Source organism: Congregibacter sp. (genome assembly GCF_965662665.1).
Classification (GTDB): Bacteria; Pseudomonadota; Gammaproteobacteria; order Pseudomonadales; family Halieaceae; genus Congregibacter.
Window position 1 is genome coordinate 1 of the sequence record NZ_CBFIIF010000022.1, and the last position, 46,982, is coordinate 46,982.

Annotated in this window: 40 protein-coding genes; 24 read left to right on the forward strand and 16 right to left on the reverse strand. The window is 56.4% G+C overall.

The genetic code is table 11. The annotated features are described in order from the left end of the window. From ACTG39_RS09930 to ACTG39_RS09955, 6 genes are all read right to left on the reverse strand, one after another. On the reverse strand, window positions 1-1,849 hold a 1,849-nt coding region (locus tag ACTG39_RS09930), incomplete at its 3' end, for a hypothetical protein (protein ID WP_439107391.1). 43 nt (window positions 1,850-1,892) lie between these two features. Further along, window positions 1,893-2,954, reverse strand: coding sequence for a hypothetical protein (locus tag ACTG39_RS09935; RefSeq protein ID WP_439107392.1), 1,062 nt, complete (start codon window positions 2,952-2,954; stop codon window positions 1,893-1,895). Between the two features lie 8 nt (window positions 2,955-2,962). Next, entirely contained in the window at window positions 2,963-4,372 is a 1,410-nt protein-coding gene (locus ACTG39_RS09940; RefSeq protein WP_439107393.1) for a hypothetical protein, read from the reverse strand. Further along, entirely contained in the window at window positions 4,365-5,699 is a 1,335-nt protein-coding gene (locus ACTG39_RS09945; RefSeq protein WP_439107394.1) for a DUF1552 domain-containing protein, read from the reverse strand. The genes ACTG39_RS09940 and ACTG39_RS09945 overlap by 8 nt, the downstream gene beginning before the upstream one ends. Further along, on the reverse strand, window positions 5,696-7,462 hold the full coding sequence (locus ACTG39_RS09950) for a DUF1592 domain-containing protein (RefSeq protein WP_439107395.1): 1,767 nt from the start codon (window positions 7,460-7,462) through the stop codon (window positions 5,696-5,698). Before ACTG39_RS09950 ends, ACTG39_RS09945 begins: the two co-directional genes overlap by 4 nt. A gap of 107 nt (window positions 7,463-7,569) precedes the next feature. After that, window positions 7,570-8,859 (reverse strand): cytochrome c, encoded by a 1,290-nt coding sequence (locus tag ACTG39_RS09955; RefSeq protein WP_439107396.1) that lies wholly within the window; start codon window positions 8,857-8,859, stop codon window positions 7,570-7,572. Window positions 8,860-9,146: 287 nt separating this feature from the next. Between ACTG39_RS09955 and ACTG39_RS09960 the strand changes: the two genes are divergently transcribed. Next, the gene (locus ACTG39_RS09960; RefSeq protein ID WP_439107397.1) at window positions 9,147-10,037 is read left to right on the forward strand and encodes a creatininase family protein; all 891 of its coding nucleotides are present in this window, start codon (window positions 9,147-9,149) and stop codon (window positions 10,035-10,037) included. Between the two features lie 8 nt (window positions 10,038-10,045). On the opposite strand, the gene ACTG39_RS09965 is transcribed toward ACTG39_RS09960, so the two are convergent. Both ACTG39_RS09965 and ACTG39_RS09970 read right to left on the reverse strand, forming a co-directional pair. Then, window positions 10,046-10,759, reverse strand: a complete 714-nt coding sequence (locus ACTG39_RS09965) for an aspartate/glutamate racemase family protein (RefSeq protein WP_439107398.1) — start codon at window positions 10,757-10,759, stop codon at window positions 10,046-10,048. Window positions 10,760-10,765: 6 nt separating this feature from the next. Next, entirely contained in the window at window positions 10,766-11,773 is a 1,008-nt protein-coding gene (locus ACTG39_RS09970; RefSeq protein ID WP_439107399.1) for a D-cysteine desulfhydrase, read from the reverse strand. 119 nt (window positions 11,774-11,892) lie between these two features. Between ACTG39_RS09970 and ACTG39_RS09975 the strand changes: the two genes are divergently transcribed. Both ACTG39_RS09975 and ACTG39_RS09980 read left to right on the forward strand, forming a co-directional pair. Further along, a complete protein-coding gene (locus ACTG39_RS09975) occupies window positions 11,893-12,798 on the forward strand; it encodes a VOC family protein (RefSeq protein ID WP_439107400.1) in 906 nt (301 codons plus the stop codon). A gap of 1 nt (window position 12,799) precedes the next feature. Then, a complete protein-coding gene (locus tag ACTG39_RS09980) occupies window positions 12,800-13,033 on the forward strand; it encodes a hypothetical protein (protein ID WP_439107401.1) in 234 nt (77 codons plus the stop codon). On the opposite strand, the gene ACTG39_RS09985 is transcribed toward ACTG39_RS09980, so the two are convergent. Further along, complete coding sequence (locus ACTG39_RS09985; RefSeq protein ID WP_439107402.1) at window positions 13,034-14,044, reverse strand: DUF481 domain-containing protein; 1,011 nt, start codon at window positions 14,042-14,044, stop codon at window positions 13,034-13,036. A gap of 229 nt (window positions 14,045-14,273) precedes the next feature. Here ACTG39_RS09985 and ACTG39_RS09990 point away from each other — a divergent pair, with 229 nt between their 5' ends. Genes ACTG39_RS09990 through ACTG39_RS10000 form a run of 3 tightly spaced genes read left to right on the forward strand, consistent with a single transcriptional unit; the run spans window position 14,274 to window position 17,488 of the window. Beyond that, window positions 14,274-16,142 (forward strand): transglycosylase SLT domain-containing protein, encoded by a 1,869-nt coding sequence (locus ACTG39_RS09990; RefSeq protein WP_439107403.1) that lies wholly within the window; start codon window positions 14,274-14,276, stop codon window positions 16,140-16,142. Next, on the forward strand, window positions 16,135-16,851 hold the full coding sequence (locus ACTG39_RS09995) for a TIGR04283 family arsenosugar biosynthesis glycosyltransferase (protein ID WP_439107404.1): 717 nt from the start codon (window positions 16,135-16,137) through the stop codon (window positions 16,849-16,851). Before ACTG39_RS09990 ends, ACTG39_RS09995 begins: the two co-directional genes overlap by 8 nt. Window positions 16,852-16,855: 4 nt before the next feature. Next, entirely contained in the window at window positions 16,856-17,488 is a 633-nt protein-coding gene (locus tag ACTG39_RS10000) for a TIGR04282 family arsenosugar biosynthesis glycosyltransferase (protein WP_439107405.1), read from the forward strand. Here ACTG39_RS10000 and ACTG39_RS10005 read toward each other — a convergent pair. Together ACTG39_RS10005 and ACTG39_RS10010 are read right to left on the reverse strand one after the other, a co-directional pair. Continuing rightward, the gene (locus ACTG39_RS10005; RefSeq protein WP_439107406.1) at window positions 17,465-17,881 is read right to left on the reverse strand and encodes a hypothetical protein; all 417 of its coding nucleotides are present in this window, start codon (window positions 17,879-17,881) and stop codon (window positions 17,465-17,467) included. The two genes, ACTG39_RS10000 and ACTG39_RS10005, sit on opposite strands and share 24 nt — an antisense overlap. A 355-nt stretch (window positions 17,882-18,236) precedes the next feature. Next, window positions 18,237-18,605 carry a translation initiation factor Sui1 gene (locus ACTG39_RS10010; RefSeq protein WP_439107407.1) on the reverse strand — a complete coding sequence of 123 codons (369 nt, stop codon included), beginning with the start codon at window positions 18,603-18,605 and terminating at the stop codon, window positions 18,237-18,239. A gap of 62 nt (window positions 18,606-18,667) precedes the next feature. Here ACTG39_RS10010 and ACTG39_RS10015 point away from each other — a divergent pair, with 62 nt between their 5' ends. The 5 genes from ACTG39_RS10015 (at window position 18,668) to ACTG39_RS10035 (ending at window position 24,231) form a co-directional block, all read left to right on the forward strand. After that, window positions 18,668-18,892, forward strand: a complete 225-nt coding sequence (locus ACTG39_RS10015) for a SlyX family protein (RefSeq protein ID WP_439107408.1) — start codon at window positions 18,668-18,670, stop codon at window positions 18,890-18,892. A gap of 74 nt (window positions 18,893-18,966) precedes the next feature. After that, the gene (locus tag ACTG39_RS10020) at window positions 18,967-20,226 is read left to right on the forward strand and encodes a valine--pyruvate transaminase (RefSeq protein WP_439107409.1); all 1,260 of its coding nucleotides are present in this window, start codon (window positions 18,967-18,969) and stop codon (window positions 20,224-20,226) included. A gap of 126 nt (window positions 20,227-20,352) precedes the next feature. Next, the gene (locus tag ACTG39_RS10025; protein WP_439107410.1) at window positions 20,353-21,771 is read left to right on the forward strand and encodes an amidohydrolase; all 1,419 of its coding nucleotides are present in this window, start codon (window positions 20,353-20,355) and stop codon (window positions 21,769-21,771) included. A gap of 59 nt (window positions 21,772-21,830) precedes the next feature. Continuing rightward, complete coding sequence (locus ACTG39_RS10030) at window positions 21,831-23,066, forward strand: acyl-CoA dehydrogenase family protein (RefSeq protein ID WP_439107411.1); 1,236 nt, start codon at window positions 21,831-21,833, stop codon at window positions 23,064-23,066. A 28-nt stretch (window positions 23,067-23,094) separates the two neighbouring features. Then, the gene (locus tag ACTG39_RS10035) at window positions 23,095-24,231 is read left to right on the forward strand and encodes an acyl-CoA dehydrogenase family protein (protein WP_439107412.1); all 1,137 of its coding nucleotides are present in this window, start codon (window positions 23,095-23,097) and stop codon (window positions 24,229-24,231) included. A gap of 173 nt (window positions 24,232-24,404) precedes the next feature. Here the strand turns inward: ACTG39_RS10035 and ACTG39_RS10040 are convergent, their stop codons facing one another. After that, the gene (locus tag ACTG39_RS10040) at window positions 24,405-25,817 is read right to left on the reverse strand and encodes an SDR family NAD(P)-dependent oxidoreductase (protein WP_439107413.1); all 1,413 of its coding nucleotides are present in this window, start codon (window positions 25,815-25,817) and stop codon (window positions 24,405-24,407) included. 82 nt (window positions 25,818-25,899) lie between these two features. Then, window positions 25,900-26,262 (reverse strand): hypothetical protein, encoded by a 363-nt coding sequence (locus ACTG39_RS10045; RefSeq protein ID WP_439107414.1) that lies wholly within the window; start codon window positions 26,260-26,262, stop codon window positions 25,900-25,902. Between the two features lie 141 nt (window positions 26,263-26,403). Between ACTG39_RS10045 and ACTG39_RS10050 the strand changes: the two genes are divergently transcribed. Genes ACTG39_RS10050 through ACTG39_RS10065 form a run of 4 tightly spaced genes read left to right on the forward strand, consistent with a single transcriptional unit; the run spans window position 26,404 to window position 30,919 of the window. Next, window positions 26,404-27,471 (forward strand): alpha/beta hydrolase, encoded by a 1,068-nt coding sequence (locus tag ACTG39_RS10050; protein ID WP_439107415.1) that lies wholly within the window; start codon window positions 26,404-26,406, stop codon window positions 27,469-27,471. Beyond that, window positions 27,468-28,250: a lysophospholipid acyltransferase family protein gene (locus ACTG39_RS10055; protein ID WP_439107416.1), complete on the forward strand. Its 783-nt coding sequence runs from the start codon at window positions 27,468-27,470 to the stop codon at window positions 28,248-28,250. Before ACTG39_RS10050 ends, ACTG39_RS10055 begins: the two co-directional genes overlap by 4 nt. Further along, a complete protein-coding gene (locus ACTG39_RS10060) occupies window positions 28,243-30,159 on the forward strand; it encodes an aminotransferase class I/II-fold pyridoxal phosphate-dependent enzyme (protein WP_439107417.1) in 1,917 nt (638 codons plus the stop codon). The genes ACTG39_RS10055 and ACTG39_RS10060 overlap by 8 nt, the downstream gene beginning before the upstream one ends. 43 nt (window positions 30,160-30,202) lie before the next feature. After that, window positions 30,203-30,919: a dienelactone hydrolase family protein gene (locus ACTG39_RS10065; RefSeq protein ID WP_439107418.1), complete on the forward strand. Its 717-nt coding sequence runs from the start codon at window positions 30,203-30,205 to the stop codon at window positions 30,917-30,919. A gap of 13 nt (window positions 30,920-30,932) precedes the next feature. Here ACTG39_RS10065 and ACTG39_RS10070 read toward each other — a convergent pair whose 3' ends face one another. After that, entirely contained in the window at window positions 30,933-31,733 is an 801-nt protein-coding gene (locus ACTG39_RS10070; RefSeq protein WP_439107419.1) for a S1/P1 nuclease, read from the reverse strand. Window positions 31,734-31,958: 225 nt separating this feature from the next. On the opposite strand from ACTG39_RS10070, the gene ACTG39_RS10075 reads away from it, so the two are divergent. Next, a complete protein-coding gene (locus tag ACTG39_RS10075) occupies window positions 31,959-33,482 on the forward strand; it encodes an acetyl-CoA acetyltransferase (RefSeq protein WP_439107420.1) in 1,524 nt (507 codons plus the stop codon). Window positions 33,483-33,554: 72 nt separating this feature from the next. Here the strand turns inward: ACTG39_RS10075 and ACTG39_RS10080 are convergent, their stop codons facing one another. After that, complete coding sequence (locus ACTG39_RS10080; RefSeq protein WP_439107421.1) at window positions 33,555-34,046, reverse strand: asparaginase domain-containing protein; 492 nt, start codon at window positions 34,044-34,046, stop codon at window positions 33,555-33,557. A gap of 166 nt (window positions 34,047-34,212) precedes the next feature. Here ACTG39_RS10080 and ACTG39_RS10085 point away from each other — a divergent pair, with 166 nt between their 5' ends. Genes ACTG39_RS10085 through ACTG39_RS10100 form a run of 4 tightly spaced genes read left to right on the forward strand, consistent with a single transcriptional unit; the run spans window position 34,213 to window position 40,951 of the window. After that, entirely contained in the window at window positions 34,213-34,833 is a 621-nt protein-coding gene (locus ACTG39_RS10085; protein WP_439107422.1) for a class I SAM-dependent methyltransferase, read from the forward strand. A 9-nt stretch (window positions 34,834-34,842) separates the two neighbouring features. Next, window positions 34,843-36,675 carry an autotransporter assembly complex protein TamA gene (locus ACTG39_RS10090; RefSeq protein WP_439107423.1) on the forward strand — a complete coding sequence of 611 codons (1,833 nt, stop codon included), beginning with the start codon at window positions 34,843-34,845 and terminating at the stop codon, window positions 36,673-36,675. 8 nt (window positions 36,676-36,683) lie between these two features. Then, complete coding sequence (locus ACTG39_RS10095; RefSeq protein ID WP_439107424.1) at window positions 36,684-39,890, forward strand: translocation/assembly module TamB domain-containing protein; 3,207 nt, start codon at window positions 36,684-36,686, stop codon at window positions 39,888-39,890. 53 nt (window positions 39,891-39,943) lie between these two features. Then, window positions 39,944-40,951 carry a metal-dependent hydrolase gene (locus tag ACTG39_RS10100; RefSeq protein ID WP_439107426.1) on the forward strand — a complete coding sequence of 336 codons (1,008 nt, stop codon included), beginning with the start codon at window positions 39,944-39,946 and terminating at the stop codon, window positions 40,949-40,951. Between the two features lie 7 nt (window positions 40,952-40,958). On the opposite strand, the gene ACTG39_RS10105 is transcribed toward ACTG39_RS10100, so the two are convergent. After that, the gene (locus tag ACTG39_RS10105) at window positions 40,959-42,122 is read right to left on the reverse strand and encodes a pyridoxal-phosphate-dependent aminotransferase family protein (protein WP_439107431.1); all 1,164 of its coding nucleotides are present in this window, start codon (window positions 42,120-42,122) and stop codon (window positions 40,959-40,961) included. Window positions 42,123-42,343: 221 nt separating this feature from the next. On the opposite strand from ACTG39_RS10105, the gene ACTG39_RS10110 reads away from it, so the two are divergent. The 4 genes from ACTG39_RS10110 to rlmKL all read left to right on the forward strand — a co-directional run. After that, entirely contained in the window at window positions 42,344-43,030 is a 687-nt protein-coding gene (locus ACTG39_RS10110; protein WP_439107427.1) for a hypothetical protein, read from the forward strand. After that, window positions 43,009-44,154, forward strand: coding sequence for a hypothetical protein (locus tag ACTG39_RS10115; protein WP_439107428.1), 1,146 nt, complete (start codon window positions 43,009-43,011; stop codon window positions 44,152-44,154). The genes ACTG39_RS10110 and ACTG39_RS10115 overlap by 22 nt, the downstream gene beginning before the upstream one ends. Window positions 44,155-44,186: 32 nt before the next feature. Next, the gene (locus ACTG39_RS10120) at window positions 44,187-45,020 is read left to right on the forward strand and encodes a helix-turn-helix domain-containing protein (RefSeq protein ID WP_439107429.1); all 834 of its coding nucleotides are present in this window, start codon (window positions 44,187-44,189) and stop codon (window positions 45,018-45,020) included. Continuing rightward, on the forward strand, window positions 45,010-46,982 hold a 1,973-nt coding region (gene rlmKL, locus ACTG39_RS10125; protein WP_439107430.1), incomplete at its 3' end, for a bifunctional 23S rRNA (guanine(2069)-N(7))-methyltransferase RlmK/23S rRNA (guanine(2445)-N(2))-methyltransferase RlmL. The genes ACTG39_RS10120 and rlmKL, both read left to right, overlap by 11 nt.

Sequence of the window (46,982 nt, forward strand, 5' to 3'; positions counted from 1 at the left end):
CCTGGGGTGTGTACAGCGTGTCCCTTGCGTCGATTATGTAGGCAGCGTTGGCTTCCTGCCAGCCCAGCACAACGGCGTTGCTACCCTGAAGCCGCTCGTCACGATGCTTCAGCGCTTCTTCTCTCCACAGCGACAGGTTTTGCGTCCTGATGCGAGCGTCTTGGGCGCTTGCAGTGCTAGTGTCTATGTCTTCCTCAAAGTCTGCAAAAGCGCTGAAGCTCGAGTCCAGAAATTGGTGAACATAGCTCCGCTCAGGGAGCCAGGTGGCCAGTGTCCGAGGGTCTTTCAGATAGGGTAAAAACCCATGGTCATGATGGAGGGAGGATTCCAGAAACGCCGTTATGTAAACCTTTGCAGCCTCTCTTTGTTCTTCGCCTGGCATCATTGGCGCCGTGTTGAGAGTCCAGGCACCGGGGGGAGAGTAATCGTAGCGTCCCCAGCCTGAATTAAACTGGCCGTGGTTAGCTCCGTGCACATAGACGCCCGCTTTGAGGAAGTAGTCTTCTCCGCTGAAGCTGATACGGTTCATTTGGCGCAGCCCGTGATAGGCCGGCTCATCGCTGTCGTAGCTGCCGTGAATGGTAAAGAAGTCGACGTCACGAAGCCTTACGCGGCGGTGGTAGCGCTGATCGACCTGGGCGATAGCAACGAGCGCACGAATGTCAAAACCATAGTCGAAGGCAACGGTGGCGTCGTCGGGAAAGTGACTTAACTCATTAAAGCTGTGGGCGATGGACACGGCTTCGCCCCCGCGGGAGTGACCAATGAGCGCAATGTTCCGCATATCGACCTTTGCGTTAAAGCGGTGCCCGGGGGTGTTGTTCCAGTCTCGCCATAGGCTGAGATGCTCCAGCAGCAACCATCCGCGGGCAGCCATTTCTTTGCCCTGAAAGTCACCGGACCAGCTGCCATTGATGTAGTTTTGATCGACAGAAACAGCGATGAATCCTCGGCTTGCCAGTAGCTCACCCAGATAGGCGTAGCCATCATCCGAGTAGTCTTCCATACCATGATTCCCGTGCACGATGAGCACGAGGGGGAAGGGGCCGGATCCCTCTGGCATCCAGACACGACCATTGAGAGGGGCCTCTTCGAGCCCGAACCCCCAATACTTTTCGCGCATGGCCTTTTTGAAGGATTTCCACTCCGGCAAGAGCTTTCGTGCGTCGACGACACGACTCTCAATATCACGATCGCCGGCAAACTCAGGTCGCCTGAAGTTTTCGCCGGCGCCGTAAGTCAGAGCGGTTACTGTGTAGCTGCCGGGAGCGGCGGGGTTGCCTGCTGCGATGGTAGTTGTAAGGGCCTGGGGCGGCGCTCCGTCATTGGGGTAGGGGTCGCTCCCATCACCCATAAGCTCCCATAGCGTACTCAGGCTGAAAACGATCAGCACAAGACTGATTAGCACTAGTAAGCTCTTTCTGAACACACTCAGCGTGGCGAACAGCCCTCGGCGGCGCAGCGCCACGAGTCCGGCTAACACTGCGACCGCGAGCACCAGTACTGTGAGGGATGGGGCAGACAGAGCGCCCTGACTCAGGTCGAAGCTCGACTCCTGACTATCCAGAATTATTCTGGCGATGCTGGCGGGGCCGTTACTCTTGAGATACCAAAGCGCCAGTACAGCGCCGCCAATACTGCTCAAAGCCATTGTTGGCAGAGTACCAATGCCCTTGGCAATGACGCCGACAACAAGCGACGCTGCCAGGACTACAGCGAGGCCAAGTCCCAAGCCCAGCAAGAACTCCAGAGCGTTACCGAGACCGGTATCCATAAGCGCGACGTTGACAGCACTCATGAGGGCAACCGTGGCGACCGCCGCGGCGGAACTTATAGACCATGTCGACATAAAGGGTTCTCTGCAGTCAGAGGGTTGTGGTTTAAATGGACCCTTACTCTTCGTCCACGATAAACACCTGGCGCATCTTGACGTCCAGAGCGGTGGAGATTGCGGTATTTGCTCCACTTTCAGGGTCGGGGTAGGCATCGGCGAGGCGACGCAGTGCTTTGTAGAGCGAGATCCCGGAGATCTGACCGTTACTCAGGTGATGCGTAGAGTCGTTGCGAATCAACTGGTAGTACCAGGCATCTATGTCTGCATAGCCTGCGATAAGACCCGTGGCGCCCTCGGGCGTGAGTTGCAGTTCAAACTGCATATCCCGAATAATCTGGATCGAGGGTACGCCTAAATTCATCCAGGGAATAATCACTTCGTCTATGGGTACAGTGCTCAATATTCCGTTTTTGATGCTGCCGGCGGTTTGGCGGATAAGGCTCTCACCCCAGCGCCGGTCGATCCGCTGTGATCCTCCAGGTACCACATTGAGTCCTGTGGCGTCAGTGAGTAAGCGATCCATACCCCGAAACAGGGTTATTGTGACAGCCTCATCGTTCTGCAGATCATCGACGTCACTGAGTTTAATCATCATGCGACTGTAATTTTGGTCGAGTATCGCTTTGTTCTGAAAAATATATTCGACGCCGTCGGGACCACGAAAGCCAATGACGCAGCCTACGGCACGGTACACCTGATTATCGATGCCTTTCGTTCCGTCGGGATGCTCAAAGTCTTCTTCGCTATCTTCATTGTCGAGATTGAGTCCCCAGGAATAAGGCCCCTCCACTTCGTAGAAATCGAATCCGTCTGGTTCGGTGTCGGGGAGCCATGTTTGAATTTCTTGACGGAGCTGCGTGTCTTGCACGGTCATCTCCGTGTGATCGGGATACAACTTCGCAAACTGCTCCCGAGGCCCATCGTTAAAGCCAGCGGGGCACTCTTCTTTTGCATCCGGGGTTTGATACACCGCCCAAAAAAGATCGGTCATGGCATAGCTAATGGTGCCATCCTGAAGGGGACTGTCGCGGGTTTCTGCGCTAGCGCTCCCGGTGAGGATGCTGAAACAAACCGCGATTGGAGCAATGATTGCGGACAGGATTTTTTCGGGGCTTCTCATGATTGCTTTCACTGTATGCCCTTCATGTAGTCGTCCCTGATCCAGTAAGCGAGCAAACCATTACGTTTACCTCGCCACTCCCCCGTACCGGCGCCATTGACGTCCCCGGGAACCTTGTCGCCAGCGTAGGTGTAGACGGGACGATCGCGGTACGCCCAGACACGAATGCCCTGGGGGTCTTCACTACTTGCTATACGGCCCGTGGCGGGGTCAAGAGTGATGATGCGCCAGGCACGACTGCTAGCTGTTTCCTCAGCGTCGGCCAGGACATAGGGCCAGTGTTCTGCGCACCGCGCTGCGTCACCGCCGCCACACATTGCCAGTCGGTAGACCTGCGTATCTTTGGGATGATCGCAGGCGAGTTGATCCACAGAGTCATCCCCGCACTGGTAGGTGTAGATGGTTTTTCCTTCCGCGGTCGCCAGTACATAACCGGCGAGGGTTTGTTGCCGGGTAAAGCTGGCGGGCAGGGCGGGAACCCGTTGCGTAAAGACGTTATCCCAGCCGGGCCCATCGCTACCGACCAGACTCCATGGCTCGGGATCCAGTGTGTAGGTATAGAGTGGTGCGCCCCGAAAGACCCACTGTCGCACACCCGGTGAGCGTTCGAGGATTGTCCACTCGCCAAAGTCTTTTGCTAAGGCGGGGGCTAAGGTCGGACGTCGTTCCCTGAGGCATTCATTCACACAGGCAACAGATTCTGCGCTGTCACCCTCGTAGGCATAGACCGCATAATTTTGGTGCGTGGTGAGCATACGACCCAGGCTTGTGGTTTTTACCGCAAAACCCGGTGGTAATTTGGGTGGAGGGCCCGCGGGCACGCGACCGGCCGGCGCATCTCCCTCGCCACTGCCATCCGCGCGACGCTTGCGTCGCGAGCCACCGTAGGTGTCACCCGCTTGGTAGTCTCTGATAGAGGTGTACAGAGGCTGTTCTTTATAGGCCCACTGCCTGGCTCCGTCTCTCCGCAGCACAAGGCTCCAGTCGCCGATCGGTTGCGCATCAGTGTCAGCCAGTACCGGTGGCCAGAGGTCGGTGCAGCTTGGGCGGGTATCCAGATCCGGGAGCTTTACGCCGGGAGGGTAGGGGCTCATCAGCCCCGCGGTGACGGTCACCACCTTGTCGTAGCAGGCAGTCTTACCTGCAGCCTCCCCACTGTAGCCGTTACGCAGCTTCAGCTGTGGCCAGGTGTACAGCGTTCTGCCTTGAGCATCGGCAAACACGGGCCCTTCGAGTTCGGTGGGCTCCACATGAAATCCCGGTGGCATAGGCACTTCGCGAAATGTTTCCTTAACAGCGGGGTAGTTGCGCTGCGCAAGGTCATTGGCAAATGCACCGGCGGCGCTGCCACACACAAGGCTTAGCGCTAGAACGCGCGTTGCCCTGCGTGCTCCGCCAGGACGAGACTGTCTAAGCAAGTATTTCACCGATCGTCTGAGAGGTCGTATTACTCTTGGTTCCCCAGCTCTGAATGTCCAGGCCCATAAGCCGCTGCGCGGTGTAACCCAGACGACATCCCGGGGATCCAGCGCCATCAATATGCAAGCCCGTCTTGAGTCTGCCCCCGGCGTTGCCGGCAGTGAACATGGGTATGCCATCGATGGCGTGCATCTTGGCAAAGGACTGATCGGTCGTGGCATAGATCAATGAATTGTCGAGCAGCGAGCCGTCACCTTCGCGGATATTGGCAAGAGCCTGCACGTAGTAGGCCCATTCTTCCATAGCGCGACGGGTGTACCAGGACACGTTTGGCTGGTAACTGAGCGTATCGTCCACGGCTTCTTCGTGAGTCGCCGTGTGGTGTGGTTTGTCATAGCCGGGTTTGGTGGTGGCCGAAAAAGCCGAGGCGTAGAACATGTTAAAGACACGCGTTTGATCACAGGCAACGGCCATGAGCATGAGGTCCGTCATGATCCGGTGGCGTTTGGATACCAAGTCTGCGTCCAGCCCACTGGGCATGTCCTGAGGAGCGTCAGCAACGATGCAGGCCTCTCGCGGATCGGGCTTGGTGAGTTGTAGATCAAAGCGGCGCTCGAGATCCCGGATCCCCGTGAAGTATTGATCCAGGCGTGCACGATCCTCAGCACCCAAAGACTGATTGAGCTTCTTCGCATCGTCCTGCACCGATGACAGAGCGCTTTTTCTGATCATTAGCTTGGGATCGGGTGTAAAGGTTTCGGCGTTGGGGTTCTGAAAGTCAGCCCCAAACAGTCGTTGGTAGAAGCGCAGGGGAGACCACTCGGGAACGTTGATAGAGTTGCCAGCCTCGTAACTAAAACTGTCACGAACATCACCGGTGGCTGTCGCGCTCAGACTGCGAAAACGCGTCTCGTTACCCAGTTTTCGTGCGATGGAAACATCTATGGTTTCCCCGGGACGATTAGGCCGCGACGTTGGCGCCGTTCCGGAGCGCAGCACAACCCAGCCTGAGTGATGACAGAGGTTTGGCGCGTCATCCTTAAACACATCAAAATTGGTAAAAAGATTAATGTGCTTTTGCACGGGAGCCAGGGCGGCGATCTCCGGCGGAAGGTCGAAGTTTGCGCCGGTTTTTTTAGGCACAAACACGGCTCGATTCATGCCCAGTCCCCAGGACCAGGTGCCAAAGCGCGTGGGTATGGATTCCCCTGAGGCCAGTGCCTTTCCGTTTCCGTCCAAAAACGCGTCGAGGAAGGGCAGTGCGACGCTTACCGCTGCGCCTTGCAGGGTTCCTCGAAGAAACCGACGGCGATTGAGTCGACTCATCGATCTGTACCCCCATAACTTTGTTCGCTGATGTTTTTGCTGTTGTTCGTGATAGAGCTAGCACTCATGTTACTGCTGCTGCCTGCAATAAGACGGGATGAAGCAGTGCTGTCAGTGCTGGCTATGCCCTCTGTAACCGGTGCTGGCCGTCTAATCGAGGAAAAAGCGTCGCTCATACTGAGATCCCTGAGTAGGGCAGGGACACGATGCTCTTGATCCACAAACCGATTTTCAAAGCTTTTAAGAATATCCCGATCGTAACGCAAGGACACCGGGCCGCCCGTTCCGTAGGCATACAAGCGATTGATCAGACAGGCAGATAGCTTGGGGTGATTGCGCATGGCGACGCCAAGGCCTTCGATGTCGTCAAAGTAAACGCCATCCAATTCGCCACTAATGTCCAGGATCGCGCCGTTTTCTGTCTCGCGGTAACCGCCGGCTCCATCGAAGTTCTCGAGGGCAAGGCCCATGGGGTCGGTAATCAAATGGCATCCAGCACAGGATGGGTTGGTGTTATGCACCTTGAGGCGTTCCCGCGCGGTGGATGCATCGCCTGCGTCTTCGAGCTTGGAAAAGTCTACGTTAGGGGGTGGGTCAGGCACATGCTGACAGAGCAGCAGTTCGCGCATGGCTTTGCCGCGCAGTGTCGGTGAGCTTCGCACTGCGTGGGAGTTGGCGGACAGAAAGCTGACGTGGGTCAGCAGTCCCGATCGGTGACTCGCCTCGTCAAACTCATAGGGATTCCAGCCGTTCTCGGCAGGAACGCCGTAGAGCGCCGCCAGAGACATAGACATGAATGTTTTGCGCGTAGTGAAGAGATCGCGATAGTCAGCGCCCTCAACAAGGACGTGATCGATGATGGTCCGCAGCGTTTGCTCTCGGGCATCGGCGAGGGTTTTAGCCGTCACCTTGGGATAAACAACAGGGTCTTTCGCGAGGCTTTCAAAATCGTCAAAGGCCAGCATGTCGTCAAAAAATGCCCGCATACCTACTTCGAGCCTCGGACTGCTCATGAGCCAGTCCACAGCGGCTTCCCGGCCGCTGGAAGTGTGAAGAGCACCGCTTGCTGCGGCATCGAGAAGCGTTGCATCCGGCGCCGAGTTCCATAGAAAGAAGCTCAATCTGGAGCCCAGCGAGTAGGCATCCAGTCGCATCTCTCCAGGCTTGTCGGGGTCCGCTTCTGCCTTGTCGATGACAAACAAGAACTCAGGACTGATAAGAAGTGTTTCCAGTGCCAGCGTTAATCCCTGGTAAAAATCGCCGGTTCTTTCTGCCGCTCCCTGGGCAACCTCCATAAGGTCAGAGAGCCGTTTTTGTTCCAGAGGGCGCCGAAAAAGCATACGGCCCGTCTCTGCGATAAAGGCCCCGGCACAAGCGTCGTCCGGTTCAGACACTGATGTGGGTTCGCAGGGTATAAGGTAGTCCCGATGATTTTGGTCCGTTACCTGAGCCGCTATGGTGGTTGCAGCTTGCTGGATCTGCGAGACCTGATCCGAGGTTAGTCCCACGAATGCGGCTCCCGAGGCGAGAAGGCCATCTTTTCGCGGTAATGGGGGTAATGGAGGGATAACGCTTTCGCTGATATCCGCTCCGAACACATGTGCAATGCTGTTGCTGTACTGGGCGCTGGTTAAGAGTCGCACCCGCATTTCAGACGCGTTGTCTACGGTCTTAATGGATTCTTCGCTACAGGCAGTCAGTAAAGAGGTGCCCATCAGGACAGCCAGGCTCTGGCGAAGAACACCACGCTTAAAAAGGCGCAAAAAGGAGCTTGAAAGTGGGTAAAGCAAACGACGGTGTATCAACTAAGACCCCTCGAGCCAGCGGTGCGACCGAGTATAACACTGGCGCGGACGCTCACGGCTGCGCTCTATTCCCATCGTTGCCGGGCGACCTGATCACTGGTCACTACAGCGCTGCGGTTTTCCCAGGAATGTCGGATAAAAGTAGCGACAGCAGCGACTTCGGCATCGTCCAGAATATATTGAAACTCTTCCATGGGCTCGCGCCATTTTTGCGGTAGATCCGCTTTTGGCGCCTCGGGTCCGTAGAGAATGACGTTGATCATGGAAGCGGGATTCTCCGCCTGTACCACTAGACTACCTTTGTTCAATCGTGGCGCCATCTCGGGATCGCCTTCACCTGTCGGAAGGTGGCAAGTGCCGCAATGCAGGTTGTAGATAGTTCGACCCCTGCCAAGGACGACCGGGTCTGCGTCCGATGTCGCTGGAGGATCTATGGGCGATAGTGTTTTTAGGTACACCGCCATCGACTGGACATCGTCTTCTGAGAGATGTCGTGTGCTGTGAAGAATGACCTCGTTCATGGGGCCAAAGGACTCCAAAAAGTCGTTCCGCGCTGTCTTGAGGTAAGCACCGATATCGTCGGTTGACCAGCTGCCCAAACCTTGTGTTGACGCAGTAAGGTTGGGGGCTGACCACGGCTTGTAGACTCCCGGTGCCACACGATCCTGGTACTCACCACCCGACATATGAGCATGTGTTTTCTCTGCTCCCAGATAGTTGCGGGGCGTGTGGCAGGCACTGCAGTGCGCCAGTGCCTCTACAAGGTACGCACCGCGATTCCACTCGTCAGTTTTTGAGTCATCGAGCTCGTAGGCACCCGGTGTAAAAAACAGTGTTTTCCAAAACGCCATGAGCGGCCGGAGGTTGAAGGGGAATGTGACCTTGTTGTCCGCGTTAAGGCGCTCTACGGCCGGTATGCTTTGCAGGTAGGCGTAGAGCGCAGCGACGTCATCATTACTAACTTTGGTAAAGGCGGTGTAGGGAAACACTGGATAGAGATGCTCCCCACCCGGGCGAAGCCCGTGACGCATGGAGTTCAAAAGATCCCAGTCGCTCCAGCTGCCTATACCCGTAGTTTTATCCGGAGTGATGTTAGTCGAGTAAATAGTTCCGAAAGGAGTTTCGAATGCCAGGCCACCTGCCATGTACTCCCCATCCGCCGCCGTATGACAGCTGGCGCAATTGCCCGCGAGCGCCAGATATTTACCGCGTTGAACGAGTTCGGCGTTGTTCAGGGTCTCACTCACGAGTGGCCCGTCGCCGGACTCGCTCCTGTCCGGCAATAGAACAACCGCAAACATCACCACTAGGGCGGTGAGAGTGAGTAAAACAATAACGCGGGGCAGACTCGTCAAATGACCAACTCATTTCGGGGCTAGGGTGTTGTAAAAGCATATCGTTGCTGCGATGCAGGCCAGCGCAGAATAAGCGCCAGAGTTATCGCGAGGTCGCCATTACCGGTGAACGCCGCAATTCTGTCAAGTCCCCGTCGCTTCAACCCACTATGTGTAACACAAAGTGTCTGCTGGCAGGTCAGCTTATACCCCTTTTAAACTAGTGTTTTCCTGATCCAATCGCGGGTTGCGCGTCATTACCGACGATAGGATAGACTCGTACTCTTCAATTCAGATGGAGACTAGGAATGCCGCGACGTTTTGTATTGTCCGCGCTCTTTGCATCACTGTGCTGCGCTGCCAACCTTACACAGGCGCAAAGTCCCGGGGGGGAGGGTGAAGATGCCGACGCTCTGCTGGCTGCCAAGCTCGTTAGCGAAAGTCCCATTAAGGCCAGGCAGTCCTACTGGTTAGAGGAGTTAACCTGGATAGAAGTTCGTGATCTTGTAGCGGCAGGACACAGCACGGTGATTATTCCCACGGGGGGCGTAGAAGAGAACGGCCCTTATCTGGCGACGGGAAAACACAATCTCATTTTAGAAGCCGCTTGCCCGGCGATAGCTAGTCGTCTGGCAAATGCGCTCTGCGCACCTATCGTAAAGTTTGTCCCTGAGGGGGATATTGATCCGCCGACTCGCGCCATGCGATTTCCGGGCACCATCAGTCTCAGTGCAGCCACTTATGAGGCTTTGTTGACCGATATCGCCAGCAGCCTCAAGCAATCGGGCTTCAGCGATATCGTGATGATCGGGGATAGTGGTGGCAACCAACGGGGTATGGAAGCCGTGGCCGCTCGGTTAAACGAGCGTTGGGCGGGTTCTTCCACACGTCTCCACTTTGTCAGGGAATTTTACGACCCCGGGTGGGAGGCAACAGAAAACTACACGCGGGAGGTGCTGGGCGTCTCTGAAAGCCGAAAAGATGGATATCACGATGATATCTGGGTGACGGCGATGATGATGGTGACGGATCCGGCGCAAGTGCGGTTTGAAGAACGCGTCGCTGCAGACCTGGCATCCATCAATGGTGTACCGATAACGCCTCTGGAAGACACTGTGGCGCTTGGGAAGCAAATGATCGACTTCCGTGCGCAGCTAACGGCAGACGCCATTAGCCAAAGAATTAAGTCCGCGCGCTGATTTGAGCGCTAGGGCGCAGTCTTACCCGCTGCGCGGAGAACCACTTCCTTAGCCAGTAGATCGGCGGCATCGTAGGAGGGTAGATCCGTGTGCAGATGCTGCGCGACCACCGACAGTTCAGTGCAGGCAATTACGAGGCAGTCGACCCCGTCGTGTTCCAAGGCATCGGCGCAATTTTGTAATGCGGCGTAGCCTACCAAATCGCCAGCATTCGCTTTAATGGCAAGAATCAAAGCCATCAGCGCTGACTGCTGCGCCGGCATCGGGTAACAAACCTCCATCCCCCGTGCGTGCAGGCTCGGTTCGTAAAGCTGAATTTGCGAGAGCGCCGATGATGCGAGAAGCCCTACGCGTTTGGCGTTGGGTTGCTCCCGGGAGATGTGCGTTGCGACCAGCTCCAAAATGTTGAGAAACGGTACGTCGACCGCAGCCTCAAGCTCCGCATAAAAGTGATGTGCGGTGTTACACGGCATGGCGAGAAAATCTGCTCCCTGAGCAGCCAGTTGTTGGGCCATGGCGATTAACACGGGAGCGGGGCTGGGCCCGGTTTTCTCAATAAGGGCTTTCAGGCGCGAGGGCACTTTGGGGTTGTTGTCCACCAGCATGCGAACATGGTCGCTGTCGTCTGACGCGGGAGTCGCGGCGACGATGCGCTGCATGAGATCAACGGTGGCCGCTGGTCCCATACCGCCCAAAATGCCTACTGTTTTCGCGTCACCCACGACTGATCAGGACGCTTGGTACTTAAAAGCGTCGCGATAGGCGAAAAGTGCCTGACTGCCGCCCGTGTGAATGAAGACGATGTTTTGGTCTTTCTCGAAGTGGCCCTTGCGAACAAGATCTATCAGCCCGGCAGCGCCCTTACCCGAATATACGGGATCCAGAAGAATGCTCTCTGTGCGCGCAAAGAGTTCTATGGCCTCGATGGTTCCCACTGTGGGGATTCCGTAGCCTTCGCCGACGTAGTCGCAGTTGGCCTGCACATGTTCGCGCTGGATGGCATTGGGTATCCCCAAAAGCTCAGCGGTGCTCTGCGCAAGTTTAAACACGTTTTCTTCCTGCAATGGTTTGGGCGCGCGAACGCCAATTCCCAGCACAGGAACCTGGCTATTACTTCCGGCAAAGCCTGCAACAAGGCCAGCCTGAGTGCCCGCACTTCCGGTACCGTGAGTCACCAAGTCCATACGCAGGCCTGCACAGTCAGCCTGATAAAGCAGCTCCATGGCGCAGTGCACATAGCCCAGGGCGCCCACAGGATTTGAGCCGCCGCCGGGAATAATGTAAGGCTTTTTGCCTTCGCCTTTGAGTTTTTCGGCGAGAGTGTCCATGGCCGCGTTCATGTCGGTTCCGCCGGCAACCCGGCTCAGAGAGGCTTCGAAGAGTTCGTTCAGAAAAACGTTGCCGTTGTAGTTGTAATCATCGACGGTGCTGCCGGTTCTGTCTTCCAGAATGACTTCGCAATGCATGCCCATTTTTGTCGCGATGGCCGCTGTTTGCCGCGCGTGGTTGGACTGTGTTGCCCCTTGGGTAATGATTGTGTCGGCACCTTGCTGCTCTGCGTCGGCCATGAGAAATTCAAGCTTGCGGGTTTTGTTGCCACCTCCCGCTAGTCCTGTGCAGTCATCCCGCTTAATCCAGATGTTGGGCCCGCCCAGCGCGCGAGACAGGTTTGTCAGGGGCTCTAGCGGCGTCGGTAGATGGGCAAAGTGGAGGCGCGGAAAACGGGCTAAGTGCATGCGGTTGCCTTATGGTGGTGGTTATCAGGGGACGCAAGGGTACCTAAACAGTGAGTCTTCGGCTATTCCGCTGCGCTCCACGCTATAATACCGCCCATTATTATTGTGAGAGTGTTCCTGTGCAGCGATTAATAACTTTGGGTTTGGGCCTGTTTCTGGCCGCTTGCTCTTCTGTTCAGTACAACCTGCCCGTGGTGAGCAGCGATACCGATGGCAGCCGCCGATCGGGTAAGTTTATTTGGCATGATCTGATTTCGGATGACCCGAGGGGCTCAGAGGCATTCTACGGCAGCCTGTTTGGCTGGGAGTTTCAGTCTCTCGAATTGTTGGGCGCCAACTACTGGATTATCAGCCTGAATGGTCAGCCCATTGGCGGCATGGTGGAGCAGGCCGGTATTGCCGCTGAGCGAGACATATCTCAATGGATGTCAGTGATGTCGGTAGCAGACGCTGAGCAGGCCATGGCTCAGGTAAGTTCTGCCGGAGGTCATGTGTTGCGCGAACCGGTGTCCATTGGCGACCGCGGCACAATTGCGGTGTTTGCCGATGCCCAGGGTGCGCACTTCGCGACATTGACTACAGCTTCGGGTGACCCCTTGGATACAGATGCGCTCCCGGACGAAGGCGCGTTTTTATGGCACGAGTTGTGGACCTCTGATGTTTCCCAAGCCACAAGTTTTTACGCGGAGCTTGGTGACCTTGATGCCCAAGCGCTGGAAGTAACTTCTGCAGACGGCGACTCTGTTGATTTTCGGGTTCTGCGCGGTAACAAGCTGACTCGGGCGGGTATTCGGAGTCTGCCGGAGCCGGACATGCCGACGATGTGGATGCCTTACCTCAGAGTGACGTCTCTCGATCGGCTCGAAACACTGTTGTTACAAGTGCCGGAGCTTGGAGGAGAAGTACTGGTGCCAGCCGTACCGCGTCCCTCGGGGGGCTTTGTTTCAATTATCGCCGGCCCGTCGGGTGCGCCTGTTGCCCTGCAAACCTGGGGTGATGATCAGCCCCTGATAGAGGATTTATAGAATGCGAAATTTAGGTGCAATTGAGCAGGGCCTGCGCTGGCCACTTCGTGGTCTGGGCTTAGCTGTGCTGGCCCTGTGCATGCTGTCTCTGAGTGGCTGCGATGACCCCAAAGTTTACGGCAGCGTCGGTGTGTCATCGGGTTACGGGGGGTACGGCGGTTACTACGGTGGCTATGGCGGTTGGGGGCAGCCGCGAATGCATACGAGTATTTCGGTCGGTGGACGTATCCGCTGATTAAAAGCTCCAGCCCACGCCGGTGGTCACCCCCCAGTCAAATTCCCCGGCCGCATCGACCTCGACCGTGGAGTTATCAAAGCTTCCCCAGGCGCTAAAGTCCCAGAAGAGGTCTTCTATCATCTCCCAGCGAAGCGTGGCACTGGTGTCTGCCCGTACGCGGCCATTTTCCGTCACCGAGGGGTAGACCGAGGCATCCAGCTTGAGTTTGAGCTCCGGTGTATCAAAGCGCCAACGGGAGTAACCCATGGTGAGCACACCCTCAATACTTTCCTGAGAGTCGCCACCGATGCCGCGCTCCTCCAGCCCCTGCAGTGACATGCTGCCGATGAGCTCGCTATTGGGGCTTTCGATAAAGTAGCGGCCCATGCCGGCCCCGAGAGACAGGCGATAGTCCAGGCCGAGTTCGTCGTTGCTTTCATAGCCGCCAAAGACCAGACGATAGTTTGCGTTACGATTCACCCAGGCTTTTCGTGACAAATTGACGCGAGAGCTTGAAGTAGAGTCTTCATTGGTGTCCGAAACCGTGACGCGGCTGGTGAGTGCGTTCAGTGTTTTCTCATCCTCATAGGAAAAATCCGCGCGAAATTCCGTTTGGGTCACTCCACTGGCCTTGGTAAAGGCGTAGTTCGCAGCGATGTAAATATCGATGCGGTCGACCAGGCTGTCTTCCACAGGTCGGATTTCAACAATCTCCTGCCAGCCGAAGCTCTTCTCTCCAAAGACATCTTTAAGCTTCACTGTTCCCGATATGGATCCGGGTTTAACGCTGCCATAGAATCGCTGGCCATCATCAAGACGCAACTCGTAGTTGTAATTCGATTCAATGCTGGCAATTTCTTTCCATTCAACGTCCAGGGTGCCCATGGCGTCCGTTTTGAAGCTTAAACGGCCGCCCAGTAGCGACATTATTTCACCAGTGACTCGGTCTCCGTTATAGAGAGTGATAGTATCGGTCTTGCGCTGAGCCGCTGCAGGGTTGCTCAGGCATACGCAAAGCAAAAGGAGCATGAACACCATTAGCAAGTGCTGCGGCCGCCAACCCTCTCTTACGAGCGAGACTCTCGTTTTTCTCGCTAGCTGGCGCGTTTCCTGCGCAGCTGGCACATCCAAAATCTTCAAGGTCTGTCACCGATTCTTGTGTGTACTGGTACCAAGTTTACCGTTATCAGCAACAGAAATTCGCGCGCTGGCAGTTTTACCGCTGTTATCGTTCTTGGTGGTCATCCCCGCGCAGGCAATGTTTGACGGTGCAGCGGATGATGGTGCCCTGGTCAGCGATCGGGAACGCTTTCTCAACGCACGGAAAATGATTCAGGCGGGGCAATGGTCGGCTTTTGATCGCGAGCGTAAAGCGCTCGATGCCTATCCCTTGAGTCCGTATCTGGACTATGAGCGTCTTATGCGTCGCCTTACGATAACGTCCGGGAGCCAGGCTCGGACCTTTGTCGACGAACACAGCCAAAGCCCTTTGGGTGTGCGTTATCTGGGAAGTTACCTGGGAACGACGGGAAAGCGTCGCCGTTGGGGAGACTACCTTGATGCAGCCGCCCGAGAGCCCCGGAGTGAAAATCTCCGTTGCTACTACGCGCGAGCCAAGCGAGCCCGTGGCGCCAAAGAAGAAGCCTGGGATTTGGCAAGCCGACTCTGGGTCTCAGAGAGTTCTGTCAATGACGCCTGCGATCCCTTGTTTGAGCTTTGGCTAGGCCAGGGCGGCCTTACTGATGATCTGGTCTGGGAGCGTGCGACCCTTGCCTACGGAGCGAGAGAGGGGGGGTTGCTACGCTACATAGCCTCGCTGGGAAGTGCTGAGCTTCAGCCAGCGCTAGCCGCATTACGCGGCAGTTACAGCCAGCCGCAGCGCAGTGTGAGTCTGGCCAAGGGATTAGATAAGACCTTAGGCTCTCAGGTGATAACGCTGGGGCTGGAGCGATACTCCCGCTATAACCCTGCACGAGCACTGCGGCAGTTTGAGTCCCTCGATGACGATGCGCTTACGGATGCACAGAGCGAACGCGTCGCCTCGGCAATCGCATTTCGGGGTTTACTGGAGCGCGATGAAGACGTTCAAGGTTGGGTAGACGCCGGCTTACCCCAGTGGTCAGACGACAAGCTGACGGAGCTTCGTCTGCGCTGGGCGATCGCAGAGCAAGACTGGAGCGCCATTGGCACACTCTTTCTGGCGCTCAGTAGCACCGCACAAGAGGACGCGACCTGGCGTTATTGGTATGCCCGCTCCCTGGAGTCCCGCGGTCTCGATGATGACGCGCAGGTACTCTATGCAAGCGTTGCCAAGGAACGCAGTTACTACGGATTTTTAAGTGCCGATAAGCTCGGTCTTCCCTACAGTTATCAGGATGCTGAAACCGTCGAAATTACTGCGCTTGATTCGGCGCTACTGGAATGGACCACTGGGGCCCTGTGGCGAGTTCACGAGCTTAATGCCGTGGGAGAGACGAGACTGGCAGAGGCGGAATGGATGCATGCCCTGCGACGCCTTGATGGCTCGCAGCAGCTGGTTTTGGCCCGCATCGCCAAGGATCAGGGTTGGCATCGACTCAGTATCGATGCTGCAAATGCGGGTCGCCACTGGAACGCTCTCGATTTGCGCTTTCCTCTCGCTTATGTCGATGACTTTTATCAGCGTGCGGCGGCCCAGTCCTTACCGGTTAGCGAGCTTATGGCTATCGCACGGCGAGAGAGCGCTTTTTCGCCCACGGCACGGTCGCCGGTGGGGGCTCGGGGATTGATGCAAATCATGCCTGCGACGGGGCGCTCGGTAGCGCGCAAGGTGGGCATGCCTGTGAGTACTCAAGCCCTGGATAACATTGAGTACAACATCACGCTGGGAAGCGCTTACTACAGCCAGCTGCTGGAGCGTTTTGATGGTCGCCGCGCAGTTGCCCTGGCGGCCTATAATGCGGGTCCCAACCGCGTTAAAAACTGGCTTAGTGCTGATCTGCCACTGGATGCCTGGATAGAGACAATACCTTATCGGGAGACTCGTGATTACGTGAAAGCGGTGCTGGCCTACAGTGTTGTCTTCGACTATCGACTGGGCGAGAAAGCGCAGCTCATGGGTAATACGAACCGCTCTTCGGGTGACTGACACCGCGCCTTTCCTCAGCTTTGTTATACCCGTCCTCAATGAAGTTGGTCGCCTGCCGACGCTGCTGACCGAGCTACGATGGGCATTCCCCGACGCTGAACTTATCGTGGTGGACGGCGGGAGTACTGATGAAAGCGTAGCGATCGCCTTGCCCCTTGCCGATGCAGTACTTCTAAGCGCACCCGGGCGCGCACACCAGATGAACCTCGGCGGAGCCTGCGCGAAAGGGCGGTGGCTTGCCTTTCTCCATGCGGACACTCAGCCCTTGTTTGATCAGCAGGCGCTCTTGCCTTTACTGGGAGGGGATGTCCATTGGGGTTTTTGCCGGATAGCACTGCAGGGGCGCTCGACGGGCTTGGCCATGGTCAGCTACTTCATGAATCTGCGTTCCGCGATGACGAGCGTCGCGACCGGTGATCAGCTGCTGTTCGTGAGGCGTGAGTTGTTTGAGGAATTGAACGGTTTTGGAGAAATGCCGCTCATGGAGGATGTGGATGTTTGCAAACGTCTGCGTCGCGAAGCGGAGGGTGGTGCTCTGAATCTCCAGGTTGTCTCCAGCGGTCGGCGCTGGGATGAGCAGGGACTTTGGCGCACCATTGTTCGTATGTGGGCCTTACGCCTGGCTTACTGGCTTGGCGTGTCGCCGCACAGACTCTGGAGCCACTACTACGGAAAGCACGCGGTGCCCGCCACCAATCAGGATAACTAAATTGATGGCAGCGACGCGCCTCATGCAGCAGTTCGCCCGCTACCCGGAGCCGGGCAAAGTGAAAACTCGACTTCAGGTCGAGCTTAGTGCGCTGGAATCCTGTGCAGTGCATGAAGAGTTACTGCTTCGCACCGCAAATACCCTGATTCAATCCAAGCAAGGTGCCGCTGAACTGTGGCTTGACCGACTTGGGGAGCAGGCAACGCTCTCAGCCGCTATGCGCCTTGGTATGCGCGGTCCCTTTCTGCAGGCGGGGCAAAACCTGGGTGATCGAATGTATGCAGCAATTCTTGACGGACTGAGTCGTGCGGGGGAAGTGCTTTTGGTGGGTAGTGACTGTCCACCGCTGAGCGACGACTATCTCGCTTCGGCATTCAGTGCATTGCAGGAGTCTGATGTCGTTCTGGGTCCCGCGGAAGACGGTGGCTTTGTTCTCATCGCTTGCCGGAAGGTGTGCGAGGGAATGTTCGACGGGGTGTCCTGGGGAGGGGGCGGAGTATTGAAGGCGACGCAGACAAGTCTGAAACAGCACGGTTTAAGCTGCGCCTTGCTCCCTGAGCTGTACGACGTAGATACTCCCGCTGATCTCCAGCGATGGAGAGCAGAGCAGCGTTCAGGCGTGAGCGGCGACCGCTGATCCGCCGGCAACACTCATGCCGCCTGTTTCTTTCCAGTCAGTTTGAACCCGAGACCGTTGATACAACAACCAGGCTATTGCAGTGCAGTAACTCAGGTTAGTTTGCAGTTCGCTGTCAGGGTTACTCAGAAAAGCCCGTTGGCTGGCTAATCCGCGCACGCGACTGGCTATGTCGGGGCGGAAAGCAAGGTAGCGATCCCAGAGATCCCGGTGCTGACTTGAGGTTATATGGAATAACCCCAGCCCGGGTTCCCGTCGGGAGAAAAGGCCGACTTCGGTTTTGCGCAGAGCTGCCGCTAGCAACTCTCGCTCTGCTTCAGACGACCACGCTCCAAGATACTCCAGCGTGGGTTTAATGACCTGCTCACGCAGGTGTTCAGCGGTAATGTACATATAGCAAGCTCCTCGCAAGAACTGGGTGCGAATGCTCTTTGGCATCTCATCACCGGTTTGCATGCTATGGACAATAACTCAGAGTCGCGTTGCAACGCTGTTTAAGCTCATCTACCGCGTGAGCCCTCGGAGTAATCGGTACCCAAACGACACACAACGTCGTTCTGGGAGTATTTTTAACACAGTGATTTAAAATATCCAATATAAATTAGGGGTTTAGGCGCTTATTTTTATAATTTTTCTGTAATTCACGCCTAAATAGGGTGTTTGAGCGGGCCATATGCCAAAATTCTGAGCTCTGCGGTCTAAATCAGCGAAATGTTGATCAAAAAATGATCAAAAATGGCCAAATAGCCTATCCGCCTGCGAATTTGACCGTAAAACCTTCAGCTTCGAGGATTGTTTTTATGATTTCTCGCTGGTCACCCTGGATTTCAATGACGCCATCTTTTACGCCGCCGCCGACCCCGCAGCGTTGCTTGAGGGTCTTGGCGCGCGTTTTTAAGGCGGGCAAATCATCGGGTAAACCGGTGACAATGGTCACGGCCTTTCCGCCCCGACCCTTCGTTTCGCGCTTAAGTCGAATGATGCCGTCGCCTTGAGGCGCAGCGGATTTGATTAACCGGCAACGACAGTCCGCCTTTACAGCGCCACAGTCCGGGCACAAGCGGCCTTTGTCCGTGCTGTATACAGTGCGGGCTTTACCGTGTCCGCTGCGAGCCATGGGCGTTGCTCCTATAATCAAGGGCAGTGTAGGGTACAGCGCTTTGCGTTGTGGTGAACCCCGTGGATGATGATCAGACAGGCATCGATATTGCCAAGCTCCAAGCCGAACTGGCGTTTCAGGGTGAGACCGTCCAGCGTCTCAACGATGCCCTTGGAACACAGCAGCAGGAAATCTTAATGCTGCAGCGTCAGGTGGAGCTGTTGGGAGAGCGATTGCGAAATCTGCGGCAGGACGACGGCTCTGGCGAGGGAACTCAGACTCAGGAAAAACCACCCCATTACTAATCAGCTTTGCTCATCCAGACAGAAGATGGGCGTGACTCACAATTCAGTAACGAACGCGTAGGTAAAACGTCGCCATGCAACTTTCCAGATTCGGTGAAAAATTTGCAGCTAAAAGCGGCATCAGTGGTCTGATGGACGATCTGGGTGCTGCTTTGACGGATGATCCCACTCTGCTGTTCATGGGGGGAGGAAATCCGGGCCGGGTGGAAGCCGTGCAGGTCGCGTTTGCGAAGCGCTTGTCGGCCATCGCCGCTGACCGCGATGCGCGTCATCAAATGCTTGGCGTCTATCAGGCGCCCCAGGGGGACCGCGATTTTCGCGATGAGCTTGCACGCTTTCTTAATCGTGAATACCGCTGGTCTATCGGTCCGGAAAACATCGCCGTTGCCAATGGCAGTCAGGCTGCGTTTTTTGTGCTCTACAATCTGTTTGCCGGCGTCGCGCCCGATGGTGGCGAGCGTCAGATACATCTACCCATGTCCCCCGAATACGTGGGTTATCGCGATATCGGACTCAGTGACAATTTCTTTACGGCGACGAAACCTAAAATTGAGCGTTTGGCGGGCGGGCAGTTTAAGTACCACGTAGATTTTGACGGTCTGGTGCTGTCAGATTCGGATGCTGCTCTGTGCGTGTCGCGACCGAGCAACCCAACGGGAAACGTGGTGTCCGATGCAGAGATTGCGTCGCTGGATCGTCTCGCGCAGTCTAAAGACATTCCCCTTATTATTGATGGCGCTTACGGCCAGCCTTTTCCAGCACTCATCGAGGATTCAGCGACGGCTTTCTGGAATGAGAATACGATCCTGATGCTGAGTTTGTCCAAGTTGGGGCTGCCCGGTGTGCGTAGTGGCATCGTGATAGCTCGTCCTGAAATTGCCCAGGCCTTTTCCAGGGCGAACACGGTGGTGAGCCTTGCCTGTGGCACTCTGGGTCCGCAGTTGCTCCGAGGAATGCTGGACGATGGATCGTTATTGCAGCTCTGTCGACAGGAGATCCAGCCCTATTACGCCCAGCGACGAGAGTTGGCTATCCATGCTATTGAGGCTGCGCGGGGAGATCTACCGGTCTGGATTCATAAACCTGAGGGCGCGTTTTTTCTTTGGCTGTGGTGCGAAGGCTTGCCCATTGATAGCGTGACGCTGTACGAACGACTAAAAAAGCGCGGTGTTATCGTGCTGCCCGGCAACGACTTTTTTATCGGCTCGGGAGAAGACTGGCCTCACAGTAGAGAATGCCTAAGAATCTCTTACGCTGGCGACCGACAGACAATCGAAGCGGGAATAGCATTGATTATGAGTGAGCTTCATAACACCTATGCGCAATCTCCGTGAGTGATGGAGGCTGTGTGACAATAGAGACGTAATTAACAATCCGGCGCAGAGCCGACCTTAATAACCATAAAGTACTTCAATTTAAGCTGCAGAGGCTGCAGCAAAATATCTGGACGGAGAATGCAGATGCGAAATTTAGCCCTGAGTGTATTACTCACATCAGCAAGCTGTGTAGTTGCTGCCCAAGAATCAGCGCACCTCGACTGGCTCAATGCAAATTATGAACAGACGGCTCAAACCGCGAGATCGCTTTGGGAGTTTGCCGAAGTCGGTTATCAGGAGACACGCAGTAGTGCGCTGCTCCAGGAACAATTAGCCGGTGCCGGCTTCTCCGTTGAGAGCGGCGTCGCCGGTATTCCCACAGCGTTTGTCGCCAGTTATGGCGATGGCGGCCCGGTGCTGGCGATCCTGGGGGAGTTTGACGCTTTGCCTGGAATCACCCAGGACTCAGTGCCAGAGCGCAGTCCCATCGAAGAAAAAGGGGCGGGACATGCCTGCGGACACAACTTGTTTGGTGCGGGTTCGGCCGCCGCGGCGATTGCGGTCAAAGAATGGCTGGATAGCACGGGTACGCCCGGTACGATTCGCTTCTACGGCACGCCAGCGGAAGAGGGCGGCAGCGGAAAAGTCTATATGGTTCGCGCGGGCCTGTTTGATGACGTGGACTTTGCAATGCATTGGCATCCCTCGGATCGCAACTCAGCCGCGGCTCAGACAACCCTGGCTAATCGATCTGCAAAGTTTCGCTTTAGAGGCGTATCTGCTCACGCAGCCGGAGCACCGGAGCGCGGTCGATCTGCGCTCGATGGTGTAGAAGCGATGAACTACATGGTCAATATGATGCGCGAACATGTGCCGCAGCAGACCCGTATTCACTACGTCATCACATCGGGGGGTAACGCTCCCAATGTCGTGCCCGACTACGCAGAAGTTTTTTACTACCTGCGCCATCCCGAGGCCAAGACCGTGCGCTCCCTCTGGAAGCGTCTTGAGGCGGCAGCCAGTGGAGCGGCAGAAGGAACGGGTACGGAGCTGGAGGTGGAGATTATTCATGGCAACCATCCAGTGCTGGTCAACGAAACCCTGCACAAAATGATGGATGCCACCATGCGTGACCTCGGTGGCATCAACTACAACGCTGAAGAAGAGCGCTTTGCCAAAGATATTTATAAGAGCTTTGATGACCCCAGGCGCGCATTAGGATCTGAGCAAGAAATTCAGCCCTATGGGATGTCCCTGGGCTACGGATCTACCGACGTGGGGGATGTGTCCATCGCGGTGCCGACTGTAGGACTCAGCACAGCCACCTACGTCCCCGGAACCGCCGGTCACAGCTGGCAGGCGGTCGCGGCAGCCGGCTCATCCGTGGGATTTCGTGGTGCCGATCTTGCCGCCCGAGCGCTAAGCAGCGCTGCGGTAAAGATTTATACCGATAAGGCCCTGCGCGATGCGGCGAGAGCGGAGTTCGAAGAGCGTCGAGGGGATGACTTTGAGTATGAAGCGCTGCTGGGTGACCGCGCGCCAGCCCTGGACTACAGAAACTAAAGGCCGATTACCCGGCCCGCATAACATAGATAACGAACTGATCGCACGAGGATACACAGATGTCAGATGGTGAACGTAAAGACACGGCAGAGCAGGCGGAGTTTCGCCAGTACTGCAAGACTTGGATTGCAGACAATCATCCCGGCGACCCTACGGTCCGTTTGCCACTGTCGCCCCTGGAGATTATGACGGTTGAACAGATGGAGTATCTTCAGCGGTGGCAGAAAGCGGCCTACGACGCGGGTCTTGTAGGTTGTGATTATCCCGTGGAGGTTGGCGGCCACGGCCGGACTGATTGCCAGCGGGTGGCTAACGAAGAGCTCGTTGCCGCGCGAACTCCGTTTTATCCCAACGTAATAGGCCTGGGGATGGCCGCGCCCACGGTTTTCTACCATGCAAACGAGGAGTTAAAACAGCGTTTGTTACCCCGATTGTTCTCCGGTGAAGATATCTGGTGTCAGGGGTTTAGTGAGCCCGGTGCGGGCTCTGATCTGGCCAGCGTGCAAACCTTTGCCGAGCGCAAAGGTGATAAATGGGTGATCAACGGCCATAAGGTCTGGACGAGTCTGGCGCATTTTGCACAGTGGATGATCATTCTGCTACGCACGGACAAGGGTCACAAATACGAAGGTTTGTCCTACTTTGTGGTGCCTATAGCTTCGGCGCTTGGTAAGGGCGTAACCGTGCGACCGCTGATAAAAATGACCGGGGAAACCGGTTTTAATGAAGTGCTGTTTGAGAATCTGGAAGTGGATGACAGATACCGTCTGGATGAGCTTGGCAAGGGATGGCAGGTGGCGATGACGACGCTACTCCATGAGCGTGGGGCGGGGGAGTTGGTGACTCCACGAGCAGGGGGGCTGAAGAGCAAAAGTTCCCTGTCGATCAGTGCGCGCAGTGTGATGGAGTTAGCCAGCAACACCGAGAGAGGTGGCCAGACGGCTGCTGAGGACCCGTTACTCAGAGACCGGATGGTTAGACAGCTGATTCGGGAAGAAGCACTCAAAGAACATCAGCGTCGCGCCCGGGTTCCTGCACTGACAGATCATCCCATGCGCTTACCCCTGCAGAACAAATTGCTTGCATCGGAGATCGCGCAGGATACCGCCGCGCTGGCTTTAGAGGTGGAAGGTCCTGCGGCGAGTCTCTATCTGGCAGATGACAATGCGCCTGTCGGGGGGCAATGGCCTCTCGCGTACATGAATTCTTACGGCATGACCATCGCCGCGGGTACCAGCGAAATTCAACGCAATATTCTGGGCGAACGAGTCCTGGGACTTGCCAAGTCTAAGTAGGCCGTTGGGCTGTTAAGAGGAGATTAAAGTGGCTCAACCTAAGAATTATGGATTTGAAGAAGAGGCGGGCATGCTTAAAGACGGCGCTCGTCGTTTTTTTGCAGAGAAGCTGCCCGTCGATCAGCTGCATGCTTTGGTGGCTGATGCTTATGTTCCCGAGCGTGCCCCCGAAGTGAAATGGCGAAAGGAGTTGTGGGATGAAATGGTGGCGCTTGGCTGGACCGCATTAGCGGTGCCGGAAAGTGCCGGCGGTGTCGGACTGCCGTGGGTGGCGGTGGCGGCGCTGCTCGAGGAGAGCGGTCGCGCCGCATTTCCCTCTCCATTGCTCAGTACTCTGCAAGCCACAGCCGTGCTTACGGCATGCGGTGATGCGGGCGAACCTGCATTGACGGCTATTGCAGAAGGCTGTGCCGCAACGATCGCGGTGATGGACGCGTCGGGAAGCGCAAGCCCCGGCGCTGTGCAGGTTATTGACGGCAAGCTCGAAGGCACTGCGTACTTTGTACAAGATGCCGGTAAGTGTGATCACGTTCTGGTTGTTGGCCGAGACGGCGACGTTCCCGCACTGTTTTGGGTGAGCATGAGCGAGGCGGGCGTTGCAGTTACGCAGGATGCAATCATTGATCTGACCCGAGACCAGGCAAGGTTGAGCTTTAGCGGCGTGACTGCGCAGCGCATCGATACGGACGCAGCGGTCGCCTGGGAGACTGCGCAGCCGACGATTTGGATGTTGAGTAGCGCGGACATGGTTGGCGCAGCGGAATGGCTGTTACAAACAACGGTGGAGTATGCGCAGCAGCGCAAACAGTTTGACCGTTCTCTGGGCTTTTTTCAGGCGGTGAAGCACGATCTGGTTAATGTCATGACCGCTATCGATGAAAGTAAGTCGCTGTTATACAACGCGGCGTGCGCTCTCGATCACGAACCCGAGCGCGCTCGGGAGCTGGCGCACATGGCGAAGTCTTCTGCAAGTGATACAGCGGCTTTTGCATCTGGGAGAACTGTACAAATGCACGGCGGCATTGGCTTTACCTGGGAATGCTATGTGCATCTGTATTTCAAACGCCAAAAACACAGCCAGCTTCTGTGGGGTGATGCCGCTTGGCATCGTGCTGCCCTTGCGGAGCTATTGGTTGACCGTACCGCAATAGGGGCGGCTGCTTAGATGACCTGGAAAACGGCAGGCCTTATCGCCCTCGTGCTGGTGGTCGCCTACGGCATGCTGGCGCTGATAGCGTTCCGATAGAGTGCATGCGCCGCCCAGACGTCGTCAGTTAACCCTGTCGACGTCTGCTCGCTTGTATCAGCACCCTTGCTCTGTGTTGGAGGGACTCTGCCTTAAGCAGCAATGCTTGATTGCAGGTCGAAACCTTCCATAAACGCCATGAGCTTTTCTCGCTCCGCGGCGTCTTCGCGGGTTCGAGAGAGCAGGTGAGTTGTGCGAGGCTCCCGATCGAGAAAGAGCTTGCCGCTCACACCACCGGCTTCTGATGCCGCCGCCAGCCAGACGATGGTGTCTGCTCCCTCTTCGGGGGTGCGCAAAATGAGGCGGGTGAGGGTGTGAAACGCAGGTAGCGCAGATTCAACTCCCGGCGTATCCGCCCAGCCAGGATGCATCGCGTTGACTACGATGCCATCGTCGGCCCAACTCTCGGCCCACTCTTCGGTGACTACGGTGAGAGCACGCTTGCAGCGGGCATAGGCTGTAGCGCCAGCATAATTCTCTGGAATCGCTTCCAGACGGTCGACGCTCAGCCGTTGCGAGTACATGCCTCCGGACACCACGTTGACGACTCGGGAATCTCCCGCGGCCTTCAGGAGCGGGTGCAGGGCGCGGGTTAGCCGCCAGGGGCTCAGGAGTAATAAAGCGAAACTTTGCTCGAGTCCTTCGGAGGTTGTGTTCCAGTCATTGAACAAGGCGCCCGCATTGTTCACCAACACATCGATAGGCTTGCCATTTTTAAGCAACCGGTCGGCCAGAGCGTCTACGTCTGCCATGATCGACAGGTCCGCGAGTTCATGTCGGATAGCTGTGTTACCCGTCTCTGCTTGCAGCTCGTTCACAACCGCTTCGGCGCGTTGTGGGTTGCGCATAACCAATATTAGCTCGGCACCGCGCTGGGCTAGCTCCCGGGCCGTGGCCAAGCCCAATCCTGAGCTTGCGCCGGTAACAATCATGGTTTTACCTCTTAACGAGGCACTCATAGGCTGCCAGTTTTTTTGTCCTCGTCGGTAACCCCACTTGCTGAACATGGCGAGCCCGGGCCAGAGCAAGCGATCAGCCGTGGCGCTGCCAGAGGAGATTTGCGGCGCTGCATTGTCGTCGTCCAAAGCCCGCTGGAGCCCACGAAGGGCAATTTTGCCCATGCGTAGCATGCCGCTTTCGAGGGCACCCTCGAGCGCTGCGAAAGGCATTTTGTAGCTGAAATCCGCGTGGTAGTCGATGCGCGTCTGGCCATCTTCCTGTGCAAAATAGATGGTGTCCACAGCGGAGAATAACCAGCTATCTGCCTGCAGCGTGACGAGGTTCGAAGGCTCGAACTCAGTGATTGTGTAGAGAAGCTCAATGGAGCCCAGGGGCAGACGGCAGCGCACAGCAAAGCGTGAGCCAATTCCCACGGGTCCTTCGCTGAGTTTCCTGGCTTTGTAGGCGGTAGCGTCCCATTCGGGGGTGGTGCGAAAATCGGCAACGTAATCGAAGCACTCTTCGACTGTGCGCTCGACGCGAATGGTTTCCTTAAGACTGATCATGGTACGGGTGAACTCTTGAAACTGTTGCAGAGCTTACGCACTTCGCGGGCCCTTAGTTCACTTTAGCAACGGTTGCAGCGGCCTAATCTTCAACCCAAACGTGGCGCAAGGGCTCACCGAAGTCGTCGTAGATCACCTGTTTTCTCGAGCGTTTTTGTCCCGGCTTTCGGCTCGGCTTGCGCGACTCCTTGAGCGACTCCCGGCGCGCTTCGATGGTGGCGACGACCTCGGGCACCGGTGTACGCTCGCTGGGGGGCTCTGTGAACAGAGGACGAGAAGGGGGTGGTCGCATACCGGGCTCCCAGGCAGTGGCCCCTCGAGGGACATTATCGACCTGTCCGCCAACTTGCAGGAACTTTTGGGTCGCCTGCTCCAGCTCACGGCGAATCGCCGCTTTGGACTTCACGCCAAGCTTGGGCTTAGCTTTCTTATCCTTTTCAGTCATCAAGAGCCTTGAGCGTGAGTATTAGCTGCCATCATGAGCAATAAAGTGCATGAAGGTCATTATAGCGCCGGATTTGGTGGTTCAGGACTACCGGTATCTGGGATAATCATACGGCGTAAATGACCTCTCGGAGTGAGATCTATGTTTTGGCTTGTTATCACCATCGTGGCCTTCGTATTGTTTTCCTATCTTGTCCTTCGTGGTGAGGATCTATCCTATCTTGATCAGCCTGTTCCCAAGCATCAGTATCGGGCACCCAGTGACGCCATGCAGTCGGTGCTTGCCTCGCTGAGCGAGTTTGGGGAGGGCTCCCACGGTCGGGGTCGCCAGCGCATACATGCGATTCGCGGGTTTATGGACAAAATGGGTGCCGAGCGAGAGTACGAGAGTGAGTTTTTGCCGCTGTCGACGTCCGATCTGCGCGGCGAATGGGTGCTCGCGCCTAATCTCGTTAGCGGACGAAGGATTCTCTACATACACGGTGGAGCTTTTATCGCGGGCAGTCCGCTCAGTCACCGCACCATCACAGACAGGCTGGCGCGTCTCACTGGCGCATCAGTCTTCGCCGTTGATTATCGACTGATGCCGGAACACAAACGCATTGAAGGCATTGATGATTGCCGGCGGGCTTATCGCTGGATTCTTGAAAATGGCCCCGACGGCCGGTCACCTGCGCAAACGCTGGTGGTCGCAGGGGACTCGGCGGGTGGAAACCTCACTTTGTCGTTGCTCGCCTGGGTCAGAGACCAGGGTCTGCGTCAGGCCGACGCCGGAATAGCCCTGTCACCGGCGACAGATGCTGTTTTGGATGCGCCGAGTTTACGGAGCAACGTGGCCAGTGATGCCATGCTTGGACCTGCTTTTGGTGCGTTGACGAAAGTGCCGGGTATTTTTCTTCTTTGGTACACCTGGGCGACGTCTCGAATGCTTCCAAGTGATCCACGAATATCACCACTGCGTGGCTCGCTGGCAGATTTACCGCCGATTCTTGTGCACGCCAGTGACTCTGAAATGCTCCTCGATGATGCTCGACGTTATGTCGCAAAAGCCCAGGCGGCAGAGTCGCCCGTGGTGCTCCAGACCTGGCCCGACATGGTTCACGTTTGGCAAATGTTTACACCGGAGTTAGAGGAGGCGGAAGAAGCCTACGCGAATATGGCTGAGTTTCTCGATAGCGTGACGTCCACCGATGTAGAGCAGGCCGCATGAATGCTCTGCGCTCCTCACTGGTTTTCGCATGGATGGTAGTCAGCATCATCCCCGTTGGCCTGGGTCTGGTGATTTGTTCGCTGTTCCTGTCTTCGGGCAATCTGTGGCGCTGGTTCGCGAGGCCCTGGCTGAGAGGCGTAGTCGTTGCTGCTCGTTGGGTAGGACGTGTGGACTATGAGCTTCACGGAGAGGAAAACCTGCCGGGGCCCGATGATATGCGGCGTGTCATTCTGGTCTCGAAACACCAGTCGACCTGGGAGACTTTCTTTTTTCCCAGCATGATGCCCCACAATCTTGCCTATGTGTTTAAAAAAGAACTTCTGCGTATTCCCATTTTTGGATGGTGCATGGCGCGTCTTGAAATGGTGCCCATTGACCGCAGCAAGCGATCCGAAGCCTGGAACAAAGTTGCACAGTTCGGGGTGGAGCTTATGGATCGTGGACGATGGATCATCATGTTTCCCGAAGGCACTCGAAGCGAGCGGGGCGGGCAGGGTAACTACAAAAGCGGAGCGAGTCGCTTGGGAGTCGCCACCGAGGCTCTCTTGATACCCATCGCTGTGAGTTCCGGTCAATGCTGGCCACGGCGATCGTTTTCCTTTATCCCCGGCAAAATTGACGTATCGATTGGTACACCTATATCTGCCGCGGGGGGTGACCCCGAGGCATTGATGAAGCAGCTTGAATCCTGGATAGAGGCCGAAATGCGTCGCATTGATCCATCGGCTTACTCTGAGGAAGGCGGACAAGTCGCCGGAGCAAGGGACGCCGGTGACTGATCAGCTGCTACCAGATTGCCATGCATGCATACTCAGCGTTGATCAATTCTGGCGAGATTCTCTTTGCCAGCGCCTCACAGAGCTGGAGTCTGCAGATAGCGAAGATCAGCGGCGCTGCGTACTCAGTATAAGCAGTACGTCCACCGCCGAGGAGCTGTTGCAGCAGGCGATGACAGATGGGGCCCTGCAGTGTGTTGTGCTTGACGGAGCAAAGCTGTCGGAAGCAGCGAATGTGGCCTCAGAGCTGCGCAAAATCCGCAGCGAACTCGACATTTTTATTGCGGTATCGCCAGACCAAACGCCGGTTGAGGATGGCAGCGAACTCGTCGATAGAGATGACACCCGCGCAGAGATTCTTTTGCGGCGTTTGCGCCGAGCTATAGCAAAACGCGCGAGCACCCCCTTTGCCGATACGCTTCGGGAGTACGTGGAGGGCGCCCGCGATGCCTGGCATACCCCCGGGCACTCCAGTGGCGACGGCTTGCGCGAAAGTCCCTGGGTCGCGGACTTTTACCGCATGATGGGCGAACATGTCTTTAATGCTGATCTGTCGGTGTCGGTGCAGGAACTGGATTCCTTGCTGGATCCCTCACACGTTATTCATGCGGCCCAGGATCTTGCTGCGGACGCTTTCGGTGCCAAGCACACATTCTTTGTAACTAATGGCACGTCCATGGCCAACAAGGTGATCGTGCAGCACATGCTGGGTAACGCCGGTAAAATGCTGGTTGATCAGGCCTGTCACAAGTCCGTTCACCACGCGGCGATCATGTCCGGAGTCGATCCGGTTTACCTGCCTGCCAGCGTTAATGAAGCCTATGGCCTTTACGGTCCGGTGAGTAAAGAGAGTATTTATCACGCCATTGCTGCCCATCCGGATGCACGTTTACTGGTGCTGACGTCCTCGAGCTATGATGGTTTTTATTACGATCTTGAACCGATAATCAGTCGTGCCCATGCTGCAGGAATGAAAGTTCTCGTGGATGAGGCCTGGTATGCCCACGGTTATTTTCATCCCCGCTTACGGCCTTGTGCCCTCGAGTGCGGCGCGGACTATGTCACCCAAAGCACCCATAAGATGCTCTCCGCATTTTCTCAGGCAAGTATGATTCATGTCGCGGATCCCGAGTTTAATGAGGGCCGGTTCAGGGAGCACCTGAATATGCATACCTCAACGAGCCCCCAGTACGGCCTCATCGCGAGCCTGGATGTCGCCCGCAAGCAAATGAGTATGGAGGGCTTCTTACGACTGGATCGTTGCATTGCTTATGCTCGAGAGCTTCGTGAGGGCATAGCGGACACTGAGAGGTTTCGGGTGCTGGAGCTTGAGGACATGCTTCCCGATGAGGTCGCTCATGATGGTCTGCGCCTGGATCCCACCAAGCTCACTATCGACGTGAGCCGCGCGGGATGCACAGCGAGAGAACTGCAAAAATTGCTGTATGAAAAGTATTCGATTCAGGTCGAGAAAATTACACACAATACGCTTTCTGTGCTGGTTACCCTGGGTACCACGCAAAGCAAAGTGCTGCGCCTACTTAATGCACTGCGAAGCCTGGCCCGCGACATACCCGAAAAGCCCGTTCAGTCATTGCCTCCCAGCGTGCTTCCCGCTCTTGGGGATATTCAGATAAGCCCGCGGGAAGCCTACTTTGGAGAGAGCGAGGAATTGCCTCTTAGCGATGCCAGCCATGGGGTCAATAAGGCGCTTGTTGGCAGAGTGAGCGCAGACCAGCTTGTTCCCTATCCACCCGGAATTCCCGTGCTTGTTCCGGGTCAGCTCATTAATGCAGACGTTTTGGATTTTCTTTTGAACCTTTACCACGCAGACAGTGGTATTGAGCTTCATGGTCTGACGAAGCACGATGGCCGGCCTATGATCCGCGTTACCCGCAGGCAACTCGGCTAAGGGTTTTCACCTTCTATTTTTGTAATTTATCGGAGCAACTCTCATGGCAATTCAGAGCACCTATCTTGATTACGATGTGAATGGCGCGACCCACCAGGCGTTCGTGGCCTGGGATGACGCGTACTCGGAACCCCGCCCTGGTGTTCTGGTGGCGCATGCCTGGGGTGGGCGCAGCGAGTTTGAGGATGACAAAGCAAGATGGCTTGCCGGGCAGGGCTATGTCGGTGTTGCTATCGATATGTATGGCAAGGGCGTGCGGGGCTCTTCCCCGGAAGAGAATACGGCGCTGATGACGCCGTTGGTAGAGAATCGAAGCGAACTACAGTCGCGCATACAGGCGGCGCTGTCGATGGCTCAGGGTCTGGAGGCGGTAGATGCCTCTCAATGCGCTGCTATGGGCTACTGTTTTGGCGGACTTTGTGTACTGGACCTCGCAAGGATTGGCACTGAGATCGCTGGTGTGATTTCGATTCACGGATTGTTCATGCCTGCCGGCAATGTGGATGGCCAGAAGATTTCAGCGAAGGTACTTTGCCTGCATGGCTATGATGACCCCATGGCGGATCCCGAAAGTATGCTGGGGCTTGCCACAGAGTTGAGTAACGCCCAGGCGGATTGGCAAGTGCATGCCTATGGGCGCACGCTGCATGCGTTTACCAACCCCCAGGCTAATAACCCGGAAATGGGCACTGTCTACAGTCCCGTAGCAGATGCGCGGTCCAGCATTGCCATCAGCAACTTTCTGGAAGAGCTGTTTTAACAGCGAGCGCCGCTTAGCGGAAACTACCGTCCAAAATGCGTCGCCACCAACTTTTCTTCGGTGAAGTAGAGGGTGTTATCTCGAGTGTTGAGCCTTCCTTTGAGTCGCTGTCTTCCTCAAGTGTCGCGTTGAGCCAGGCGGCTGTGCGAATGCCTGCCTGTGCCAGGCGCGCCTCGGCGCGAGGGAGCTCTCGACGCAGATAGGCCGCGTTGATCGTGGCGGGCACGGGATAAAGCGACTCGCGCAGGGCCGCGCTCTCCGCAATCCAAACTAAAGGGTCAGCGTCTCTTTTTTCAGGCTGCCTGAGCAATGCGCTATTTCGAAAATAGCTCAGCCACTCATCTTGCGTGCGTTGTCGACTCTCCAGTAACAGAGCATCCCAAACGCGATGTAGATTAACTCTACTGCCGTCCATCATTACGGAGATCTGGTTGCCACCACGATCGCGTCCATTGCCCACGTGCAGAGGTTGCTGCAGGTCCTGAACGATGTGTACGGCGAAGCGCAGCGCTAAACGTTTACGCTCTCGGGAAACATTGGGGTCCTGTAAGTCCAGCGCGAATTGAGCCAGTGCCGTGGCGGCATCACCCTGCGGCGGCGGGCCGACTTCCTGATAACGGCGCCCGTCCGGTACGGTGACGTAGTGATAGGGGCCGGCTTCCTCTTGCCAGAACGTGGATGGATCGCTGCGCATGCGGTCAGCCCAGGTCGAAGCAGAGGCGAGAGTTTCCTTGCCCAGGAGTGCCTCCACCGCCTTACGCGCGCTCGGACTCAGGTAGGGTTCAGCAAGCCGTGCGGCGATTTCGTGCCCCATAGCGCCCCACGCAGATGCCTTACTGCTGCATAGCACTGAGCTTAGCGTTAGTGAGCTAAGCAGGATCACCCATGCCGCATTTGTGCGTACAGCGCAGACTCCGGGAGTTTGTGAGCGATCGGCGAGCATGAATAAATTTTACGGTCGTCTGATGATGTATTGCCACCCTGTGTTCTGGCTTTTCCTGTGTTATAAACCCGCGCCTTAAGCTTTGGAGACTATGTAATGAACAGTGATTTGCAGCCCATTATCGTTGGCGTTGGACAAGCGGTCTGGCGTGAAACGGATGTTGCGCGCACCCCCATTGACGCGTTGCAGGCCGTCGCTAGCAAAGCGCTATCGGATACGGGCTCGGAGCGGCTTATCGATGCGGTCGACAGCATTGTTCATGTTCCTTTTTTGATGAATCAGGTGCCCGGGCTCGCGGACGCGATGCCGGTCAACCCTGGCTTGGCCCTGGCTAAGCGACTGGGGATCAGTGCGACGCAGTACACTTCTGATGTCGGGGGAAACCTGCCTCAACAGCTCCTGAACGAATTTGCAGGGCGTCTAAGCCGCGGTGATGGCGGCGTTGTATTGCTTTGCGGTGTAGAGCTTCTCGCTACGTTTTTGGGCGCTGTGCGCAGTGGTCAGCCTTTTCCGGATTGGGGCACCGGTGAAGACGATACCGCTATTCAGATAGGGGAGACGCCGGTGATGACCGCGGCGACAGAACAGGCCCATGGCCTATACGAACCGATCAATGCTTATCCCTTGTTTGAGTCTGCACTGGCACATGCCAAGGGGCTGACAACGGCCGAGCATCAGGCGGTCCTGGGACAATTGCTGTCCGACATGAGTGCTATTGCTCAACGGAATCCCTATGCCTGGAAAACGCAGCAATTGACCGCAGATCAGGTGTTGTCGACAGAATCGGGCAACCGCATGATCAGTTACCCGTACACGAAAATTATGAACGCGGTACTGACGGTGGATCAGGCGTCTGCAGTCATTCTTACTACCGTGGGCAAAGCGAAGGAACTGGGTGTTGATTCCCGACAGTGGATTTACCTCAGAGGTGCTGCCAGTGCTCATGACAGTTGGTATCTAAGTCAGCGGGCGAGCCTGCATGAATCTCCTGCTCTCGTGGCTGCCTGTGATGCTGCGCTGAAGCAAAGTGGTTTGTCACTGGATGAGTTGACACATTTTGACCTGTACAGCTGCTTTCCGTCGGCGGTACAGGCGGGCTGTGATGCGCTGGGCTTAGCGCTCGATGATCCCCGGGGCGTGACCGTAACCGGAGGCCTAAGCCTGTTTGGTGGCCCCGGGAATAACTACAGCTTGCATGCCATAGCGGCGATGGTCGACCACCTTCGTGAGACAGAGCATGGCGCTGGCCTGGTGTGGGCTAACGGAGGCTATCTAACCAAACATGCGGTGGGAGTGTATGCCCGGGATACCGGACCGCAAGCCTGGGAGCCCGGCGACGATGAGAGTGTCCAGACAGCAGTCGATGCGGTACCGCTGCCGGCGCTGGTTGACGAGGCTACGGGCAGCTTTGTTATCGAAGCACACACAGTGTCTTACGCAAAAGGACAGCCAGAGCGCGCGATAGCCGTAGGCAGATTAGCGGATGGACGTCGCTGTGTTGCGACAAGTGATGATCAAAGGCTTATGGAAACGCTTGTCTCTGTTAACTGCGTCGGTCATAAGGCCGAAGTTGTTCACGTAGACGGTCTCAATCGATTTGAGTTATCCGAAGTCGCTTAAACAAGCTGCTTATATGTATGAGCCACTATGGAGACGGATGAGTAGCCGGGCGTCCCGAGTGCACGCGTGATTCTATTCAGGCGCCGTTGGCTCGAAGCGATTTTTTTCGAGGTTTTTGCGGACATTATCTATCTCGAAGAGCCGACCGTTCATTGCGATGTAGACCCCAGGAACGGCCGCCTGCAAGGCCCCGATCGCACAGCCGATATTGAAGATGGCATCTGAGCCCTTAAAGGCCGCAGGCTGCAGTGCTCCAGTAAGGACGATGGTTTTGCCGGGGATGTCCTTGAGTGCTTGCCCGGTGCGTACCATGCCATCAGTGCCGTGGGTGACGAGTACCTTTCGCTCCGCGCAGCGTTCAACACTGCGGCGAATGAGCATTCGATCTTCTTCGGTAAGATCGAGGCTGTCTTTGCGCATGGCAGACTCGACGGTATAGGGAAATCCGGCACCCATGCTGTCCAATAACTCACCGATAACCGGCTCGCCGACCTGATAGTCGCTCTTGGCATCGAAGTAGATCTTATCGATGGTGCCGCCGGTGGTGATGATATGAAGATTCATAGTGGACTGGGCCTTCGTAGCTGAGGACGAATCCTGCTACATGCGTGCGCCGCTGTCGAGGCTCGATTCACTCTCGTGCACGGTGAATTTCTGTGGAGCCCATCTATGCCCCCGTCAGCTTATAATGCCGGCCTCAGAACAATCTCGATAAACGTGGATAAAACTTATGGGTTTCTATGACCGGCACGTGTTGCCGCACTTCATAAACTGCGCCTGCGGCAGCAAGCCCATTATGAAGCAGCGAGAGAAAGTCGTGCCGCGAGCACAAGGCACCGTGCTTGAAATTGGCATTGGCACGGGTCTCAACCTCCCTTACTACAATAGCGATCAGGTGGAGAAGCTTATTGGTCTGGACCCCTCAGAGGCGTCTTGGGAGCTCGCTGCGTCAAGGGCAAAGGATATTGGTTTTCCCATTGAGTTTATTGGTTTGCCCGGAGAGCAGATTCCTCTGGCCGAGAACAGCGTAGATACTATTGTTATGACCTACAGTTTATGCACGATTCCCGATCCGGTGGCCGCGCTCAAAGGCATGGCGCGAGTGCTGCGCCCAGAAGGAACGATGTACTACGCAGAGCACGGCCGGGCACCCGATGAGAGCGTTCGTCGCTGGCAAAACCGTCTGGACCGACCCTGGGGCGCCATTGCCGGTGGTTGTCATCTCAATCGGGATATTCCCGCGTTGCTATCTGAAGGCGGCTTTCATAGTGAAGATAGAGAGAGCATGTATCTTCCGGGCACGCCGCGCTTCGCCGGTTTTAACGTGTGGGGTAGCGCGAGCGCCGGTTGATTGCTGCGCATGAATACGATGCTGCGCAAGCTGCTTTTTGCTTTTCTGACACTCTTTGTTGCTGAGGCCGTTGCTGAGGCCGTTGATGCACAGAAACAAGCTGTCGAGACTGCTGCCGCCGTAACCGCTGCTCCCGTGCCAGAAGTCACCGGTAGCTTGCGCTATCGCATTGAGGGCGTCAGTAAAGAATCCAGAGAGAACATTCGTGCTTACCTGGGTGAATCCCCCAAGGACGAGGCCTCGGTAAATCGATTTCTCAGTACGGCAGTTGGGCGCACGGGGGAAGCTCTCGAGGCTTTGGGCTTCTATGAGCCAGAAATAGAACTCGAGGTCGATCGCAGCGACACACCCTGGATCGCGAGCATCAGTGTTGAGCCGGGTGATCCCTTACGCTACACCGCTGTTTCGGTACAGATTCTGGGCGAGGGGCAGGGTGATTCCAGTTTTGCCGACATTATTAATTCTCGATCACCGAAAGTGGGCGACCCCCTTCACCATGGTCGCTACGAGGCGCTCAAGCAAGAGTTACTGCAGCTTGCCCGTCGCCGGGGGTATTTTGACGCGGCGGTTGTCGAGGGTCGGGTAGAGCTGGATGTTGGCCAGAAGCGCGCGACTCTGTCGCTGATTTTTGATACGCAAGGTCGTTATCGGTTTGGCACCATCGCCGCGGATGAGACGGTCATCGACAGGGAGCTTCTCGAGCGTTTGTTGCCTTTTACGCCAGGCTCGCCCTATGAGCAAAAGTCACTCCTTGATCTTCGTCAGCGGCTCCTGCGTCTCGGCTACTTCGGCAGTGTCACGGTATTGCCAGACTTAGCTCATCGTAGCTTTCCCGAGGTACCTATAAACGTCGCCATCACTGCAGCTGCAGGTCATAGCTACGAGGTAGGGGTAGGTTTTAGTACCGATACCCGACAGCGTTTATCCCTCACCTGGCAAAGCCCGCGACTCAATCGCTGGGGCCATAGTCAGGAATCCGTGTTGCGTTGGTCGCCGGTGAATCCTCAGGCGCGAGTGACCTACAGCATTCCTCTGGATGATCCTGCGAATGATGTTCTCCAATTGATTGGAAAACTGGAGGATAACGAGTTTGGAGATCTGGAGAGCCGGCAACAGGAGTTTCGCGTACGCAGGGAGCGCACAAAAGCGGGGACGGTGCGCAGTCTGCAAGTTCGCGCATTGGATGAACGCTGGGGCGTTTTCAGTGATGACTTTGATGCCAGCTTTTTGCTTGCGGGTGCCAGTGTTTCGTCTCGCTATCGAAGAGGCAACGCGGTTGATCCCAATCGTGGCGTTAGTCAGTTCTACAGTCTGGAGGGCGGATCCGCGGAACTGGGTTCAGACGAGGATCTGCTGAGGCTTTACGGCAGTGTTACTGGTTTGAGAACCCTGGGAGAGCGTTGGCGTGTAGTGGGGAGGATCGAGGCCGGGGCGCTGTGGACGAGCTCTGATGAGGCGGATGACCTTCCGCCGTCGCTGGCTTTTTTCGCCGGCGGTGACAACAGTATCCGCGGCTTTGCATACCAATCCCTGGGACGCGAAGTCGGTGGCGGCAACCTGACTCAAGACCGGTCTAAGGATGATCGTTTAGTGGTGGGGGGCACACGTCTGTTAACGGGCTCACTGGAGCTTCAGCGCTATATCAACGAGCGGTGGCGCGCCGCGGTTTTTATAGATGCGGGGGATGCTTTTGACAGTGGTGATTTCAATAACAACGTTGGCGTCGGAATTGGGGTGCACTATCTGTCTCCCGTTGGTGCCCTGCGTTTTGAGCTGGCGAACCCGGTATCCGAGAGCGGCGGATCATGGCGAGTGCACGTAAACATCGGTGCTGAGTTTTGAGGCGTCGCGTGATCCGTTACTTCGCCTTCCTGGTATTGCTGCTTATTCCTTTGGCACCCGTCTGGCTTGTGGCGAGTAATGCCGGGCTGAACTGGACTCTTAATGCTCTTCAGGACCGGTTGCCCCTGCAGACGCACAGTCCTGAGGGGTCTCTTTGGGGCGGCTTTTCTTTGGCTTCGCTGCACTACAAAGACGCGAGCTTCTCGATCACGCTGGAGAATTTAAGCGTCAGCATTGCCTGGGGCTGTGTCTGGCAAAGCACGCTGTGCATAGAGGAAGCCTCGGTAGACCAAATTGCTGTCGAGGCGCTGGAAACGACGGTGAGTGATGACTCGTCGTTTACGGCGCCGCTGCCCTGGTCTCCAGTGCTGATGAAGCTCTCAGTGTTAAACGTTGGAGAGCTTCAATTGCACAATAACGCAGTTGACGAGGCCATAAGTAACCTTCTGCTCTCGGGAAGTCTTGGTGCCAGTACCGCAGTCATAGAGAGGTTTTCCGGCAAACATCGCCTGGGGCAGTGGGAGGGTCGCGGACTTCTGGGTAGAGATGGTCACTGGGAGTGGGCAATGGATGTTTCTGCAGAGCCTCGTGCTATCGAGGCCTGGCCAGAGGGTCTTACTCCAAATTACGCTCTGGATTTCAGCGGAGACCTTGAATCCCTTGCAGGGTCGATTCGTGCCTCTGCGGGAGTTCCAGCGTTAACAATGGACATTGAGCGGGTGTCGGGAGAATTGACAAGGGCGACGGGCTCGCTGATGGGGCTGCCAGATATCGTGCCCGAGCTGAATGTTCACCCCGCTATTCGCGCAGCAGGCCCTCTGAACTTTGACCTGAGTCTGGAAGACCCCGAAAACCTGCAGCTGTCCCTGGGTCAACAAGTCTCCGGCTTTGCCGAAGCACCTCTCGGGGTGCGTTTAAGTCTCAGGCAGGACTCGGGAGTTTGGCGGCTGACTGAGGGGACTTTGGGTGAGCCTTCAGCCCCGATACTGTCGGCCTCTGGAACACTCGGTGAAGTCGCTTCGCTGAAACCTGAATTGCGCTTTGAGGCAAACAGCTTTGTTGTGCCTTTGAAACCGGAACAACCGAAGATAGCTGTCACCGGCTCGGGGCAGGCGTCACTATTGCTTGGCGATCCCCTCGGCAGTTTTGCGGTCACCTTGCAGGACCTTAATGTGCGAGAGGGCGATAGCGAATGGTCCCTTTCAGGGAATCTACGGGCGAGCGAAGTCCCGGTGCTCCCCGTGGGTACGATTTCGGGAACGCGCAATACCTTGCCATTTTCCTATGTGCGAACCGGACCACCCGGAACCCCCGCGTCTGTTTCTTTTCCTCAGGGTCTGCCCGGCGAAGAGACGGGCATCACGGCTCTTGAGGTGCAGATAACCCCTGGCGATGTCACTGAGTTAACTCTAAGAAGTGAAGGGGATCTGCGAGGGGACCTGGGGCTGGCGCTAGAACAGATTGACGGCGGCGCCAAGTTTACGCTTCAGCCTTTTTTGGTGTACCTCCAAGACGAAGCGATACGTTCCGAGCTTCCCGTTACGGGAGAATGGAGCTCTGAATCGGCGTCCATTGGTCTGCAGTCGTTCTGCCTTCACTGGCGCCTCAACTCTATCTGCAGCGACAGTGCGCAACTAGGCCAAAGCGGCGCGCTGAGCTTGGCGGTTGAGATCGAGGAGGAACTTCAGTCCGCTATATCGGAGAAGCCTTTCTTGGCTCATGCAGAAGGTGCCGGGACACTTAAGCTTGCCTGGCTTGACGGCGCTCTTACGGACGCCACCTTTGATGTGGACTTCGATCATCTTTCGCTTGATCCCTACCTCTACGAGGGAACCGCGGAGCCTATTCGCTGGGAGCAGGCCCGAGCCAGTGGCTATCTGCGCGGCGACACAAAGAGCCTTGCTCTGGATGTCCTGTCCGAACAGCTTGGAGCGCTTCGTCTTGAGCTTAGTGAACAAGGGCAGGATCTTGTGGGTTCGCTCTATGCCAGTGCCGTGGATCTAAGGTCCCTGAATGACTTGCTGCCAGCGTGGAGATTCAGTAGTGGTCTTGTCAATGCGGATATGCGCTTGTCCGGGTCACGGAGCGCTCCCAGGCTATTTGGGAAACTGGTGCTTGATGGAGCGTCTGTGGCGCATCCGACAATTGAGACGGCACTATCAAGGGTGCATGTGATACTCGATGCGACGGGCGAAGGTTTTGCCCTCGATGGCGAAGCCATGCTGGGTGGTGCGCCGCTGACCCTTACCGGGCTGTGTTGTGATGGAGGTGCATTGAGCGCCAAGCTGGAAGGCGTTCGAAATCAGCTGGAGTTGCCGGTTGTAGGTCTGGAGGCAAGCTTGTCTCCAAGCTTAAGTCTCGTCCTTAATGAGCAGAGCCTGAATGTGGGAGGGCAGCTCACCGTTCATGAGGGTGTGTTCCAACACTCAGGCCCCGGCGACACCGCAATTGCTCTGTCCGATGACTTTTATCGTATCGATCTTCCGCAGTCGCCACCGCGCCGTTTTGATACTTACGTTGATATCAGTGCGTTGATAGAGCCGGGGTTTACGGTTCGCTCAAAAGAGCTGGAAGCGACTTTGTCGGGTGATCTGAGTGTCAGCATGCAGCCGGAAGTGCCCACTGCGCTATACGGCGACCTCAGGGTGCTCGGCGGAGAGTTGCGTGCCTATGGACAGGTTCTGCGTCTCACAGAAGGAAGTGTTGGTTTTGTGGGTGAACCCCTTAACCCCGCACTTAACCTCAGTGCCGAGCGACGCATACGCGCGGAGGACCTGCGTGTCGGTTTTCATATTCGTGGGAGCCTCGAAGAACCGGTGTTCGAAATATTTTCGGACCCCGTAAGGTCTGAGCGCGACACCCTCTCGTATCTCTTAAGGGGCCGTGGGCCTGATGCTGGAGCATCTGTAGATGGTACGGCTATGGCCTTATCGCTGGGGGCCTCGGCGATTAATCAGTCTGGCGCTTTGGAGTCCCTTAACTCGATTCCCGGATTGTCCGGCGTAGCACTGGGTGCCGAGGGTAGCGATAAAGATATGGCGGCGACCATTAGTGCCTACGTAGGCGAGCGGCTGTACCTTAGCTATGGCGTCGGTATCTATGAGCCGGTGAATGCGCTCACGGCCAGATTGTATTTGCGGTCACGGCTTTGGTTAGAGGTAGTTAGTCGTTTAGAGAGCTCTTTCGATCTTTACTACCGATTTGATGTCGACTGAGGAGCGTGTTTTTAAGGTGGTTACCCTGTTGAGAGTGGTTAGGTGAGTAGTCTATGGACCCGGTAACCCAGGGCACTCTAGGGGCAGCGCTTCCCCAGTCTGTTGCGCGGCCTGCGCGTGCGGGGCTCGCTATGCTCTGTGGTGTCGCCGGAGGAATGGCCCCTGATCTTGATGTGGTGATTCGTTCAGCGGATGACCCACTCCTGTTTTTGGAATACCACCGGCAGTTCACGCACTCACTGATTTTCATTCCCATGGGCGCGGCACTGGTAACGCTGGCTCTTTGGGGGTTATGGGGTAGAAGACAGCAATGGCCCTGGCAGGAGATTTATCTCTATTCGGCGCTGGGCTACGCTACCCACGCGCTGCTCGATGCCTGCACCAGCTACGGCACGCTACTTTTCTGGCCCTTTTCAGATCAGCGCTTTGCCTGGAACAACGTATCGATTATTGACCCTCTGTTGACCCTGCCGCTGCTTCTGCTGGTTCTGGCTGCGCGGATTTTTCGTCGTCGTTGGCCTGCGGTGGTGGGCATGAGCTGGGTGGTGGCTTATCTGTCCATGGGGGTGCTGGCGAGGGACGCTGCGCAGGATATGGGCAGGCAGTTGGCCGCAAGTCGCGGGCATTCGCCCGCCGTGGTGGAGGCAAAACCGAGCTTTGCCAATCTCCTGCTGTGGAAGACTATCTATCGCGAGCAAGATCAGTACTACGTAGACGCGGTGCGCCTGGGCGGTGACGCAGTGATCTATCCAGGCTCAACGGTCCCCGTGCTGGATCTTGCCAGAGACTTTCCCTGGTTAAACCGAAACTCTCTTCAGGCGCAGGATGTAGAGCGTTTTCGTTGGTTCAGCATGGATTATCTGGCGGCAGATCCTCGTTTTCCGAACCGGATTATTGATATTCGCTATTCACTACTGCCCAACGAAATTCGTCCCCTGTGGAGTATCCAACTGGACCCTCGTGCTCAGAACAGTCGTCACGTGGACTATCTTGTGAGCCGGGAGCGGGGGCCTGATACCGTTAGCCGGCTGTGGAAAATGATTAAGGGGCTTCCGCTTTAGGGTAGCGCTAGCTTGTTTGTCCAGAGGCTGCCGACTGATAGAAGTCTGTCGCCGCCTGTATCGCGGCCCCGCTTTCCAGCTTGTGGTGCTCCGCTTTCAGCGCGGTTTCCAGCGCGTTAAGACAGAGGATTACATTGCGCTCGCGGCTGGCATGTCCCATGAGGCCGATGCGCCAGGTCTTACCCGCCAAAGCACCCAGCCCAGCACCTATCTCCAGATCAAAATCATTTAACAGACGGCTGCGTACTCTCGCGTCGTCGACGCCGTCGGGAATACAGACAGAGTTGAGCTGGGGTAAACGCCACGCTTTATCCACGGCCATGTTAAGTCCCATAGCTTCGAGTCCTGCGACCAGTGCCTCATGGTTTCTGCGATGCCGGTTAATGGCATTCTCCAGGCCCTCTCGCTGCAGTATTATCAGGGTCTCGTGCAGAGCATAGAGCGTATTTACTGGCGCCGTATGGTGATAGGCCCGCTTGCTGTCACCGCCCCAGTAGCCCATAACCAGTTGCATATCCAGAAACCAGCTCTGCACTTTGTGTTGCCGCGCCTGAATGCGTTCTACCGCGCGGGGACTGAAGGTCACGGGCGAGATGCCAGGCACACAGGAAAGACATTTTTGCGAGCCGGAGTACACGGCATCTGCGCCCCAGTCATCGACCTTAAGTTCAATGCCGCCCAGTGATGTGACGGTGTCCATGATAATCAGCGCGTCATGGTCTCGCGCCAGTTTGCAAAGCGTAGCAGCGTCGCTTCGAGTGCCCGTGGAGGTCTCGGCGTGGACGAAGGCAAGTACCGAGGCGTCGGGGTTGTTCTTGAATGCGGCTTCCACTTTTTCCGGATCTACGGGTTTACCCCAGTCATCTTCTACCATGACAGCTGTGGCACCACAGCGCTCGACGTTCTCGCGCATGCGCCCGCCGAAAACGCCGTTCTGGCAAACGATTACGGTGTCGCCGGGCGACAGAAGATTTACGAAACAGGCTTCCATCCCGGCCGAACCCGGGGCTGAAACGGGCAGCGTCAGTTCGTTGTTTGTTTGAAAGGCATACTGAAGCAGCCCCTTGATATCGTCCATTAGGGACACGAACAGTGGATCCAAATGTCCAATGGTGGGACGAGCCAGTGCAGCCAGCACGCGAGGAGCCACGTCCGATGGCCCGGGTCCCATGAGCGTGCGTTGAGGAGGATAAAAGCTGTCTGTCACGGTAGTACTTCCTTCGCTGGAGAGGGTTGTTAGTGGCGATGCGCCGGTGAATCCGGCGCGGCGGGAGTATACCTTTGTGTGCCTCGGGAGGCACCGTTGCCCTTGTTGATACGAGGTGCCTGTGTCAGCATCTGCATTCTCTCGCCGCGTGCGAGAGTCATCGCCCTTCGACACTCCGGATTTACATGTTTCGCTTAACGATTTATCGCGCCTGGCGCCTTTTTGTTCTGCATTCGCTGCTGCTCATTGTTGCCTGTGCGAGTGAGCCCGTGCAGCAGGAGGTGGCTTCAGACCCTGTGGATATGTCTGGAAACTGGGAGCTGGATTACGCGCGCAGTGACAATATTCAGGCCCAATTTAATTCCATGATGCGCGGATTGCGGGCGCAGGCTGCTCGCAATTCCAACGAACGGAGTCGTAACACCGTGGGCACCCCGCCCACGTCTTCCCAGGAAAGGCTCTTGGCTATGGCGCAAATGGCAGAAATGATTACGGAGTCTCAGCTTCTGGAAATTGAGCAAAGTCGTATTGCCATTCGGGTCGAGCGAGAGGGCAACTTCTCCTTGAGCTGTGACTATGGACCAGACGCGCCGGTGCAGGTCGATTACGGTTTGGGCAGTGAGCGCTGTTTTTGGGACGGACAACAACTGGTGTTTCAGATTCGCCTGCCTGACGGCCTGGACATTGTGCATCGCTTGTCCGTAGCGGGGTCTGGTGACTCTCTCGGTATCGTTACCAGTTTGTACAACCGTGGTGTGTCAGAGCCCTTCTCCCTACGAAGAGTCTACCGTCGCTATACCCCCGGCAGCAGCGGTTATCGCTGCACCGAAACCCTAACAAGAGGCCGGGTATGTACCACGGAAGCCAAATAGTGCGCCCGGTTTTCGCAGCGTCGTTACTTCTGAGCCTGCTGCTGCAGGCCTGCAGCGGTAATCGTGGTGTTCCCGAGGCACCGCCAGAGCCTGAGCCTTTGGCGCCCCCGGTGGGGTCTGTGCAGCAGCAGAGAGTAACGCCGTCTGCTATGGCTCTGGATTTGGGGATCGCCGTCTTTGACCAGGGCCTCGAAAACCGTCAGCAGGGCACCCGGGTGTTTCCCACCGTGCGTAAGGCCGAATCGCTGTTGATCCCCGTGACGCTTTCTGGATTTCTGGAAGAGAGCGGAGCCTGGGGTGTGGTGCGCGTCGTACATTCGAGCGATGTTTTTATGCCGCTCATGCTCGGTGGAGAAATACTGAGAGCCGATGGCGCGGTGTTAGAGTTGCAGATTCGGTTGCGGGCAGCGGACGGGAGCTTGCTCCTTGACCGCATCTATCGCGATGAGGCCTTGAGCGCAGATTATCCGGTTAAAACTGGTGATGAGCCGTTTGCCGATATCTACCGAGCGATAAGCAATGACCTCCTCGCTATATCCAAGGCGATGAGCGATGAACATCGCCGGACGCTTCAGCGTTTGGCGCTCATGCGCTTTGCGGGAACTCTGTCTCCTGCGACTTTCGACCGTTTTGTAACGAAGTCGGATCAAGGGCTTTATTCCCTGGTAAGTTTCCCTGCCGATGGGGATCCTATGCTGCGGCGTCTGGCTCGAGTCCGACGGCAGGACGATTTGTTCATTGACTCTGTGGATGAGCAATACAGCGAATTGCGCAGCGAAGTTGAGGACAGCTATGCGCTTTGGCGGGAGTACAACTATGAATTGCAGCGCTTCGGGGATGACTATCGAAGCAGCGCGTCCGAGCGCAAGTCCAATGCGCGGCGAGGATCTTATGCTGCGATGCAGCAGGTCTATGGTAGCTACCGCAAAGTGAAGATCCAGGAAGAAGACCTGCGAGAGCTGGTGAAGGGGTTTTCCGGAGAGTCTTTGGAGACCGTACTGGAAGTTGATGACGGCGTCTTTCGTTTAAACGGGAGTGTCCAGGACCGCTACGCGCAATGGCGGCAAATATTGACACGTATTAATGCCCTTGAAACGGGCGGACAGCTTCCGCCCAACAGCTAGGGACTCCGTGGCCCCTGCGTTATGCTGTTACCGTGACAAACGAATCCAGAAATAGCGCTGACAATGATGGCGACCCAGCGGGTGATCGATCCGAATCGGGTTTTGATACGCCGCGTTCCTCCTTGATTGATACGCTGATCAAGCGAGCGGGCAAAGTTGCCGGCGGCACCCTCGATCTTGCTGTCGATGTGGCCACCATGAGCGCCATGTTTGGTGACTCCTGGGTGCGCGATCTTCTGCTCAACGGCGCTTCTCCCGAGCGTCTGGAGGCAATGGCCGAGGCTGGGCATTTTTTACGCGATGCCCGGGAAACGGCAGGCCTGACTATTTCGGAGCTGTCCGAGAGTCTGGAGTTGAGTGACGAAGCCGTGCTTGCCGGGGTGGAACGAGGCGAGTCTATTCTTCCGCTTGAGGTGATGTTACGCACCGCCTCGCTGCTCGCCCGTCACGACCCCGTACCTTTCTTGATCAAGTTTTTACGCAGTTACAACCCACAGCTGGAGGCGACTTTGGAGCAGTGGGGCGTGATGGCACTACCGCGCAACTTCGAGCGGGAACGGCGTTTTGTCAATCTTTATCGCCAGCACGATTTCCTCAGAGACCTAGATGATGAAGGCTACCAGCGTTTTGTTGAGTATATGGATTCCTCAACCCAGCTGGTTGTGGATGTTATGCAACGTGAAGCAGCGGTGAAGAAGGCTCCGCGTAGAGCTGCTACCAGGAAGTCCAAACCCAAATCCAGGCCTGCTGCCAAGCGCCGCGCTACGAAGTCGCGCGCCAAAACCAGTCCTAAATCTGCGTCCCCGGCCTCGGCTCCAGCCAAACCCGTGGTGCGCAAAGTGAAGCCCCGCAACAGTGATAGCTGATACTCCTAGGCAGTGGCTCGCCACCTGTCCTCGTGCGCTTCCGCCCATACTCGCCAAAGAGCTCGAAGATCTGGGTGCGACGGATATTCAGGAGCAGCAGGCAGGCGTGAGTTTCTCGGGCTCGCGGGCGGTCATGTATCGCGCCTGTCTGTGGTCAAGGATAGCCACCCGAGTCTTATTACCCATCGGGAGCGGCGCTGCCCGTGATGCCAACGACTTGTATGCAAGCCTGCTAGCTTTGCCCTGGCCGGAACTTATCGGCGAGGATTGTAGCTTTGCTGTTAATTTTCACGGTACAAACGGGGATATAAGAAACACGCGGTTTGGTGCTCAGCGCAGCAAGGACGCTATCGTAGACGCCTTTCGCGAAGCAGGAGAATCCCCGCCAAGAGTCAGTCCTGACGCGCCGGACCTTCAGATTGTTGTTCGACTGCAGCGTGATCGCGTCGACGTCGCCTTGGATATGGTGGGTGAGAGCTTGCATCGCCGCGGCTATCGTCGCTCTGCGGGGGAAGCACCGCTCAAGGAAAATCTCGCGGCGGCTCTGTTGCTCAGAGCGGACTGGCCTCGACTGCTTTCCGAGGGCGCGGCGCTGGTAGATCCCATGTGTGGCTCGGCGACGCTCTTACTCGAGGGAGCGCAGATGGCCGCGGATCAGGCGCCCGCTTTAGGGCGAGAGCGATTTGGGTTTATGGCCTGGCGGGGGCATGACCGGACGCAGTGGGATGCTATTCACAGCGAAGCTCGTGGGAGGGCCGAGCGTGGACTTAGTGCCGGACTTCCGGAGATTCGCGGTTATGACGCAGACCCCCGGGTGATCCGAAGTGCCCAGGAGAACATCGCGGCGGCGGGCTTGGGCAAGTGGGTTCGCGTCAGCGTAAAAGCGCTGGGCGAGGTTCGAAAGCCGACGCACATCGCTTTGCCGAAGGGACTACTGATTACTAATCCACCCTATGGCGAGCGCATTGGAAGTAAAGACAGCCTGCCGCGGCTTTACCGGCACTTGGGAGAGTTGATGCACAGGGAGTTCCCGGGCTGGCAGGCGGCAATCCTTGCCGGGGACAGGGAGCATGGTCGATCTTTGGGTCTGCGAAGTTACCGACAATATCAGCTGTTTAACGGTCGTTTACCCGTCACGCTATTACTCATTGACCTAGAGGGAAACCGTCTGGCGGATGATGGCGCTAAGACCTCTGCGAATGCGTCTACGACGGTGGAGCCAGCAGGCGACCAAACTCTGAGTCCCGGCGCGGAGATGTTTGCCAATCGCGTGCGCAAAAATCAGCGCAAACTGGCTTCCTGGCTCAAGCGCAGCGGTAACGAATGCTTCCGGCTTTACGATGCCGATATTCCGGAATATGCGGTCGCGGTTGATCGCTATGGTGACTGGCTGCATGTGGCGGAATACAAGGCGCCTGCTCAAGTGAGCGAGGAAGGCGCTGCTCAGCGACTTAACGACATTCGTCTTGCGTTGCCTGCCGCAAGCGGCGTCCCCGCGGACAAAATTGTGTTCAAACAGCGAGAACGTCAGCGCGGTAAATCACAGTATCAGGCGCGTGGTACTGAGAGTGAGATGATCTCGATTGGGGAGGGTAATGCCTGTCTTCTTGTTAATCTCCACGACTACCTGGATACGGGCCTGTTTCTGGATCATCGGCCATTACGTTTACGTATAGCGCAAGAAGCCAAGGGTCTGCGATTCCTCAATCTATACTGTTACACCGGCTCGGCTACGGTGCATGCGGCACTCGCGGGTGCTCGCGAGACGGTCAGCGTGGACCTATCGAATAGTTATCTCCGTTGGTTGGGGCAAAACTTGGCTCATAACGGCCTCGCCGAAACCCGAAATCATCTTGTGCGCGCGGATGTCATGCAGTGGCTTCGCGAAGGAGACGATCTTTTCGACCTGATTTTGTTGGATCCTCCGTCATTTTCTAATTCTCGTAAGGTACCCGGTAGTTT

Coding starts and splice junctions, on each gene's coding strand:
- ACTG39_RS09990 (WP_439107403.1), top strand. CDS start 14,274: ATGTTTGACGGTGCAGCGGATGATGGTGCCCTGGTCAGCGATCGGGAA.
- ACTG39_RS10050 (WP_439107415.1), top strand. CDS start 26,404: ATGTTTTGGCTTGTTATCACCATCGTGGCCTTCGTATTGTTTTCCTAT.
- ACTG39_RS10040 (WP_439107413.1), bottom strand. CDS start 25,817: ATGATCAGTCTTAAGGAAACCATTCGCGTCGAGCGCACAGTCGAAGAG.
- ACTG39_RS10020 (WP_439107409.1), top strand. CDS start 18,967: ATGCAACTTTCCAGATTCGGTGAAAAATTTGCAGCTAAAAGCGGCATC.
- ACTG39_RS10055 (WP_439107416.1), top strand. CDS start 27,468: ATGAATGCTCTGCGCTCCTCACTGGTTTTCGCATGGATGGTAGTCAGC.
- ACTG39_RS10065 (WP_439107418.1), top strand. CDS start 30,203: ATGGCAATTCAGAGCACCTATCTTGATTACGATGTGAATGGCGCGACC.
- ACTG39_RS09985 (WP_439107402.1), bottom strand. CDS start 14,044: ATGCTCCTTTTGCTTTGCGTATGCCTGAGCAACCCTGCAGCGGCTCAG.
- ACTG39_RS10080 (WP_439107421.1), bottom strand. CDS start 34,046: ATGAATCTTCATATCATCACCACCGGCGGCACCATCGATAAGATCTAC.
- ACTG39_RS09960 (WP_439107397.1), top strand. CDS start 9,147: ATGCCGCGACGTTTTGTATTGTCCGCGCTCTTTGCATCACTGTGCTGC.
- ACTG39_RS10010 (WP_439107407.1), bottom strand. CDS start 18,605: ATGGCTCGCAGCGGACACGGTAAAGCCCGCACTGTATACAGCACGGAC.
- ACTG39_RS10100 (WP_439107426.1), top strand. CDS start 39,944: ATGGACCCGGTAACCCAGGGCACTCTAGGGGCAGCGCTTCCCCAGTCT.
- ACTG39_RS10110 (WP_439107427.1), top strand. CDS start 42,344: ATGTTTCGCTTAACGATTTATCGCGCCTGGCGCCTTTTTGTTCTGCAT.
- ACTG39_RS10025 (WP_439107410.1), top strand. CDS start 20,353: ATGCGAAATTTAGCCCTGAGTGTATTACTCACATCAGCAAGCTGTGTA.
- ACTG39_RS10085 (WP_439107422.1), top strand. CDS start 34,213: ATGGGTTTCTATGACCGGCACGTGTTGCCGCACTTCATAAACTGCGCC.
- ACTG39_RS10105 (WP_439107431.1), bottom strand. CDS start 42,122: ATGGGACCCGGGCCATCGGACGTGGCTCCTCGCGTGCTGGCTGCACTG.
- ACTG39_RS10115 (WP_439107428.1), top strand. CDS start 43,009: ATGTACCACGGAAGCCAAATAGTGCGCCCGGTTTTCGCAGCGTCGTTA.
- ACTG39_RS10075 (WP_439107420.1), top strand. CDS start 31,959: ATGAACAGTGATTTGCAGCCCATTATCGTTGGCGTTGGACAAGCGGTC.
- ACTG39_RS09935 (WP_439107392.1), bottom strand. CDS start 2,954: ATGAGAAGCCCCGAAAAAATCCTGTCCGCAATCATTGCTCCAATCGCG.
- ACTG39_RS10000 (WP_439107405.1), top strand. CDS start 16,856: ATGGCAGCGACGCGCCTCATGCAGCAGTTCGCCCGCTACCCGGAGCCG.
- ACTG39_RS10005 (WP_439107406.1), bottom strand. CDS start 17,881: ATGTACATTACCGCTGAACACCTGCGTGAGCAGGTCATTAAACCCACG.
- ACTG39_RS09970 (WP_439107399.1), bottom strand. CDS start 11,773: ATGCACTTAGCCCGTTTTCCGCGCCTCCACTTTGCCCATCTACCGACG.
- ACTG39_RS10070 (WP_439107419.1), bottom strand. CDS start 31,733: ATGGGGCACGAAATCGCCGCACGGCTTGCTGAACCCTACCTGAGTCCG.
- ACTG39_RS09945 (WP_439107394.1), bottom strand. CDS start 5,699: ATGAGTCGACTCAATCGCCGTCGGTTTCTTCGAGGAACCCTGCAAGGC.
- ACTG39_RS10090 (WP_439107423.1), top strand. CDS start 34,843: ATGAATACGATGCTGCGCAAGCTGCTTTTTGCTTTTCTGACACTCTTT.
- ACTG39_RS10030 (WP_439107411.1), top strand. CDS start 21,831: ATGTCAGATGGTGAACGTAAAGACACGGCAGAGCAGGCGGAGTTTCGC.
- ACTG39_RS10045 (WP_439107414.1), bottom strand. CDS start 26,262: ATGACTGAAAAGGATAAGAAAGCTAAGCCCAAGCTTGGCGTGAAGTCC.
- ACTG39_RS09980 (WP_439107401.1), top strand. CDS start 12,800: ATGCGAAATTTAGGTGCAATTGAGCAGGGCCTGCGCTGGCCACTTCGT.